The sequence below is a fragment of the Allobosea eneae genome, from assembly GCF_042657265.1.
GTDB classification, from domain to species: Bacteria; Pseudomonadota; Alphaproteobacteria; order Rhizobiales; family Beijerinckiaceae; genus Allobosea; species Allobosea eneae.
The window spans coordinates 335,749-388,827 of record NZ_JBHSLW010000005.1; the positions used below are offsets into that span (position 1 = coordinate 335,749).

The 53,079-nt window shown below is 66.6% G+C and carries 59 protein-coding genes (1 of these 59 only partly in view); 27 read left to right on the forward strand and 32 right to left on the reverse strand.

The genetic code is table 11. The features are described 5' to 3' along the window. Nucleotides 1–66 precede the first annotated feature (66 nt). Nucleotides 67–1,308 (reverse strand): deoxyguanosinetriphosphate triphosphohydrolase, encoded by a 1,242-nt coding sequence (locus ACFPOB_RS02960; protein WP_377795779.1) that lies wholly within the window; start codon nt 1,306–1,308, stop codon nt 67–69. A 209-nt stretch (nt 1,309–1,517) separates the two neighbouring features. Between ACFPOB_RS02960 and erpA the strand changes: the two genes are divergently transcribed. Beyond that, the gene (gene erpA, locus ACFPOB_RS02965) at nt 1,518–1,868 is read left to right on the forward strand and encodes an iron-sulfur cluster insertion protein ErpA (RefSeq protein ID WP_244543523.1); all 351 of its coding nucleotides are present in this window, start codon (nt 1,518–1,520) and stop codon (nt 1,866–1,868) included. 3 nt (nt 1,869–1,871) lie between these two features. On the opposite strand, the gene ACFPOB_RS02970 is transcribed toward erpA, so the two are convergent. Continuing rightward, nucleotides 1,872–2,918 (reverse strand): HD-GYP domain-containing protein, encoded by a 1,047-nt coding sequence (locus tag ACFPOB_RS02970; RefSeq protein WP_377795782.1) that lies wholly within the window; start codon nt 2,916–2,918, stop codon nt 1,872–1,874. Between the two features lie 304 nt (nt 2,919–3,222). Then, nucleotides 3,223–3,834, reverse strand: coding sequence for a cold-shock protein (locus ACFPOB_RS02975; protein ID WP_377795783.1), 612 nt, complete (start codon nt 3,832–3,834; stop codon nt 3,223–3,225). A gap of 193 nt (nt 3,835–4,027) precedes the next feature. Here ACFPOB_RS02975 and ACFPOB_RS02980 point away from each other — a divergent pair, with 193 nt between their 5' ends. Together ACFPOB_RS02980 and ACFPOB_RS02985 are read left to right on the forward strand one after the other, a co-directional pair. Further along, a complete protein-coding gene (locus ACFPOB_RS02980) occupies nt 4,028–5,146 on the forward strand; it encodes a mandelate racemase/muconate lactonizing enzyme family protein (protein ID WP_377795784.1) in 1,119 nt (372 codons plus the stop codon). 11 nt (nt 5,147–5,157) lie between these two features. Next, on the forward strand, nt 5,158–5,790 hold the full coding sequence (locus ACFPOB_RS02985) for a LysE family translocator (protein ID WP_377795786.1): 633 nt from the start codon (nt 5,158–5,160) through the stop codon (nt 5,788–5,790). A gap of 201 nt (nt 5,791–5,991) precedes the next feature. On the opposite strand, the gene ACFPOB_RS02990 is transcribed toward ACFPOB_RS02985, so the two are convergent. Then, the gene (locus tag ACFPOB_RS02990) at nt 5,992–6,747 is read right to left on the reverse strand and encodes an SIR2 family NAD-dependent protein deacylase (protein WP_377795788.1); all 756 of its coding nucleotides are present in this window, start codon (nt 6,745–6,747) and stop codon (nt 5,992–5,994) included. A gap of 283 nt (nt 6,748–7,030) precedes the next feature. On the opposite strand from ACFPOB_RS02990, the gene ACFPOB_RS02995 reads away from it, so the two are divergent. Further along, the gene (locus ACFPOB_RS02995; RefSeq protein ID WP_377795790.1) at nt 7,031–8,221 is read left to right on the forward strand and encodes an aminotransferase; all 1,191 of its coding nucleotides are present in this window, start codon (nt 7,031–7,033) and stop codon (nt 8,219–8,221) included. 18 nt (nt 8,222–8,239) lie between these two features. Here ACFPOB_RS02995 and ACFPOB_RS03000 read toward each other — a convergent pair whose 3' ends face one another. After that, nucleotides 8,240–8,632, reverse strand: coding sequence for a hypothetical protein (locus tag ACFPOB_RS03000; protein WP_377795792.1), 393 nt, complete (start codon nt 8,630–8,632; stop codon nt 8,240–8,242). 160 nt (nt 8,633–8,792) lie between these two features. Between ACFPOB_RS03000 and ACFPOB_RS03005 the strand changes: the two genes are divergently transcribed. Next, complete coding sequence (locus ACFPOB_RS03005; protein WP_377795793.1) at nt 8,793–9,767, forward strand: VOC family protein; 975 nt, start codon at nt 8,793–8,795, stop codon at nt 9,765–9,767. A gap of 23 nt (nt 9,768–9,790) precedes the next feature. Here the strand turns inward: ACFPOB_RS03005 and ACFPOB_RS03010 are convergent, their stop codons facing one another. After that, nucleotides 9,791–10,552 carry an SDR family NAD(P)-dependent oxidoreductase gene (locus tag ACFPOB_RS03010; RefSeq protein ID WP_377795795.1) on the reverse strand — a complete coding sequence of 254 codons (762 nt, stop codon included), beginning with the start codon at nt 10,550–10,552 and terminating at the stop codon, nt 9,791–9,793. A gap of 152 nt (nt 10,553–10,704) precedes the next feature. On the opposite strand from ACFPOB_RS03010, the gene ACFPOB_RS03015 reads away from it, so the two are divergent. After that, nucleotides 10,705–11,301 (forward strand): TetR/AcrR family transcriptional regulator, encoded by a 597-nt coding sequence (locus ACFPOB_RS03015; protein WP_377795797.1) that lies wholly within the window; start codon nt 10,705–10,707, stop codon nt 11,299–11,301. 47 nt (nt 11,302–11,348) lie between these two features. On the opposite strand, the gene ACFPOB_RS03020 is transcribed toward ACFPOB_RS03015, so the two are convergent. From ACFPOB_RS03020 to gnd, 3 genes are all read right to left on the reverse strand, one after another. Continuing rightward, a complete protein-coding gene (locus ACFPOB_RS03020) occupies nt 11,349–12,878 on the reverse strand; it encodes a UxaA family hydrolase (protein WP_377795798.1) in 1,530 nt (509 codons plus the stop codon). Nucleotides 12,879–13,218: 340 nt separating this feature from the next. Next, nucleotides 13,219–13,701 (reverse strand): gluconokinase, encoded by a 483-nt coding sequence (locus ACFPOB_RS03025; RefSeq protein ID WP_377796050.1) that lies wholly within the window; start codon nt 13,699–13,701, stop codon nt 13,219–13,221. Nucleotides 13,702–13,875: 174 nt separating this feature from the next. Further along, nucleotides 13,876–14,862 (reverse strand): phosphogluconate dehydrogenase (NAD(+)-dependent, decarboxylating), encoded by a 987-nt coding sequence (gnd, locus tag ACFPOB_RS03030; protein WP_377795799.1) that lies wholly within the window; start codon nt 14,860–14,862, stop codon nt 13,876–13,878. Between the two features lie 212 nt (nt 14,863–15,074). On the opposite strand from gnd, the gene ACFPOB_RS03035 reads away from it, so the two are divergent. Continuing rightward, nucleotides 15,075–16,889, forward strand: a complete 1,815-nt coding sequence (locus tag ACFPOB_RS03035; protein WP_377795800.1) for a monovalent cation:proton antiporter-2 (CPA2) family protein — start codon at nt 15,075–15,077, stop codon at nt 16,887–16,889. Between the two features lie 18 nt (nt 16,890–16,907). Here the strand turns inward: ACFPOB_RS03035 and ACFPOB_RS03040 are convergent, their stop codons facing one another. Next, nucleotides 16,908–17,198 carry a hypothetical protein gene (locus ACFPOB_RS03040; protein ID WP_377795802.1) on the reverse strand — a complete coding sequence of 97 codons (291 nt, stop codon included), beginning with the start codon at nt 17,196–17,198 and terminating at the stop codon, nt 16,908–16,910. A gap of 5 nt (nt 17,199–17,203) precedes the next feature. Continuing rightward, nucleotides 17,204–18,214: a 1-aminocyclopropane-1-carboxylate deaminase gene (locus ACFPOB_RS03045; protein ID WP_377795803.1), complete on the reverse strand. Its 1,011-nt coding sequence runs from the start codon at nt 18,212–18,214 to the stop codon at nt 17,204–17,206. Nucleotides 18,215–18,370: 156 nt separating this feature from the next. On the opposite strand from ACFPOB_RS03045, the gene ACFPOB_RS03050 reads away from it, so the two are divergent. From ACFPOB_RS03050 to ACFPOB_RS03060, 3 genes are all read left to right on the forward strand, one after another. Then, the gene (locus tag ACFPOB_RS03050) at nt 18,371–18,835 is read left to right on the forward strand and encodes an Lrp/AsnC family transcriptional regulator (protein WP_377795805.1); all 465 of its coding nucleotides are present in this window, start codon (nt 18,371–18,373) and stop codon (nt 18,833–18,835) included. Between the two features lie 99 nt (nt 18,836–18,934). Next, nucleotides 18,935–19,363: a MerR family transcriptional regulator gene (locus tag ACFPOB_RS03055; protein WP_377795807.1), complete on the forward strand. Its 429-nt coding sequence runs from the start codon at nt 18,935–18,937 to the stop codon at nt 19,361–19,363. Continuing rightward, a complete protein-coding gene (locus ACFPOB_RS03060; RefSeq protein WP_377795808.1) occupies nt 19,299–19,703 on the forward strand; it encodes a carboxymuconolactone decarboxylase family protein in 405 nt (134 codons plus the stop codon). Before ACFPOB_RS03055 ends, ACFPOB_RS03060 begins: the two co-directional genes overlap by 65 nt. A gap of 172 nt (nt 19,704–19,875) precedes the next feature. On the opposite strand, the gene urtE is transcribed toward ACFPOB_RS03060, so the two are convergent. The 5 genes from urtE to urtA form a co-directional block, all read right to left on the reverse strand. Further along, nucleotides 19,876–20,571, reverse strand: coding sequence for an urea ABC transporter ATP-binding subunit UrtE (urtE, locus tag ACFPOB_RS03065; RefSeq protein WP_377795810.1), 696 nt, complete (start codon nt 20,569–20,571; stop codon nt 19,876–19,878). 2 nt (nt 20,572–20,573) lie between these two features. Then, entirely contained in the window at nt 20,574–21,338 is a 765-nt protein-coding gene (urtD, locus tag ACFPOB_RS03070) for an urea ABC transporter ATP-binding protein UrtD (protein WP_377795812.1), read from the reverse strand. A 5-nt stretch (nt 21,339–21,343) separates the two neighbouring features. Continuing rightward, a complete protein-coding gene (gene urtC, locus ACFPOB_RS03075; protein ID WP_377795813.1) occupies nt 21,344–22,483 on the reverse strand; it encodes an urea ABC transporter permease subunit UrtC in 1,140 nt (379 codons plus the stop codon). Continuing rightward, nucleotides 22,480–24,081, reverse strand: a complete 1,602-nt coding sequence (gene urtB, locus ACFPOB_RS03080; RefSeq protein ID WP_377795815.1) for an urea ABC transporter permease subunit UrtB — start codon at nt 24,079–24,081, stop codon at nt 22,480–22,482. Before urtB ends, urtC begins: the two co-directional genes overlap by 4 nt. A gap of 216 nt (nt 24,082–24,297) precedes the next feature. Next, complete coding sequence (gene urtA, locus ACFPOB_RS03085; RefSeq protein ID WP_377796051.1) at nt 24,298–25,554, reverse strand: urea ABC transporter substrate-binding protein; 1,257 nt, start codon at nt 25,552–25,554, stop codon at nt 24,298–24,300. A 650-nt stretch (nt 25,555–26,204) separates the two neighbouring features. On the opposite strand from urtA, the gene rnr reads away from it, so the two are divergent. From rnr to rpmG, 4 genes are all read left to right on the forward strand, one after another. Then, nucleotides 26,205–28,523, forward strand: coding sequence for a ribonuclease R (gene rnr, locus ACFPOB_RS03090; RefSeq protein WP_377796054.1), 2,319 nt, complete (start codon nt 26,205–26,207; stop codon nt 28,521–28,523). Between the two features lie 23 nt (nt 28,524–28,546). Beyond that, nucleotides 28,547–28,990, forward strand: coding sequence for a DUF983 domain-containing protein (locus tag ACFPOB_RS03095; RefSeq protein WP_092161909.1), 444 nt, complete (start codon nt 28,547–28,549; stop codon nt 28,988–28,990). Then, nucleotides 28,987–29,721, forward strand: a complete 735-nt coding sequence (locus ACFPOB_RS03100; RefSeq protein WP_377795817.1) for an NUDIX hydrolase — start codon at nt 28,987–28,989, stop codon at nt 29,719–29,721. The genes ACFPOB_RS03095 and ACFPOB_RS03100 overlap by 4 nt, the downstream gene beginning before the upstream one ends. A 156-nt stretch (nt 29,722–29,877) precedes the next feature. Beyond that, entirely contained in the window at nt 29,878–30,045 is a 168-nt protein-coding gene (gene rpmG / locus ACFPOB_RS03105) for a 50S ribosomal protein L33 (protein ID WP_091828458.1), read from the forward strand. Nucleotides 30,046–30,175: 130 nt separating this feature from the next. Here the strand turns inward: rpmG and ACFPOB_RS03110 are convergent, their stop codons facing one another. The 3 genes from ACFPOB_RS03110 to ACFPOB_RS03120 form a co-directional block, all read right to left on the reverse strand. Further along, nucleotides 30,176–30,448: a hypothetical protein gene (locus ACFPOB_RS03110; RefSeq protein ID WP_377795819.1), complete on the reverse strand. Its 273-nt coding sequence runs from the start codon at nt 30,446–30,448 to the stop codon at nt 30,176–30,178. 192 nt (nt 30,449–30,640) lie between these two features. Further along, entirely contained in the window at nt 30,641–30,832 is a 192-nt protein-coding gene (locus ACFPOB_RS03115; protein WP_092161915.1) for a hypothetical protein, read from the reverse strand. Between the two features lie 186 nt (nt 30,833–31,018). Beyond that, nucleotides 31,019–31,345, reverse strand: a complete 327-nt coding sequence (locus ACFPOB_RS03120) for a hypothetical protein (RefSeq protein ID WP_377795821.1) — start codon at nt 31,343–31,345, stop codon at nt 31,019–31,021. 279 nt (nt 31,346–31,624) lie between these two features. Here ACFPOB_RS03120 and ACFPOB_RS03125 point away from each other — a divergent pair, with 279 nt between their 5' ends. After that, nucleotides 31,625–31,825: a hypothetical protein gene (locus ACFPOB_RS03125; protein WP_377795823.1), complete on the forward strand. Its 201-nt coding sequence runs from the start codon at nt 31,625–31,627 to the stop codon at nt 31,823–31,825. 283 nt (nt 31,826–32,108) lie between these two features. Here the strand turns inward: ACFPOB_RS03125 and ACFPOB_RS03130 are convergent, their stop codons facing one another. Then, complete coding sequence (locus ACFPOB_RS03130; RefSeq protein WP_377795825.1) at nt 32,109–33,485, reverse strand: PleD family two-component system response regulator; 1,377 nt, start codon at nt 33,483–33,485, stop codon at nt 32,109–32,111. Nucleotides 33,486–33,501: 16 nt separating this feature from the next. Then, on the reverse strand, nt 33,502–33,873 hold the full coding sequence (locus ACFPOB_RS03135; RefSeq protein ID WP_091842024.1) for a response regulator: 372 nt from the start codon (nt 33,871–33,873) through the stop codon (nt 33,502–33,504). A gap of 127 nt (nt 33,874–34,000) precedes the next feature. On the opposite strand from ACFPOB_RS03135, the gene ACFPOB_RS03140 reads away from it, so the two are divergent. Together ACFPOB_RS03140 and ACFPOB_RS03145 are read left to right on the forward strand one after the other, a co-directional pair. Continuing rightward, a complete protein-coding gene (locus ACFPOB_RS03140; protein ID WP_377795827.1) occupies nt 34,001–34,291 on the forward strand; it encodes a DUF3572 domain-containing protein in 291 nt (96 codons plus the stop codon). Beyond that, nucleotides 34,288–35,652 (forward strand): DNA polymerase IV, encoded by a 1,365-nt coding sequence (locus ACFPOB_RS03145; protein ID WP_377795828.1) that lies wholly within the window; start codon nt 34,288–34,290, stop codon nt 35,650–35,652. Before ACFPOB_RS03140 ends, ACFPOB_RS03145 begins: the two co-directional genes overlap by 4 nt. Here ACFPOB_RS03145 and ACFPOB_RS03150 read toward each other — a convergent pair. Then, on the reverse strand, nt 35,609–36,436 hold the full coding sequence (locus ACFPOB_RS03150; protein ID WP_377795830.1) for a cell envelope integrity EipB family protein: 828 nt from the start codon (nt 36,434–36,436) through the stop codon (nt 35,609–35,611). The genes ACFPOB_RS03145 and ACFPOB_RS03150 overlap by 44 nt on opposite strands. A 97-nt stretch (nt 36,437–36,533) precedes the next feature. After that, on the reverse strand, nt 36,534–37,109 hold the full coding sequence (locus ACFPOB_RS03155) for a TetR/AcrR family transcriptional regulator (protein ID WP_377795831.1): 576 nt from the start codon (nt 37,107–37,109) through the stop codon (nt 36,534–36,536). Between the two features lie 124 nt (nt 37,110–37,233). Between ACFPOB_RS03155 and ACFPOB_RS03160 the strand changes: the two genes are divergently transcribed. The 8 genes from ACFPOB_RS03160 (at nt 37,234) to ACFPOB_RS03195 (ending at nt 43,040) form a co-directional block, all read left to right on the forward strand. Then, nucleotides 37,234–38,046, forward strand: a complete 813-nt coding sequence (locus ACFPOB_RS03160) for an SDR family NAD(P)-dependent oxidoreductase (protein ID WP_377795832.1) — start codon at nt 37,234–37,236, stop codon at nt 38,044–38,046. A 107-nt stretch (nt 38,047–38,153) separates the two neighbouring features. After that, nucleotides 38,154–38,627 (forward strand): RidA family protein, encoded by a 474-nt coding sequence (locus ACFPOB_RS03165; protein ID WP_377795834.1) that lies wholly within the window; start codon nt 38,154–38,156, stop codon nt 38,625–38,627. After that, nucleotides 38,627–39,376 (forward strand): glycerophosphodiester phosphodiesterase family protein, encoded by a 750-nt coding sequence (locus ACFPOB_RS03170; RefSeq protein WP_377795836.1) that lies wholly within the window; start codon nt 38,627–38,629, stop codon nt 39,374–39,376. Before ACFPOB_RS03165 ends, ACFPOB_RS03170 begins: the two co-directional genes overlap by 1 nt. Beyond that, on the forward strand, nt 39,373–40,608 hold the full coding sequence (locus ACFPOB_RS03175) for a GNAT family N-acetyltransferase (protein WP_377795838.1): 1,236 nt from the start codon (nt 39,373–39,375) through the stop codon (nt 40,606–40,608). The genes ACFPOB_RS03170 and ACFPOB_RS03175 overlap by 4 nt, the downstream gene beginning before the upstream one ends. Nucleotides 40,609–40,636: 28 nt before the next feature. Further along, nucleotides 40,637–41,065 carry an HIT family protein gene (locus tag ACFPOB_RS03180; protein ID WP_377795840.1) on the forward strand — a complete coding sequence of 143 codons (429 nt, stop codon included), beginning with the start codon at nt 40,637–40,639 and terminating at the stop codon, nt 41,063–41,065. 64 nt (nt 41,066–41,129) lie between these two features. After that, complete coding sequence (locus tag ACFPOB_RS03185) at nt 41,130–41,597, forward strand: carboxymuconolactone decarboxylase family protein (protein WP_377795842.1); 468 nt, start codon at nt 41,130–41,132, stop codon at nt 41,595–41,597. 71 nt (nt 41,598–41,668) lie between these two features. Continuing rightward, nucleotides 41,669–42,142 carry a carboxymuconolactone decarboxylase family protein gene (locus ACFPOB_RS03190; protein ID WP_377795844.1) on the forward strand — a complete coding sequence of 158 codons (474 nt, stop codon included), beginning with the start codon at nt 41,669–41,671 and terminating at the stop codon, nt 42,140–42,142. 10 nt (nt 42,143–42,152) lie between these two features. After that, nucleotides 42,153–43,040 (forward strand): sigma-70 family RNA polymerase sigma factor, encoded by an 888-nt coding sequence (locus ACFPOB_RS03195; protein ID WP_377795845.1) that lies wholly within the window; start codon nt 42,153–42,155, stop codon nt 43,038–43,040. A 4-nt stretch (nt 43,041–43,044) separates the two neighbouring features. Here the strand turns inward: ACFPOB_RS03195 and ACFPOB_RS03200 are convergent, their stop codons facing one another. The 7 genes from ACFPOB_RS03200 to ACFPOB_RS03230 all read right to left on the reverse strand — a co-directional run bounded on the left by ACFPOB_RS03200 (nt 43,045) and on the right by ACFPOB_RS03230 (nt 49,436). After that, on the reverse strand, nt 43,045–43,401 hold the full coding sequence (locus ACFPOB_RS03200) for an AzlD domain-containing protein (RefSeq protein WP_377795846.1): 357 nt from the start codon (nt 43,399–43,401) through the stop codon (nt 43,045–43,047). Continuing rightward, on the reverse strand, nt 43,398–44,132 hold the full coding sequence (locus ACFPOB_RS03205; protein WP_377795848.1) for an AzlC family ABC transporter permease: 735 nt from the start codon (nt 44,130–44,132) through the stop codon (nt 43,398–43,400). The genes ACFPOB_RS03200 and ACFPOB_RS03205 overlap by 4 nt, the downstream gene beginning before the upstream one ends. A 218-nt stretch (nt 44,133–44,350) precedes the next feature. Continuing rightward, nucleotides 44,351–44,626 carry a hypothetical protein gene (locus tag ACFPOB_RS03210; protein WP_377795850.1) on the reverse strand — a complete coding sequence of 92 codons (276 nt, stop codon included), beginning with the start codon at nt 44,624–44,626 and terminating at the stop codon, nt 44,351–44,353. Between the two features lie 4 nt (nt 44,627–44,630). Next, on the reverse strand, nt 44,631–47,153 hold the full coding sequence (gene clpA / locus ACFPOB_RS03215; RefSeq protein WP_377795852.1) for an ATP-dependent Clp protease ATP-binding subunit ClpA: 2,523 nt from the start codon (nt 47,151–47,153) through the stop codon (nt 44,631–44,633). 43 nt (nt 47,154–47,196) lie between these two features. After that, nucleotides 47,197–47,574: an ATP-dependent Clp protease adapter ClpS gene (gene clpS / locus ACFPOB_RS03220; protein WP_377796056.1), complete on the reverse strand. Its 378-nt coding sequence runs from the start codon at nt 47,572–47,574 to the stop codon at nt 47,197–47,199. A 234-nt stretch (nt 47,575–47,808) separates the two neighbouring features. Beyond that, nucleotides 47,809–48,894, reverse strand: a complete 1,086-nt coding sequence (locus ACFPOB_RS03225) for a Rieske 2Fe-2S domain-containing protein (protein WP_377795854.1) — start codon at nt 48,892–48,894, stop codon at nt 47,809–47,811. 197 nt (nt 48,895–49,091) lie between these two features. Then, the gene (locus ACFPOB_RS03230) at nt 49,092–49,436 is read right to left on the reverse strand and encodes a phasin family protein (protein ID WP_092161949.1); all 345 of its coding nucleotides are present in this window, start codon (nt 49,434–49,436) and stop codon (nt 49,092–49,094) included. 324 nt (nt 49,437–49,760) lie between these two features. Between ACFPOB_RS03230 and ACFPOB_RS03235 the strand changes: the two genes are divergently transcribed. After that, complete coding sequence (locus ACFPOB_RS03235; RefSeq protein WP_465248446.1) at nt 49,761–51,449, forward strand: serine hydrolase; 1,689 nt, start codon at nt 49,761–49,763, stop codon at nt 51,447–51,449. A gap of 17 nt (nt 51,450–51,466) precedes the next feature. Here ACFPOB_RS03235 and ACFPOB_RS03240 read toward each other — a convergent pair whose 3' ends face one another. Together ACFPOB_RS03240 and ACFPOB_RS03245 are read right to left on the reverse strand one after the other, a co-directional pair. Further along, nucleotides 51,467–52,195 carry a DnaJ domain-containing protein gene (locus ACFPOB_RS03240; protein WP_377795857.1) on the reverse strand — a complete coding sequence of 243 codons (729 nt, stop codon included), beginning with the start codon at nt 52,193–52,195 and terminating at the stop codon, nt 51,467–51,469. Next, complete coding sequence (locus ACFPOB_RS03245; protein WP_377795859.1) at nt 52,192–52,941, reverse strand: VWA domain-containing protein; 750 nt, start codon at nt 52,939–52,941, stop codon at nt 52,192–52,194. Before ACFPOB_RS03245 ends, ACFPOB_RS03240 begins: the two co-directional genes overlap by 4 nt. A gap of 87 nt (nt 52,942–53,028) precedes the next feature. Here ACFPOB_RS03245 and panC point away from each other — a divergent pair, with 87 nt between their 5' ends. Further along, nucleotides 53,029–53,079: the beginning of a pantoate--beta-alanine ligase gene (gene panC / locus ACFPOB_RS03250; RefSeq protein ID WP_377795861.1), read on the forward strand. It continues 798 nt past the right edge of the window; the window shows 51 of its 849 coding nt (coding positions 1–51); its start codon is at nt 53,029–53,031; its stop codon lies beyond the right edge, outside the window.

Sequence of the window (53,079 nt, forward strand, 5' to 3'; positions counted from 1 at the left end):
CGCCGCGAGGCGGCTCCTCAGGATGAGGGCCAATCTGGTTTGTCCGTTTTGTACGGCCGCCCGGCCCTATCGCAGCGACGGGGTGGCGTCAAACAGGCGCCGATGCTCGTCGAGAGCGTACCAGTCGGTCATGCCGGCGATGTAGTCGGCGATTCGCCGCGCCCGCCTGGCTTCGTCCATGACATCGCAATCGGCCGCCCACTCCGCCGGCATCGCTTCGGGGTTTGCGCTGAACTTGGCGAACAGGTCGCGAACGACGTCGGCCGCCTCCTTGCGGATCACGCCGATCCGCGGATGGCGATACATGTTCGGGTAGAGGAAGTCCTTGATCGCCTGATCCGCGGCGACGATCACCGGCGAGAAGGCGACGACCGGCGCCCCGGCCCGCCTGATCACGTCGGCATCACCCGGGGCCGACGTTGCGATTCGCGCTTCGGATTCGGCGATCACATCCTCGACGAAACGGGTGATCACCCGGCGCACCAATTCATTCGTGGCGCGCGGCTTCTCAAGCCCCGGATGCAGATCCTCGATCTCGTCCAGCAACTCGCCGAGGAATGGCACGGCCCTGAGCTCGGAGAGCTCGAACAGCCCGGCCCGCAGGCCGTCGTCGATGTCATGGGCGTTGTAGGCGATGTCGTCGGCGAGCGCGGCGGCCTGCGCCTCGGCCGAGGCGTGGCTGTCGAGCCAAAGGTCCTGCTTCTGCTGATATTCGAGGATCGCGACCGGGATGCCGGCCTTGGCATAGCGCTCGGTCGGCCTGCCGTCGGCGCTGAGCAGCGGGCCGTTGTGCTTGACCAGTCCTTCCAGCGTCTCCCAGGTCAGGTTGAGCCCGTCGAAGCCGGCATAGCGCCGCTCCAGCCGCGTGACGATCCGCAGCGTCTGGGCGTTATGGTCGAAGCCGCCGAAGCCAGCCATGCAGTCGTCGAGCACATCCTCGCCGATATGGCCGAAGGGCGTGTGTCCGAGATCATGCGCCAGTGCCAGCGCCTCGGCCAGGTCCTCGTCGAGTCCGAGCGCCCGGGCAAGCGCGCGGGCGATCTGCGCCACTTCGATCGTATGGGTCAGGCGGGTGCGGAAATGGTCACCCTCATGCGAGACGAACACCTGGGTCTTGTGCTTCAGCCGGCGAAAGGCGGTCGAATGGATGATCCGGTCGCGATCGCGCTGGAACGGATTGCGCGTCGCCGAGCCAGGCTCCGCGACCAGCCGGCCACGGCTCGTCGCCGTCCGGCAGGCGTAAGGTGCGCGCCAGCGGTCGCCGGGCTCGCGGCCCGCGGCAGGGGCGGTAACGTGTGCATACGACATGGCAGCCCCGTGGGCGGAGCAGGATGCGAAACGTGGAAACCGGTGTTCGCCTAGATCCTGCTTCAACATTTAGAATGAGAGACGGATTCGGCTTTCAGTTGGAAGCGCCAGGCGCTTCCATTTGAAAGCATCCGGCTCTCGCGCGGCTTGAAGGCCCGCCATGTGGGCATTACCTTTGCAAACGAGGCAGGAGCAAGGATGTTCTGCGCATGACCATGGCGATCGAGGCCAATCCGCATACGATCTCGCTGACCGACAAGGCCGCGAGCCGCATCGTCGCGGTGATGGCGAACGAGGCCCCCGGCGCGATGCTGCGTGTCAGCGTCGCCGGTGGCGGCTGCTCGGGCTTCCAGTACGTCTTCGATATCGATCGGCAGAAGGCCCCCGACGACATCGTCATCGAGCGCGACGGCGCGACCGTCCTGATCGACGAGACCTCGCTCGAGCTGCTCGACGGCTCGACCATCGATTTCGTCGACGATCTCGTCGGCCAGTCCTTCAAGATCATCAATCCGAACGCAACCAGCTCCTGCGGCTGCGGCACGTCTTTCGCCCTCTGATTGTCAGCCCGGCAGCACGACCGGCTTGAAGGCACGCAGCAGGTCGGCATCGAGCTTGGCGCCCATCCCGATCAGCGTGGAATAGGCTTCCTGCGGCGTCATCGGCGCCTTGTACGGGCGTCGTTCGATCAGCGCGGCATAGATGTCGCAGATCGTGACCATCCGGACGACATCCGATATCTCATGCGCCTTCAGCCCCTGCGGATAGCCGGTACCGTCGAGATATTCGTGATGGCTGCGCGTGGCTTCGACCACCTCGCGGGCGAAGGCCGCCTCCCGCAGCAGCATCTCATAGCCCATCTGTGGGTGCTCGCGCATGATCGCAAGCTCCTCCGCCGTCAGCTTGCCGGCCTTGTGCAGGATCGCGAGCGGCACGCGCGCCTTGCCGATGTCGTGCAGGACGGCGGCGCCGGTGACGAGCTTGCGCGCCTCTTCGGGAAACCGGAGTTTCCGCGCGAAAGCCGCCGCGAGACCGGCGACCAGCAGACAATGCTGGTAGGTTGCATCGTCGTGGTTCCAGACCATTTCGAGCCAGGCGCCGAGATCGGGATCATCGGCAGCTCGATTGATCGCTTCGATGCTTCCCTCGATGGCTGCCATCGGCAATGCCCGACCTTCGGCGGCAGCCGAAAGCATCTCGGCCATGCCGGCGGATGCCGCGATGAAGTGCTGCTGGATCGGGCCATGTCCGAGAGGATCGAGAATGCGGCCGATCTCTTCGAGCAGGGTCTTCGCCGGAAGGCCGGCCGGCAGGACCGCGCTCGCACCGATCGCGTTCGCCTGGATCGTCAGGCGCGGAGACTGGTCGCGCAGCAGGCAAAGGACTGGCGTTCCTCTCAGCCGGCTGTCGGCGATCTGAGCGCGAACCGCCTCGACCGCCATCCGGTTCGAGAGATCGACATCGCTGACGAGCAGCCGCTTCGGCACCGACCCGCTTCGCGCAGGGCGATGCAGGTCGACGACGTCGCACGGTCCCCACAGCGACAGCAGTCGCTCCAGCTTCTGGCTCTCTTCCGGACGGTCGGTGATCAGCAGCACGGCAATCGGCATGTCCCCACAACGAAGACACCCTAGCGCCGGGTCCCTTTCAACCCGATAAAAGGGAATGGATCAAATTCGCCGTTTCCGTTCAGGAACGGCTGGTGTCACGAACTCCGGGCCCGGCGCCGCATCGCGCTCGCTCAGGCATCGTGCAGCAGCGGGTCGAGGTCCGCCTGGAAGAGGTCGAAGACCGATGGCCCCATGCTCATGGAGACTGACGTGAATAAACCCGCCCCACCCTGCGGCCGGTCGTGACCCGATGAAAAAGGCGCCCGAAGGCGCCCTTTCAAAGAAGGTTGTTCAGAAGCCAGCCTTAGTGCGAGCTCGGCGCTCCACCCTGCTCCATCCGGATCTCGGCCGCCATCAGTCCCTTCGGTCCCGGCCCATAGCGCACCAGCACGGTCTGCCCCGGGATCAGCTCGACGATGCCGTAGCGGCGCAGCGTCTCCATATGGACGAAGATGTCGGGTGCGCCCTCGCCCGCCGAGACGAAGCCGAAGCCGCGCAGGCGGTTGAACCACTTCACCACCATGCGCTCCAGCCCGCTGGTCGGCGTCACCGTCGCATTGGTGCGCGGCATCGGCATCTCGGCCGGGTGGCGCGCGGCGGAGGTGTCGATCGAGAGCACGCGGGTGGCCTGGCGACCCCGCGCCTTGGCAACCGCCTCGAGCACGATGCGCGCGCCCTCGGCGATGGCATGGAAGCCGTCGCGCTTGAGAGTGGTGACATGGACCAGGACATCGCTGCCGCCATCCTGTGGCACCACGAAGCCGTAGCCTTTGCTCACATCGAACCATTTGACGTGGCCGATGATCTCGACCACCTGCTCGGCAACCGTCTCAGGCCCGTCCAGACGCACGATCCGGTTGAGCGATTGCAGCGGGCCGACCGGTGGCCTGCCTCCGTCGCCGTATTCGTCGGACATGTCCCGCTCATCTCCGCCGCGAAACGTGATTCGTGACCTGACGATAGCACCCCGACGGAGTCGGGAAACAGCCGGCTCCGGCTCATCCACATCATCCGCATGCACAAAACGCGTTAAGGCCGATGAAAGCTGTGCCTTGTCGCTCCCGCGCATCAGGTCGATGATCGGCCGAACAGCGCTCGGGAGACCAGTCATGCGCATCGCCCGCATCGAGCCCTTCATCCTCCACATCCCAGTGACCGGCGGCTCGATCGCCGACTCGACCCATCGGATCAGCCATTGGGGCGTGGTCGGCACGAAGGTCGTCGCCGAGGACGGGCTGACCGGCTACGGCTTCACCGGCACCCATGCCGACCTCGCCTCCGACCGGCTGATCACCGCCTGCATCCGCGACTGCTACGCGCCGCTGCTCGTCGGCGAGGACGCGTCCGAGCATTCGCGGCTCTGGCTCAAGCTCGCCCGCCACCCGGCGCTGCAATGGGTCGGCCGTGCCGGCATCACCCAATTGGCGCTCGCCGCCGTCGACGTCGCGCTCTGGGATCTCAAGGCGAAGAAGGCGGGCGTGCCGCTTTGGCATCTGCTCGGGGGCGCCAGCAAATCGAAACTCGAAGCCTATAATACCGATATCGGCTGGCTCTCGATCCCGAAGGACGAGCTCGTCGAGGGCGCCCGCATGGCTGTCGAGCGCGACGGCTTCCACCGGATCAAGATCAAGGTCGGCCATGCCGACCCGATGACCGATATCGGGCGGCTGGAAGCGGTGCGCCGCGCCGTGGGCGACCATGTCACCATGGCGATCGACGGCAACGGCAAATGGGACCTGCCGACCTGCAAGCGCTTCTGCGCCCGCGCCGAGGGGCTCGACATCTTCTGGTTCGAGGAGCCGCTCTGGTACGACGACATCGGCTCGCATGCCGAGCTCGCCCGCTCGACCGCGATCCCGGTCGCGCTCGGCGAGCAGCTCTATACGCTCGATGCCTTCCGTGCCTTCGTGCAAGCCGGCGCGATCCACTATGTCCAGCCCGACGTCACGCGCCTCGGTGGCATCACCGAATACATCCAGGTGGCGGAGCTGGCGCTGGCCCATCGCCTGCCGGTCGCCCCCCATGCCGGCGAGATGAGCCAGGTCCATGTCCATCTCGCCTACTGGCACCCGGCGACGCCGGTGCTCGAATACATCCCCTGGATCAAGGACGCCTTCGCCGACCCTGCCGCTGTCGCCGATGGCTGCTTCCGCAGGCCGGAACAGCCCGGCGCGGGCACCACGCCGACGAGGGACGCCTTCGCCCGCTTTTCCAAACCATTGGCCTGAAGGACCCTGCCATGCTCGATTTCGCCACGCTTGCCCTGTTTACCGCCTCCTGCGCCGTGCTGACCGCGACGCCCGGCCCCGACATGCTGCTGATCGCCTCGCGCAGCATGGGCCAGGGCCGCGCCGCCGGCTTCACGACCTATGCCGGCATCGCCACCGGCAGCTATCTCCAGGCGCTCGCTGCCGCCTATGGCCTGTCGCAGCTCTTCCTGCTGGTTCCCGCCGCCTACGACGCCCTGCGCTGGGTCGGCGCCGCCTATCTCGCCTGGCTCGCCTGGAAGACCCTGCGCTCGCCCGCAACGCTCTTCGCGCCGACGGCCGACGCTGCCCGTTTCCCGCTGCGCCAGATCTTCTTGCAGGGCCTGCTGACCAATCTGCTCAACCCGAAGATGGCGCTGTTCATGCTGGCGCTGCTGCCGCAGTTCCTGAAGCCGGAGGCCGGCTCGCTGCTGCTGCAGGTCGTGGTGCTGGCCTCGATCCTCAACATCATGGGACTGATCGCGAACGGCATCGTCATCATGATGGCGAGCCGTCTCGGCCGCGCCATCGCGAGCCGCCCGCATCTGGCGCTCTGGCCGCAGCGTATCCTCGGCGCCGTCTTCGCGGGGCTGGCTGTGCGTCTCGCCTTCGCCTCGCGCGATTAGTTGATCACCCACCTTCGAACACGACCTTTCCAGTCATGGTCGGGCTTGTTGTCCCGACCATCCATGTCTTCGCCGATAGAGGGCAGTGTTCAAGACGTGGATGCTCGCCACAAGGGCGAGCATGACGAGCTGGAATGGTGTCGTGTTCATGGGTTCCAGGCTCGCTGCTCCGCAGCGCCCCGGGAAGACGGCCGAGCCTGATCAATTCGCTAGTCGCGCCAAGGCCGGGCCGATCTCGCTGCGCACGACGAGATCGGCGATCGGATCGAGATCGGTCGGCTCGCGATTGAGGATGACGAGCTTGGCGCCATTGCGCTTGGCGATCACCGGGAAGGTCGCGGCCGGGAAGACGACGAGCGAGGAACCCGCGACCAGGTAGAGGTCGGCCGACATCGTCAGCTCATGCGCCCGCAGCATCGGCTGCTGCGGCATCTGCTGGCCGAAGGAGATCGTCGCCGTCTTCACGATCCCAGCGCACATCGTGCAGGCGGCCGGCTCGCCACGCGCCTCGAACGCCTCGCGGATCGCCGACAGCTCATGCCGCCAGCCACAGGTCAGGCAGGTGGCGTAGGTGCCATTGCCGTGCAGCTCGATCACCGCGTCCTCAGCCAAGCCGGAGGCCTGATGCAGGCCATCGATGTTCTGGGTGATCACGCCGGGCGAGCGCCCTTCCGCCACCAAGGTCGCCAGCGCCCGGTGGCCGCGGTTGGGCCTGGCGTCGCGATAATGGTCGTCCATCGCGAATTTGCGCCGCCAGGCCTCGATCCGCGCCTCGCGGCTGGCGAGGAAGGCCTCGAACGGGATCGGCTTGTTGCGCATCCAGGGCGAACCGGGCGAACGGAAATCCGGCACGCCCGATTCGGTCGAGATGCCCGCCCCGGTGAACGGCACGATCACCCGGGCGCGGTCGAGCATGGCGTGCAGTTCCTCGATCGCATCTTGCGTCGCGTCGTCCATTCCATCAGCCTCGCTCTGGTCTGGCTCGAATATGGCGGTCGACGGGCTCGGGTCCAAGCCTGCTGCGAGTTCGGCCATGCGAAGAAGAGGATGGCGGGCGAGAGCCCTCCCCCCTTGTGGGGGAGGGTTGGGAGGGGGGTATCGCACCCGCAGTCCTACGGGAGCCAAGCGCGGCCTTTGTCGAGGCTGACTACTCCCCTTTCTAGCTCTCCCCCACAAGGGCGGAGAGAACAGGTTGTGCAAGCCGTTGACGCCGAAAGAAACGCGCCGCAAAGCTCGCTCCATGCCTGCGCCCTCTTCCGCCCCGCTCAATCCCGATCTGATCGACACCGCGACCCCGCCGATCCCCGAGGCCAAGGCCTGGGCCCGCGGCTATGCCGGCGGCCGTGGCCCGCTGATCGACCTGTCGCAGGCCGTGCCCGGCTCGCCGCCGCCCGCGGCCCTGCTCGAGCGCCTCGCCGAGGCCGCAGCCGCGCCCGAGAGCACGCGCTACGGCCCGATCGCCGGCGACGACATCCTGCGCGAGGCCTATGCCGCCGAGAGCAGCACCTTTTATGGCGGTACGATCCGGCCGCAGGAGATCGCGATCACCGCCGGATGCAACCAGGCCTATGTAACCGTGATGATGGCGCTCGCTCGCGCCGGCGACAATGTACTGCTGCCGACACCCTGGTATTTCAATCACGAGATGACGCTGAACATGCTCGGCGTCGAGCCGCGCCCGCTGCCCTGCGATCCGCAAGCCGGCTTCGTCCCGGATGCCGGGGTCGCCGAGGCGCTGATCGACGAGCGCACCCGCGCCATCGTGCTGGTCACGCCGAACAATCCGACCGGCGCGGTCTATCCGCCCGCGACCATCGCCGCTTTCGCCGAACTCTGCCGCAAGCGCAAGATCTGGCTGGTGCTCGACGAGACCTATCGCGACTTCCTGCCGGAAGGCGCCGACCGCCCACATGAACTTTTCGCCGCAAGCGACTGGCAGGATTCGCTGATCGGCCTCTACAGCTTCTCCAAGGCCTATGCCGTGCCCGGCTGGCGGCTCGGCGCGATCACCGCCGGCGAGACCGCCTTGACCCAGATCGGCAAGGTGCTCGACTGCGTCCAGATCAGCCCGGTCCGTGCCGGCCAGAGCGCCGTTGCCTGGGGCATCGACGGCATCCGCGCCTGGCGTGAGGCCAATCGCGCCGAGATGAACTTGCGCGCCGCACTGTTCCGCCAGACGATCGCGCCGCTGAACGGCTGGACCGTGCTCGCCGCCGGCGCCTATTTCGCCTATGTCGCCCACCCCTTCGACGGCGTGCCGGCTGCCGAGGTCGTCCGCCGGCTGGTGCAGGAGCGCGGCGTGCTGGCCCTGCCCGGCCCCTATTTCGGTCCCGGCCAGGAGCAGCATCTGCGCATCGCGATCGCCAATGTCGCGGCCGAGCGCATCGCAGACCTGACGGCGCGGCTGCAGGGCTTCCACGTCGGCTCCTGAAGCGGCACCCTTCCCGCGTCAGCGCAGCAGCGCGGCGTAGCGCTCGCGATAGGCATAGACCAGGAGCCCGCCCGTCACGATCAGGATGATCGCGACCGGAATGCCCGCCGGGTTGATGGCGAAGTGGAACAGCACGATCACCGCCATCACCGGCGCGATCAGCGCGAGCCCGAAGGCCGGCACGACGTTGAACAGCAGGCTCAGGCCGCCGGCGAGGTTCACCGCCTTGAGAAAGGGCCAGAAGAATCCTGAGTTCTGCAGCGCCGCCTCGAAGGCGAGTCCACGCTCTGAGGTCGGCGGGTGGATCAGGTGAGTGCCGGTGGCGAGCCACCAGAAACCGTCGGCCGCGCTGACGAGGAAAAGCAGGCCGAGCACGGTGCGCGGCAGGGCGACCATCAGAAAGTTGCGCATAGTCCGTTTCGTGTCCGTTGGAGCGCCGGACGAGAGCCGGCGCGCCTGCATTGCGACCGCCTGAGCGGGTTTTGCCCCTCGCGTGCTTGTGACATGCATGCTGCCGCTAAGAATGCTCTGCACGTCGCAGCGGCATTGCGCCGCGACGGAACGGGTGACGATGACGATCGCATTGACGAGGCGGGCCTTGCTGCGGCTCGCCGGGACCACCTCGTTCGCCATGGCGGCAGCCGCGGCGGCGCGGGCAGAAGGGCCTGCGCCTGTCGGCGCGGGCTCTGCACCGGGCCTTGCCGGGAGCACGCCGATCCGCTGCGGCGCGATCGGCCTGCGCGTGCGCGATCTCGACCGGATGAGCCGCTACTACCAGTCCGTGCTCGGCTTTAGCGCGATCTCGGCCAGCGCCGATGGCGTCATCCTCGGTGCCGGCGGCGTGCCGCTAGTCTGGCTGGAGCCGCGGCCGCAGGCTGCTTTCGAGCCGCGCAATGCCGCCGGCCTGTTCCATACCGCCTTCCTGATGCCGTCGCGGCACGATCTCGCCCGCTGGCTCGTCCATGTCGCGCGCAACCAGACGCCGCTCACCGGCTTCGCCGACCACAGCGTCAGCGAAGCCGTCTATCTCGACGATCCCGAGGGCAACGGCATCGAGGTCTATGCCGACCGCGACCCGCGGCTCTGGCGCTGGGAGGGCGAGCGTGTCGTCATGGGCACGCACCGGCTCGACGTCGACGGGATTCTGAGCCTCACCGACACCAGCCGCAGCGACTATCGCGAGGCCCCGGCCGGGCTGCGCATCGGCCACATGCATCTGCGCGTCGGCGACATCGCGCAGTCGGAGAGCTTCTATCGCGACGCGATCGGCCTCGATTCGACCTCGCGTCGCGACACGGCGAGCTTCCTCTCCTCAGGCCGCTATCATCACCATGTCGCGCTGAACACCTGGAACAGCGCCGGCGCGGGCCAGCGCGACCGGGCGCTCACCGGCCTCGACTGGTTCTCGCTGGAGGTCGCCGATCCAGCTCTGCTGGCGACACAGCGCAAACGCATGGCGAAAGCCGGCTATGCGCCGACGACCGTGGCACGCGGCTTCGAGAGCACCGATCCCTGGGGAACGCGGGTCAGACTAGTCGGGGCCTGAGCCGCGCGCAACGCACGGCCACTTCAGATGCCCACGCCACCCGACACGCTGATCACCTCGCCGGTGATGTAGCCCGCATTCGGACCTGCCAGGAAGCCGACCGTACCGGCCACTTCCTCGGGCGTGGCGATACGGCGGATCGGATGCATGTCGAGGAAGGCAGCGGGCGCATTCGTGCTGCCCAGCGCGTCGACCATCATGTCGGTCGGCATCGCACCGGGCTGGACCACGTTGGCGGTGATGCCGCGTCCACCCAGATCGCGGGCCACCCCTTTTGCATATCCGATGAGCGCGGCCTTGGTTCCCGCATAATCGGCCACCCCAGGCATAAGGGCGTGCGTGCCGAGACGTGAACCGATGAAGACGATCCGACCGCCATCCGACAGCACGGGCGCGGCCGCGCGCGTCAGGGCCACCGGGCCCATCACGTTGATCTGCCATTGCCGATCGAGATTGAGGGTGTCGAGATCAGTAGCATCGACCGGCTTGCCCTGCACGGCGATGGCCGCGTTGTTGACGAGGATGTCAAGCTTGCCGAACTGCGCGACGACCTTGTCGACCAGCGGCTTGGCCGCGGCGATGTCGGCCTGGTCGCTCTGGATCGCGAGCGCCCGTACGCCCTTCGCCCTGAGCTTTTCGGCGACGGCCTGCGCCTTCTCGGCGGAGGCGACATAGCTGATCGCCACGTCCGCGCCCTGCTCGGCCAGCGCCTCGGCGATGACGGCACCGAGTCCGCGCGAGCCGCCGGTCACGAGGGCGACCTTGCCCTGCAATGTCTTCGACATGGGAAACCTCTCAAGATAGATGTGCCGCGCCAGCCCTTGGCGAGCAGCAGTTTCGTTATAGTAACGATCGTTACTATAACGATTGGTATGAAATGTGGACAAGGCCTGTCAAGCGGTTTAATAATGTTCGTTATGAAAAGCGGGCCAATCTGATGGGGCGCCATCGAGAGTTCGACGTCGAGAAGGCGCTCGACGCGGCGCTTTGCGTCTTCTGGCGCAAAGGCTACGAGGGCGCGTCCTATGCCGACCTGACGCAGGCGACCGGCGTAGAGAGACCAGCGCTCTACTCGGCATTCGGCAACAAGGAGGCGCTCTTCCGTCAGGCCCTTGATCGCTACTACGAGCGCTACCTCGACTATCTCCCGGTCGCTCTCCAGCTCCCGACAGCGAGGGCGGTGACGGCGCACCTGTTCTCCAACGCGATAGCCCTCAACACGCGCTATCCGGACCATACCGGATGCCTCGGCATCAACGGCGTCTTGGCTGGATCTGACGAGGCCGAACCCATACGGCAGATGCTCATCGACGCTCGCGCCGCTGCAGGCTTGCAGCTTCGTGAGCGCTTCGAGCGGGCAAAGGCCGAGGGCGACCTGCCGGAGACGGCAAAGCCCGAAGCGCTGGCTGCTTTCGTGATGGCGGTGCTGCACGGCATGGCCGTGCAGGCGAAGGCCGGTTTCAGCCGCGAGATGCTGGAAGCCGTCGCCGAGCAGGCGCTGTCGACCTGGCCTGTCGGCCCGTCGGGCTCCTAGGCAGATTCAGCCGAGAACTGGCGGCGCAAGGTGCCCGCGCCCTTGCCTCACATCGTCGCGCCGATCTGCCAGGGCACGAACTCGGCGTCGCCATAGCCGAACTGCTCGGACTTCGAGCGCTCACCCGAGGCCACCTTGAGCAGCGTCTCGAAGATCTCGCGGCCCTTCTCCTCCAGGCTGACGCCGTCGAGCACGTCGCCGCAATTGATGTCCATGTCGTCGATCATCTTCTCGTAAATCGGCGTGTTGGTGGCGAGCTTGACCGAGGGCGTCGGCTTGCAGCCATAGGCCGAGCCGCGGCCGGTGGTGAAGGCAAGGATGTTGGCGCCGCCAGCGACCTGGCCGGTCGCAGCGACCGGGTCGTAGCCGGGCGTGTCCATGTAGACGAAGCCCTTGTCTCGCACCGGCTCGGCATAGTGGTAGACGGCCGACAGCGTCTTGGTGCCGCCCTTGGCGGCCGCGCCGAGCGACTTCTCCAGGATGGTGGTGAGCCCGCCCGCCTTGTTGCCCGGCGAGGGATTGTTGTTCATGTCCATCCGGGCGCGGGCCGTATAGTCCTCCCACCACTTGATGATGCCGACGAGCTTCTCGCCGACCTCGCGGGTGGCGGCGCGGCGGGTGAGCAGGTGCTCGGCGCCGTAGATCTCCGGCGTCTCGGAGAGGATCGCCGTGCCGCCATGCTCGACCAGGATGTCGACGGCGGCGCCCAGCGCCGGATTGGCGGTGATGCCGGAATAGCCATCCGAGCCGCCGCATTGCAGGGCGAGCATCAGTTCGGAGGCCGGCACCGTCTCGCGCGACACGCGGTTGGCGATCGGCAGCATCGTCTTCAGCGCCTCGACACCGGCCGCGACTGATTTCTTGGTGCCGCCGGTCTCCTGGATCGTCATGGTGCGGAAGATGTCGCTCTCCTCGACGCCATAGGCCTCCTTCATCCGCTTGATCTGGAAGCCCTCGCAGCCGAGGCCGACGACCAGCACCGCCGCCATGTTGGGGTTGCAGGCATAGCCCCAGGTGGTGCGCTTCAGCACCTCGAAGCTCTCGCCGTTGTAGTCGATGCCGCAGCCGGTGCCGTGCGTCAGCGCGATCACGCCGTCGACATTGGGATAGTCGGTGAGGATGCCGGAGCGCTTGACCTCCTCGGCCATGAAGCGAGCGGCCGAGGCCGAGCAGTTCACCGAGGTCAGGATGCCGACATAATTGCGCGTGCCGGCGCGCCCGTCCTTGCGGCGGAAGCCCTGGAAGGTCGCCTGCTGCTCGACCGGCAGGATCAGCTCCTGCTTCGCCTCTGCGGCATAGGCATAGTCGCGCTCGAAGGCGTGGAAGCCGGTATTGTGCTCGTGCACCCATTCGCCCGGCGGGATGTCGAGCGTTGCGAAGCCGATGATCTGGCCGAACTTGCGGATCGGCTCGTCCTTGGCGATCCGGGTCAGCGCGATCTTGTGACCGCGCGGGATGCGCTTCAGCGCGGTGACCCCGGCTGCGCTGACACCGACGTCGATCGGATCGACGGCGACCGCGACGTTGTCGGCGGCATTGAGCTTGAGCGTGCGCGGCGGAACGACTTTGTCGAGCATGATGATACCTTGGGATCGGCGGCTCCCCCGCCTCCGCCAACCATTGCGCCGATTGCGGCCATTTTTCAATCGGTTGAAACTAGGAGCGGACTTGCAGCCGGCGCCGGGCGCATTCGCCGTCCTTCCGGGGCGCCGCGCAGCGGCGAGCCCGGAACCCATGAACACGACACGTCCCGTCATTGCGAGGAGCGTCGGCGACGCAGCTATCCAAGAGGACGTAGAGCACGGCGCTCTGGATTGCTTCGCGTACGCTCGCAATGACGGAGTGAACATCGGCGCCGTCATATTCATGGGTTCCGGGCTCAGGCCCGTCGGCCTGCCCCGGAATGACGGCGCGGCATCAACCCAGCCGCAGCTCCCGCACGACCTGCTCGACGATCGCCTCCTTGCTCGCCTCGACCTGGACGACGAGCGGGTTCTCGTCGGCGCCGGGCTCCTCCAGCGTCGCGAACTGGCTGTCCAGCAGAGCCGGCGGCATGAAATGGTGCTGGCGCGCCGCCATGCGCTGGCCGATCAGCTCGCGCGAGCCCTTGAGATAGACCAGCGCGACATCCGGCCGCGTCCCGACGATCACCTCGCGATACGCCTTCTTCAAGGCCGAGCAGGTGACGATGCCGTTGCCGCCGCTGCTGCGCAATTCGTCGATCCAGGCCGCAATCGCCGCCAGCCAAGGCTTGCGGTCCTCGTCGGTCAGCGGAATGCCTGAGGACATCTTCGCGACGTTGGCAGGAGGATGGAACGAGTCGGCGTCGCGGAAAGGCCAGCCGAGCTTCTCGGCCAGACGCTCGCCGAGCGAAGTCTTGCCCGAGCTCGCCACGCCCATCACCACAACGACTGAAGGCCTGGAACGCGAGCCCTCATCCTGAGGAGCAGCCGCAGGCTGCGTCTCGAAGGATGCTTTAGAGGGCGCTGGACCATCCTTCGAGACGGCCGCTGGCGCGGCCTCCTCAGGATGAGGGCTGTGGGGATAGCCGACTTTACCGGTGGTCATGCTCGCTCAGCCCTGCTTCTTCGGCTCGACATGGCCGCCGAAGCCGGCGCGCATGGCGGAGAGGATTTTTTCGGCGAAGGTATGGTCCTTGCGCGAGCGGAAGCGGGTGTAGAGCGAGGAGGTCAGTACCTCGGCCGGCGTCGCCGTCTCGATCGCCGCCTGCACCGTCCAGCGCCCCTCGCCCGAATCCGAGACATGGCCGGAATAGGCGCCGAGTTCCTCGTCGGCCGCCAGCGCCTCGGCGGTCAGGTCGAGCAGCCAGGAGGTCACGACCGAGCCGCGCCGCCAGACCTCGGCGATCTCGGCGACGTCGAAGTCGAAGCCGTATTCCTCCGGCAGGCCGTCCTTGGCCGAGGCGTTGCGCAGGAGGTCGAAGCCCTCGGCAAAGGCCTGCATCATCCCGTATTCGATGCCGTTATGGATCATCTTGACGAAATGGCCGGCGCCCGCCGGGCCGCAATGCAGATAGCCCTGCTCGGCGGTCGGGTTGCGGCCGTCGCGATGTTTGGTCGGCTCGATCCCGCCCTTGCCCGGCGCCAGCGCCTGGAAGATCGGCTCCAGCCGGTCGAAGGTCGCCTTGTCGCCGCCGATCATCAGGCAATAGCCGCGATCGAGCCCGTGCACGCCGCCGGAGGTGCCGATGTCCAGATAATGCAGGCCTTTGGCCTCGAGCTCGCGCCCGCGCCGGACATCGTCCTTCCAGAAGGCGTTGCCGCCGTCGATCAGCGTATCGCCGGGGCTCATCATCGCAGCGAGGTCGGCGAGCGTCCTTTCGGTGATCTCGCCGGCCGGCAGCATGATCCAGATCGCGCGCGGCGCCTCGAGCTTCGCCACCATCTCCCTGAGATCGCCGACATTGACGGCGCCGTCCTTGGCCAGCGCCTCGCCCGGCTTCGGGTCGCGGTCATAGACCACGCAATTGTGCCCGGCGCGGTGCAGCCGCCGGACGATATTGGCCCCCATGCGGCCGAGGCCGACCACTCCAAGCTGCATCGCGAACGCTCCTGCTGCCGGCAGAGAGCCGGCTTTGGCGATGCTAAATGCCCCGATGAAGGCCAGCCGGCAAGCGTTGGCCGGCCGGCACGCTGGCTGCATCCTGTTGTCCGGGCACTCTGGCGGCCGGGCGAAAGCTTGCTTAAACGCGGCTGACGCTTCTTTTTCATGAGTGGCGAATATCCACAGCGAAGGCAGGCAAAGGGAGCGTCATGGCGGCTGAAGGCTTCTCTCAGGATCTGGTTCAGGCCGTCGGGCTTCTGGGAGCGGGCGTCATCGCGGTGCCGATCTTCCGCAAGCTCAAGCTCGGCTCGGTGCTCGGCTATTTCGCCGGAGGCCTCGTCATCGGGCCCTCCGGCATCGGCCTGTTTTCCAACCCTGAGAGCGTGCTCCATGTCGCCGAATTCGGCGTCGTCATGTTCCTGTTCATCATCGGGCTGGAGATGCAGCCGTCGCGGCTCTGGAACCTGCGTCGCGAGATCTTCGGCCTCGGCGTCGCCCAGGTCGGGCTGTGCGGCGCGCTGCTGACCGGCGTCGGCATCCTCGCCGGCCTGCCTCCGGCCGCCGCCTTCATCGCCGGTATGGGCTTCGTACTCTCCTCGACCGCGGTCGTGATGCAGATGCTGAACGAGCGCGGCGAAGCCTCGACACCGCAGGGCCAGCAGGCGGTCTCGATCCTGCTGCTCGAAGACCTCGCCATCGTGCCGCTGCTCGCCGTCGTCGCCGTGCTGGCGCCGGCCAAGACGGCGGAGAGCAGCGGGATCATCCCGCTCTTGATCGGCGCCGGCTCGCTCGTCGGCCTCGTCATCGCCGGCAAATACCTGCTCAACCCGATGTTCCGGCTGCTCGCCAATGCGCAGGCCCGCGAGGTCATGGCCGGCGCGGCGCTGCTCGTCGTGCTCGGTTCGGCGCTGGCGATGCAGCTCGGCGGCCTCTCCATGGCGATGGGCGCCTTCCTCGCCGGCGTGCTCCTGTCGGAATCGACCTTCCGCCACCAGCTCGAGGCCGATATCGAGCCGTTCCGCGGCCTCTTGCTCGGCATGTTCTTCCTGGCGGTCGGCATGTCGCTCGACCTCAAGCTGATCGCCCGGGAATGGCAGATCGTGGCGCTGGGCGTCGCCGCCTTCATGCTGGTCAAGGCGACCGGCATCTTCATCGTCGCCAAACTGTTCAAGACCCGCACGCGCAATGCGATCACCCGGGTCGCGCTGTTCTCGCAGGGCGGCGAATTCGCCTTCGTGCTCTACAGCGCCGCTGCGGCTGCCGGCATCTTCGATGCGCGTATCAACGCCATCGCCAGCGCCATCGTGATCCTGTCGATGGCGCTGACGCCGCTGGTCGTGCTCGCCATCGACGGCTTCATGCCGCCTGAGCAGGAATCGCTGGATGGCGTCGAGCACGCTGAGGGCCTCAAGGGTCGCATCCTCGTCGTCGGCTTCGGACGTTTCGGCCAGGTCGCGAGCCAGACGCTGCTCGCCCGCGGCTGCAGCATCTCGTTGATCGAGACCGACGTCGAGATGATCCAGGCCGCCGCGACCTTCGGCTTCAAGGTCTACTATGGCGACGGCACCCGCGCCGACATCCTCCACGCCTCGGGCGCCCATCAGGCCGAGGCGATCCTGGTCTGCGTCGAGAAGCGCGAGACGGCCAATGCGATCGTGCGGGTGGCGCAGGCCGAATTCCCGCATGCCAAGCTGTTCGTGCGCGCCTTCGATCGGGGCCATGCGATGGATCTGATCCGCGCCGGTGTCGACTACCAGATTCGCGAGACCTTCGAATCCGCCATGGTCTTCGGCGGCGAGGTGCTGCGTGCGCTCGGCGTGCCGGAGGAGGAAGCCGCGGAGATCGTCGAGGATGTCAGCCGCCGCGACGCCGAGCGCCTCGACCTCCAGGTCGCCAGCGACATCCATGCCGGCCAGGACCTGATCCATTACGGCAACCAGCCGACCCCGACCCCGCTCACCAAACCTAAGGCGGCAGGCACGGTCATCGGCGATCTGCCGGATGCGGCCGGCGCCAGACCATAAGGCCAGCGCCGAGCTCTGTCAGGGAAACATCAGCGGCAGCGGCTCGGCCTGCCAGACGGCTTCGAGCGTGAGCAGCCTGAGGGCGGTAGGGCCAAGCCCGTCGCCGATTGCCTCGACGACGAAGCGCTCCGCCTCGGCCTGCCTCGGGAAGGCGACCGCCAGGATGACGCCATCGCCAAGATCCCTATCGCGGGCGACGAAGTTCAGCTTCGCCCGCCCGTTGAGCCCGAGTCGGCCGACCCGCGCGAGCAGGGCGTCGCGCAGATCCTCGCGCCCCGCCGCGACCTCACAGAGGACGAGTGCCTCCATGGCGCTCAACCATTGCGGAAGGTGTAGCTGTAGCCATTGATCGCCGGCACGCCGCCGAGATGGGCGTAGAGCACTTTCGATCCCGCCGGGAAGAAGCCCTTTTTCACGAGGTCGATCATGCCCTGCATCGATTTCCCCTCATAGACGGGGTCGGTCATCATGCCTTCGAGCCGGGCCGACAGGCGGATCGCCTCGATCGTCTCCTGCGAGGGCACGCCGTAGACCGGATAGGCGTAGTCCTCGTTCAGCACGATATCGTCGGCTGTGATCTCTTTGCCGCCGACGAGTTCGGAGGTCTTCTGCGCGATGTCGAGCACCTGCGCCCTGGTCTGCGCCGGCGTGAACGAGGCGTCGATGCCGATGACGTTGCGCTGGCGTCCGTCCTTGGCGAAGCCGACGACCATGCCGGCATGGGTCGAGCCGGTGACCGTGCAGACGACGATATAGTCGAACTTGAAGCCGAGTTCCTCCTCCTGCGCCCTCACCTCCTCGGCGAAGCCGACATAGCCGAGCCCGCCGAACTTGTGCACGGACGCGCCCGCCGGGATCGCATAGGGCTTGCCGCCCTTGGCCTTCACATCCTCCAGCGCCTTTTCCCAGCTCGCCCTGATGCCGATGTCGAAGCCCTCGTCGACCAGCTCGACATGGGCGCCCATCACCCGCGACAGCAGGATGTTGCCAACCCGGTCATAGACCGCGTCCTCATGCGGCACCCAGCTCTCCTGCACGAGCCGGCACTTCATGCCGATCTTGGCGGCGGTCGCGGCGACCATGCGGGTGTGGTTCGACTGCACGCCGCCGATCGAGACCAGCGTGTCGGCGCCGGATGCGATCGCATCCGGGACGATGTATTCGAGCTTGCGCAGCTTGTTGCCGCCGAAGGCGAGGCCGGAATTGCAATCCTCGCGCTTGGCATAGAGCTCGACGGCGCCGCCGAGATGGGCGGAAAGCCGCGAGAGCTTCTCGATCGGCGACGGCCCGAAGGTCAGGGGATAGCGTTCGAACTTGGCGAGCATGGTGGGTTTCCCTTCTGAAATGGCCCGCAAACGCTAGCAAAACGGCCTTGAAAGGTGCTCCCGAACTTGGCTCCTGATTTTCTCTCAGCTTTCGTCAAACCTGCAATCTGCTAGCCTATGGTGACATTGATGGCAGCCAAAACGGAAGAATCATTCATGGAGGCAGAACTCGACCGGACCGACCTCAGAATCCTGCGATTGCTGCAGGCAGACGGGCGCATGGGCAATGCCGAGATCGCCAAGCGGGTGAACACCAGCGCCGCCACCTGCCATCGCCGCATCCAGCGCCTGTTCGCCGAGGGCTACGTCACCGGCGTGCGCGCGCAGATCGATCCGCACAAGGTCGAGAAGGGCACGCTCGCTATCGTCGGCGTGGTGCTCGACCGTTCGACCCCGGAGAGCTTCGGCCTGTTCGAAGAGGCGGTGAAGGCACTGCCGGCCGTGCTCGACTGCCACATCGTCGCCGGCGATTTCGACTATTTCCTCAAGATCCGCGTGCGCGACCTCGCCGACTTCAACAAGCTGCATGCGAAGACGCTGCTGGCGCTGCCGGGCGTGCGCCAGACCCGCACCTTCTTCGTGATGAAGGAGGTCATCGACAACGCGCCGCTGGAGTTCTGAGACGGGCGCGCAGCTCCTCGAAAAAATTTTCGCCGAGCGCATTGACTTGGAGTGCGCTCGAACTCGTAGCTTCCCGGGCGTCGTGATGAGAAGGCGGCCATGAAGATCGGTGAACTCGCCAGGCGATCGGGATTGTCGGCCCATACGATCCGCTATTACGAGCGGATCGGGCTGCTGCCCTATGCCGACAGGGACCGGTCACGCCAGCGCGACTACGACGCCTCGATCCTGACCTGGATCGATTTCCTCAGCCGGCTCAAGACCACCGGCATGCCGATCCGCGAGATGCTGCGCTATGCGGCGCTGCGCGAAGCTGGTTCCGGTACGGAAACCGATCGTCGTAGTCTGCTGGAATGGCACCGCGACCAGGTTCGCGCTCGCGTCGCCGAACTCCAAGCCTGCCTTCTCGTCCTCGACACCAAGATCGCCGGCTATGCCGACATCGAGAAGAGGATCGAAGACCATGACGCACATCAACGCACACGCCGAAACCAGCAGGCTGGAGCGCGGCAGGCGGGCTCTCGCTGAAATCGATGGCGAGGCCGGCCACAGGGTGATTGCGGCGCTCGCCGACATCGCCCCCGATTTCGCCAACTACGTGTTCGAGTTCCCGTTCGGAGACATCTATTCGCGTCCGGGCCTCGACCTGCGTTCCCGCGAGATCGCGACGATCGCGGCACTGGCCGCGCTGGGCAACGCCCAGCCGCAGCTCAAGGTGCATATCGAGGCCGGGCTGAACGTCGGACTGTCGCGCCGGGAGATCACGGAGGTCATGATCCAGATGGCTGTCTATGCCGGCTTCCCGGCAGCCCTCAACGGGCTGTTCGCGGCGAAGGAGGTCTTCGCCGCGCGCGACCTCGCTGCTTGAGCCGAGGCTGAATCGGACCCGCTGACTCCTGATCAGCGGGTCAGGTCTCCGTCATGCTCGCCCTTGTGGCGAGCATCCACGTCTTGAACACAGCCCTGCGCGAAAGAAGACGTGGATGGTCGGGACAAGCCCGACCATGACGGAATGCGATTCCGCGTCAACGCCTTGGGCGCTAGACCTGAATCAACCGCTGCACCTGGTTACCATCCAGCTCCGCCATCGGCCCGGCTAGCACGACTTCGCCGCGATCCATCACGAACATCGTGTCGGCGAGGTCGCGGGCGAAGTCGAAATACTGCTCGACCAGCACGATCGCCATGCCGCCCTTGCTCCGCAGATAGTCGATGGCGCGGCCGATATCCTTGATGATCGAGGGCTGGATGCCCTCGGTCGGCTCGTCCAGCACCAGCAGCCTGGGTCGGGTGACCAGCGCCCGCGCGATCGCGAGCTGCTGCTGCTGGCCACCCGAGAGGTCTCCGCCGCGCCGGCCCAGCATGGACTGCAGCACGGGGAATAGGTCGAACAGTTCGTTCGGGATGAAGCGCTCCTTGCGGGGCAAGGGTGCAAAGCCGGTTTCGAGGTTCTCCTTCACCGTCAGCAGCGGGAAGACCTCGCGGCCCTGCGGCACATAGGCGATGCCGGCGCGGGCCCTGTCCTCGCTGCGCAGCGCCGAGATATCCTCGCCATCGAGGCGGATATGCCCGCCAGAGATCGGCTGGTGGCCGACGATGGCGCGCATCAGCGAGGTCTTGCCGACGCCGTTGCGGCCCATCACGCAGGTGACCTTGCCGATCTCGGCGCTGACCGAAACACGCCTGAGTGCCTGCGCCGCGCCGTAATGGAGATCGATGGCATCCACAGTCAGCATGATTAGCGCCCCAGATAGACTTCGACCACGCGCTCATTGGCGCTGACCTGATCGAGGGGGCCCTCGGCCAGCACCGAGCCCTCATGGAGGACCGTGACCTTCACGCCGAGCTCGCGGATGAAGCCCATGTCGTGCTCGACCACGATGACGGAATGGTCCTTCGCGATCTCCTTGAGCAGCACCGCCGTCTGCGCCGTCTCGCCATCGGTCATACCGGCGGCCGGCTCGTCGACGAGCAGGAGCTTGGGGTCCTGCGCCAGCAGCATGCCGATCTCGAGCCACTGCTTTTGGCCGTGCGAGAGCGAGCCGGCGAGCCTGTCGCGCTTGTCGGCGAGCTTGATGATGCCGAGGATCTCGTCGATCCGCTTCTGCTGCGGCTCTTCCGTTTGCCAGAACAGCGTCTTCAGCACCGTGCGCTTCGATTTCAGCGCCAAGAGGATGTTGTCCTCGATCGTGTGGAAGTCGAACACGGTCGGCTTCTGGAACTTGCGGCCGATGCCGAGATTGGCGATCGCCGCCTCGTCGAGCCGGGTCAGGTCGACCGAGCCGCCGAACATCACCGTGCCCTCGTCGGGCCGGGTCTTGCCGGTGATGATGTCCATCATGGTGGTCTTGCCGGCACCGTTCGGGCCGATGATGGCGCGCATCTCGCCGGGTTCGATCGTCAGCGACAGGCCGCGGATCGCCTTGAAGCCGTCGAAGGCGACGCTGACGCCGTCGAGATAGAGCAGCGAGGACGTCAGGGCGCCGGGGGTGGGAGCGTTCATATCGGTTACTCCGCCGGCGCCGGTTCGGCTGCTGGCACGGGCGCGGGCCGTTTGCGGCTCTCCCACCAGCCCTGCACGGTCCCCAGAATGCCCTTCGGCATGAACAGGGTGACGAAGACGAAGAGCGCACCGAGCGCGAACAGCCAGTACGGCGCCATGAAGCCCGAGGTGAACATCGTCTTGGCCCAGTTGACGACGACGGCGCCGAGCGCGGCGCCGACCAGCGAGCCGCGCCCGCCGACCGCGACCCAGATCACCGTCTCGATCGAGTTGGCCGGGGCAAACTCGCTCGGGTTGATGATGCCGACCTGCGGCACATAGAGCGCGCCAGCGACGCCGGCCATGCAGGCCGAGACGGTGAAGACGAAGAGCTTGAAGCGATCGACCCGGTAGCCGAGGAAGCGCGTGCGCGATTCCGCGTCGCGGATCGCGATCACCACCTTGCCGAGCTTGGAGGTGACGATGCCGCGGGCGAGCAGGAAGCCGGCGATCAACATCGTGCAGGTCATCGCGAACAGCGCCGCGCGCGTGCCCTGCGCCTGCACGTTGAAGCCGACAATGTCCTTGAAATCGGTCAGGCCGTTATTGCCGCCGAAGCCCATGTCGTTGCGGAAGAAGGCGAGCAGCAGCGCGTATGTCAGCGCCTGGGTGATGATCGAGAGATAGACACCGGTGACGCGGCTGCGGAAGGCGAACCAGCCGAAAACGAAGGCGAGCAGGCCGGGGACCAGCAGCACCATCAGCATGGCGAACGGGAAGGACGAGAAGCCGTACCAGTACCAGGGCAATTCCTGCCAGTTCAGGAAGACCATGAAGTCGGGCAGGACAGGGTTGCCGTAGACGCCGCGCGAGCCGATCTGGCGCATCAGGTACATGCCCATCGCGTAGCCGCCGAGCGCGAAGAAGGCGCCGTGGCCGAGCGAGAGGATGCCGCAATAGCCCCAGACCAGGTCGAGCGAGATCGCCAGAAGGGCGTAGCAGAGGTACTTGCCCCAGAGCGACATGGTCGCGGTCGAGACATGGAAGGTTGAGCCGGCCGGGATCAGCAGGTTCGCCAGCGGCACCAGAAGGCCGATCGCAGCGACGATGGCGAGGAAGGCATAGCCCCGCTTGTCCATGTTCGAGAGGAGGAAGCGCGTGATCATGCTTCCACCGCCCTGCCCTTCAGCGCGAACAGGCCGCGCGGGCGCTTCTGGATGAACAGGATGATGAAGACGAGCAGCGCGATCTTGCCGAGCACGGCGCCCGCATAGGGCTCCAGGAGCTTGTTGGCGACGCCGAGGCTCATCGCGCTGATCAGCGTGCCCCAGAGATTGCCGACGCCGCCGAAGACCACGACCATGAACGAGTCGATGATGTAGCTCTGGCCGAGATTGGGGCTGACATTGTCGATCTGCGAGAGCGCGACGCCGGCGAGGCCCGCGACGCCAGAACCAAGTCCGAAGGTCAGCGCGTCGATCCGGCCGGTGCGGATGCCCATCGCCGAGGCCATGCGCCGGTTCTGGGTGACGGCGCGCATCTGCAGGCCCATCGGCGTCAGCTTCAGGATCGCCAGGAGCGCCGCGAAGACGAGCGCCGCGAAGACGATGATCCAGAGCCGGTTCCAGGTGATGGCGAGACCGCCGAGCTCGAAGGCGCCGGACATGAAGGCTGGCGCGCCGACCTCGCGATTGGTCGGACCGAAGGCGGTGCGCACCGCCTGCTGCAGGATCAGGCTGATGCCCCAGGTCGCGAGCAGCGTCTCCAGCGGGCGGCCATAGAGGAAGCGGATCACGCCGCGCTCGATCGCGATGCCGACGGCGCCGGCGACGATGAAGGCTGCGGGGATCGCGATCGCCAGCGACCAGTCGAACAGCCCCGGAAAGCGCGCCCGGATCACCTCCTGCACGATGAAGGTGGTGTAGGCGCCGAGCATGACCATCTCGCCATGGGCCATGTTGATCACGCCCATCACGCCGAAGGTGATGGCGAGCCCGATCGCGGCGAGCAGCAGCACCGAGCCGAGCGAGAGCCCGTACCAGAGGTTCTGGCCGGCCCGCCATAGAGCGAGCCTGCCCTCGATCTCGGAAATGGCGCGCGCCTGAGCCTCTCTCAATCCCGGTGAGGCGTCGCCCGGCAGCGCCCGCAGCGTCGCCAGCGCATCCTGATCGCCGCGCTCGCGCAGCACGTCGACGGCGGCGATCCGGTCGAAGGGCGGCGCGTCCGTCTTGACGATCAGGATCGCCGCCTGCGCCTCGCGCAGCGCCCGGCGCGCCCGGTCGTTGCTTTCCTTGGCGATGGCAGCTTCGAGGACTGGCAGCACCGAGACGTCACGCGCCCGGAACACCGCCTCGGCCGCCGCGACGCGCTTGGCCGGATCGGGATTGATCAGCCCGAGCCCGCCGAGCGCACCCTGGATCACCCGCCGCACATTGTTGTTGAGCCTGACCGGGTTGAGCCCGGTCGGCTCGGCGGCGAGCGCCTGCCCGGTCCGCGCGTCGAGGAAGCCGCCCTCCTTCGTCTTCACCGCGACCGCGCCGCCGCCGGCGAGCAGCCGGCCGTCGGCCAGCGCCTCGATGATCACGGCCGCATTCGGATGGGCGCTCTGGACGAGGATGTCGATCGCGCGCGCCGTGTCCGAGAAACTGTCGGCGTTGAGCCGCGCGAAGGCGTCGTCGGCGCTCTGTGCGAATGCAGTGGTAGGCGCGGCAAAGAGAGCCGCGACGACGGCCAATAAGCGCAGGAGGCTAGGGAGAGAAGGCATTATGCCGATGATCTCAGTTCGGGTCGTCCCGGGCGACCGGAGGGAGACCCGGGACCCATGCCTGAACCTCCGTCGGAAAGGCTCAGGCATGGGTCCCGGCTCTGCGCTTCGCTCCGGCCGGGACGACCGAGATGGTTGAATTCCGGACGCGACGGATGGGATGGAATTCGAAGGGCGGCCGGGCTTTCCGACCGTGCCGCCCTTCCCCCTCTTAACTCAGGCGCCGCCGCACTTGCCGGTCTTGACGTTGAAGTTGCCGCACTTCTTCTCGACCCAGTCGCCGATCAGGTCCTTGGAGCCGTCGAGCTCCTTCGACCAGGCGTCGCCCGCGACGAGGCCGGTCTTCGAGACCACGTCGAACTGGCCGTCGGCCTTGATCTCGCCGATCAGCACCGGCTTGGTGATGTGGTGGTTCGGCAGCATCTTCGAGACGCCGCCGGTCAGGTTCGGGGCCTCGATGCCGGGCAGCGCGTCGATGACCTTGTCCGGATCGGTCGACTTGGCCTTCTCGACCGCCTTCACCCACATGTTGAAGCCGATGACATGGGCTTCCATCGGGTCGTTGGTCACAGCCTTGTCGTTCTTCTTGAAGGCCTTCCACTGCTTGATGAAGGCCTCGTTCTCCGGCGTCTTGACCGACTGGAAGTAGTTCCAGGCGGCGAGATGGCCGACCAGCGGCTTGGTGTCGATGCCGGCGAGCTCTTCCTCGCCGACCGAGAAGGCGACGACCGGGATGTCGGTCGCCTTGATGCCCTGGTTGCCGAGCTCCTTGTAGAACGGGACGTTGGCGTCGCCGTTGATGGTCGAGACCACGGCGGTCTTCTTGCCGGCCGTGCCGAACTTCTTGATGTCGGAGACGATGGTCTGCCAGTCGGAATGGCCGAACGGCGTGTAGTTGATCAGGATGTCCTCCTTCTTCACGCCCTTGGCGAGAAGATAGGCCTCCAGGATCTTGTTGGTCGTGCGCGGATAGACGTAGTCGGTGCCGGCGAGCACCCAGCGCTCGACCTTCTCTTCCTTGGCGAGATAGTCGACGGCGGGAATCGCCTGCTGGTTCGGCGCGGCGCCGGTATAGAACACGTTGCGCTCGCTCTCCTCGCCCTCGTACTGGACGGGATAGAACAGGATCGAGTTCAGCTCCTTGAACACCGGGAGCACCGACTTGCGCGACACCGAGGTCCAGCAGCCGAACACTGCCGCGACCTTGTCCTTGACGATCAGCTCGCGCGCCTTCTCGGCGAAGAGCGGCCAGTTCGAGGCGGGATCGACCACCACCGCCTCGAGCTTCTTGCCGAGCACGCCGCCCTTCTTGTTCTGCTCCTCGATGAGCATGAGCATGACGTCCTTCAGCGTCGTCTCCGAGATCGCCATCGTGCCGGAGAGCGAATGTAGGATGCCGACCTTGATTGTCTCTTGCGCCTGCGCCGGCAGCAGCGAGGAAAGAACCGTGGCGCCTGCGAAGGCGGCGCCCATGACCACGCGACGAGTGAGTTTCACTGCGATGTCCCCCGAGGGTCCCTGTTGACCGCGCCCCTCCCGGGCGCAGTTGCCTTTTCGGCTGGCGGTGATGATCGCAAGCGACGTGCCAACCTGGCCCGGGCAATCACGAGGCCGCAACAAGGCATGTTCAGGGCGCTTTCCAGAGCGATTTCCTGCGGGCGATGCCCTCTGCCACGCAAAGATCGTGCGCCGCGGCGGGAGATGATCATCGAACAGGCAGACTAGCCGCCCAAAAAACGGGCATAAATTTCCGAAGTCGGCTTAGTGCCTGATATTGTTGCAGCGGCGCGACCTGTGAGCCGCCGAATCTTTACCGTTTACGCGGTGCTTGGAATCACCCTAGCCTCTTCTTGTCGGTAACAACTGAAAGGAGGTGATCCAGTGTCTCATTGTCATCAACCGCTGTCGCGGGGACTGCGTGACCTGGTCTCGTCCCATGAGGGGTTCGGTTGCGCGTGAGTTTCCGTGACGCTTAGCCCTGTTACCGGGGCTGCGGTTCGGCAATGGAAGGGCTGCCCGCAAGGGCAGCCCTTCTCCGTTTCGGGCAGCAGTTCTGCACAGGCCGTTCTGGCGCGTCCGGTTACGGCGTGGCAGAAACCAGCCATGATCTTCGCGCCCAGCCGCTGCTGACGAGGCCCGAGCCTTTGTCCCGTCCCGACGCCGACCTCTCCCGTGACGCCATCCTCGCCTTCATCGAGGAGGAGCGCGCCGCTGGGCGCGAGCCCGGCCGGCGCGACATCGCCAAGGCCTTCCAGCTCGACGCCGGCGGCAAGATCTGGCTGAAGCGCCTGCTGCGCGAGATGGAGCTGGAGGAGAATGGCGGCACCGGCCCGGTCAAGCCGCATGCTGCCCTGCCCGCGGTCCTGCTTTGCGAGATCAAGACACGCGATCGCGAAGGCGACCTCATCGCCGCCCCGCTCGAATGGAACGAGGATGACCAGGGCGAGGCGCCCAAAATCCTGATCGAGCGCCAGCGCGAATTCCGCCGCAAGCCGAAGACCGTGGCGCCAACCGCCACTCCCGGCATCGGCGACCACGTCCTGCTCAAGCTGACGCGCCTGCGCGGCGTCGACGGCTATCAATGGTCAGGGCGCACCCTCAAGGTGATGGGCAAGGCCAAGGCGCAGGTCCTCGGCATTTTCCGCGCCTTGCCCGACGGCTCCGGCCGGCTCGTCCCGGTCGACAAGAAGGCGCAAGGCCGCGAGGCGATCGTTCCGAAGGGCCAGACCGGCAACGCTCAGGATGGCGACCTCGTCTCCGTCTCCTTCGCCCGTGAGAGCCGCTTCGGCCCGCCGCAGGCCCGGGTGCGCGAGCGCCTCGGCTCGCTGAAATCGGAGCGCGCGGTCTCGCTGATCGCGATCCACGCCCACGGCATCCCCAACGAATTCCAGCCGGCAACCATCGCCGAGGCGGAAGCGGCAAAACCCGCCACGCTCGCTGGCCGCGAGGACTGGCGGGCACTGCCGCTGATCACCATCGACCCGGCCGATGCCAAGGATCATGACGACGCCGTCCATGCCGCGCCGGACGACGATCCCGACAATCCCGGCGGCCACATCGTCACCGTCGCCATCGCCGATGTCGCCTCCTATGTTCGCCCTGGCTCGGCGCTCGACCGCGAGGCGCTGGAGCGGGGCAATTCGGTCTATTTTCCCGACCGTGTCGTGCCGATGCTGCCGGAGCGGATCTCGAACGATCTCTGCTCGCTGCGCGGCGGCGAGGACCGCCCTGCTTTGGCCGTCCGCCTGATCCTCAAGGCCGACGGCTCGAAGAAGGGTCACAGCTTCCACCGGATCATGATGCGCTCGGCGGCGAAGCTTTCCTACCAGCAGGCGCAGGCCGCGATCGACGGCAAGCCCGACGATCTCACCGGCCCGATACGCGACAGCATCCTGATGCCGCTATGGGCCGCTTATGGTTCTGCGGCGCGTGCCCGTGACGCCCGCCAGCCGCTCGATCTCGATCTGCCCGAGCGCAAGCTCGTCCTCGACGCCGACGGCAAGGTCACCCGCGTGATCGTGCCGGAGCGGCTCGCCGCGCACCGGCTGATCGAAGAGTTCATGATCCTCGCCAACGTCGCCGCCGCCGAGACGCTGGAGAAGGCGAAGAGCCCGCTGATCTATCGCTGCCATGACGAGCCGTCGCTCGAGAAGATGCGGGCGCTCGGCGAGGTGCTGGCCTCGATCGGCATCAAGCTGCCGAAGGACGCAGCGCTGCGGCCGGTGCTGTTCAACCGCATCCTCGCCATGATCAAGGGCTCGGAGAACGAGCTCCTGATGAACGAGGTCGTGCTGCGAACCCAGGCGCAAGCCGAATACGTCGCCGAGAATTATGGGCATTTCGGCCTGAACCTGCGCCGCTACGCCCATTTCACCTCGCCGATCCGCCGCTATGCCGACCTGATCGTGCACCGTGCCTTGATCTCGGCGCTGAAGCTCGGCGATGACGGCTTGCCGAAATCGGCGACGCTCGCCGAACTCCGCGAGGTCGCGACCCGCATCTCGGCGGCGGAACGGCGCGCCATGGCGGCCGAGCGCGAGACCACCGACCGGCTGATCGCGCATTTCCTCGCCGACCAGATCGGTTCGAGCTTCGACGGCCGCATCGCCGGGCTCAACCGCGCCGGCCTCTTCGTCAAGCTCGACGATACCGGCGCCGACGGCTTCATCCCGGCCTCGACCCTGGGCGCCGACTACTACCGCCATGACGAGCGCGCCCATGCGCTGGTCGGCGATCGCACCGGCGAGAGCTGGCGTCTCGGCGACCGCGTTCACGTCAAACTGGTCGAGGCGGCGCCGGTCGCCGGCGCCCTCCGATTCGAGTTGCTCACCGAGGGAAGACCCGCGACATCCGACCGCTCTGGCAAAAGGTCACGCCCTGCTCTACCTATGGGGCGAAAGAAGGGCCGGCCCCCGCCTACACGATCAGGCCGCAAGCGCTGATGCCCTGAACCACGAAGAACTCCATGTCCATACATTGTCACCATCCCAAGCCAGTCCAGGCTCGCGACTGGCGTCAGGCTATGCGTCGCGGTCTCTTCGGCCGCTGCCCGCATTGCGGCGAAGGCCGGCTCTTCCGCGCCTTCCTGAAGCCGGTCGATTCCTGTGAGGCCTGCGGCGAGACCCTGCACCATCAGCGTGCCGACGACCTGCCGCCCTATATCGTCATCACCATCGTCGGCCATGTCGTCGTCGGCGGCATCCTGCTTGCCGAGAAATACGCCGACTGGTCGATCGCGCTGCATCTTTGGGTCTGGCTGCCGCTGACTGTCTTCCTCAGCCTGGCACTGATGCAGCCGGCCAAGGGCGCGGTCATCGGATTGCAATGGGCCCTGCGCATGCACGGCTTCGGCGGAGCCATGCCCAAACCCGAGCGCCAGCCCGCCATGAAGGCCTTAGGGGGCAGATGAGCAACCATACCATCACCCTGACCCAGGCCGAACGGGCGCGCACCAACGTCAACCTGCGCCCGCGCGATGCCGCGACCATGCTGATTCTCGATCATTCCGGGAAGAAGCCCAGGGTGCTGATGGGCAAGCGCCATGCCGGCCACAAGTTCATGCCGGGCAAATACGTCTTCCCGGGCGGACGCATCGAGGCGGGCGACCGCCGCATGGCCGCGACCGGCGCCCTCGCCGGCCCTTGCGAGCAGCGCCTGCTCGCCCGCTGCGTGCGCCCGAGCGTCCAGCGCGGCCGGGCGCTGGCCTTGGCTGCAATCCGCGAGACATTCGAGGAGACGGGCCTGATCTTCGGCAGCGCCGACTATGGTGCGCCCGAAAATCCGCCCGAGGGCGTCTGGGCCGAGTTCGCCGCCAAGGGCGTCTTCCCCGACCTCGGCGCCGTCACCTTCGTCGCCCGCGCCATCACCCCGCCGCGCCGGCCCAAGCGCTTCGACACCCGCTTCTTCGCCGTCGATGCCCGTGCCGTCGCCGGCAAGGTCGAGGGCGTGATCGGCCCCGATTCGGAGCTCGTGGACCTCGTCTCCGTCACTTTCGACGAGGCGCGCGAACTCGACCTGCCGACCATCACCAAGGTGATCCTCGCCGAGGTCGAGGAGCGGCTGAAGGCCGGATTCGCCCCGTATCTGCCGGTTCCGTTCTACTGGGAGAAGCGCGGCAGCTTCGTGCGCGAGCTGCTCTGACGCGTCGGGCAGCGGAAAATCCGTGCACCCGCCCGATATTCCTTGACTTGGCCGTCCCGATACGGCATTCCGGCGCCCATCGGATTGCCGGGCTCGCCCGGCCGTTTTGTTTTTTGCGCGGGCCGACGGCGGCCCCATCTGTTCGAGGGCTCCGCCATGGCCAAGGCCGTGACCATCAAGATCAAGCTCATCTCGACCGCGGACACCGGGTACTTCTATGTGACTAAGAAGAACTCGCGCACCATGACCGAGAAGATGTCGAAGAAGAAGTACGACCCGGTCGCGCGCAAGCACGTCGAGTTCAAGGAAACCAAGATCAAGTAAGGCGCCGCGCCTGAGAATTTGATTGTCTGGTTACGAAAAAACCGCCCTCTCGCAGGGCGGTTTTTTCGTTGCGGGTAGCGGGCGTAGCAGCGCTGCGTGCGGTGCTGACTCAAGTCGAGAGCCTGCAGATCTAGGGCTTGGACGTGGCCGGCAGCCCCTCATGCAGATTTTTGCCTTCCGGCTGCGTCTGTTTCCCGTAGTCGCGATTCTGCTGCGACTCCGCGCCACCTCGGGCCTCGGGGCGATTTGCTCCCGCGGGCTCGGGAATGCGCTCACGCTTCGCCTCAGCGGAATCCGGTTTTGCGCCTGCACCCGCTTTTGTCGGCGGATGGATCGTCTGGGCCGTTGCACCGCCGGCCAGAAGAACCGCAGCGGCGAGGGAAAGAAAGATATGTCTCATCATGCGCTCCACTCCCGTCCGAAGTGAACGCGCGCGCTTGGCGCGGTGTTCCTTCCCGTCGGCTTGATGAGAACGGGCGCCTGCGCCAGCCGACACAGCCTGCTCGCGGAATCGCATGGCATCGTCCGTTCTGGTGTTCCGAGCGCAGATGCAGTCCCGACGACCGGGGCGAGTTCCCGAACCTTGACAGCGACCTCAGCCTTCGCCGGCCGCGCGCTCCTTCAGCAGTTCGTTGAGGCGATCCTGCTTTTCGTTGAGCAGGTCCGACAGCCTCTCCTCGCTTCCCGATCCGGATGCGGCTGTCGCCTGCTCCGTCAGATCGGATATCTGTCTGCGCAAGAGCGCGATCAGATCGTCGAGCGCTTCGCGATTGCCGTTGTCAGCCATGGCTGCTGTCTCCGTCGTCCTCGATCCCAGCAGCGAGCCGTCGGCATTGCGATGGACGCAAGCCGTGGCTCGCAGTCTTGGTAGCCTTCCAGGCAGCACCAGATTTGCGCCATGGCGAGGCAAATTCAATGGCCCTGACGCTGCACCGCGACCGGGTTACTCCGCTCTGCCGGGCGAGGCGCCCGGTCAGAACGCCGGCTTCGGTACGAACAGGCAGAACGGCCGCTGCGATGGCGCGATCACGGTTCCGGTCAGCATTCCGCCGCTGCGGCAGATGTGGAACCGCCCGTCCTTCGAGATGCGCGTCGCCTGCTCCGGCACGAAATGCCCGTCATGGGTGAGGTATCCGCCCGGAACGATGCGTGGGTCGGGCTCCCTCGCATCGGCGTCGAGGCCCATGGGCCAGCAATCGCGATCGCTGCAGCAATCATAGGGGTACCAGCTATGCGCGTGGACAGGCCCTCCGCCCCACGACAACAGCGCGAGGCAGAGCGCCGATGCGGTGAGACGCATGGGTCGCTCCTTAGGCGAGGATGTCAGGCCAGCAGCTTCGCAGCCGAGTAGCAGGGCATGCGAATCGTCGTCAGATTAGCATGAGACGAGGATGGTTAATGTGATCTTACATCGCCGAGGACGCTTAATCCTTGCCCAGTAATTGCTGAAATTGGCGCCTGACGACTTGAACGCAGCAGGCAGTTCCGGTTCCGTCTGTCGTCGCTGGCGCTGGATGCTTCGATCTTCTATCTTGTCCATGCGGCGCTGGCCTGCCGCCTCATCTGCCGGAGCCCCTTGTTGAGCAACCCCGATCCGACTGAACCGCATCGGCGCCCCGGCGGGCTGGTGCGTGGCTTCCTGCGCTTGATCGTCGAGGTCGACGAGTCGCGGCGCTGGACGCACCGCCTGCGCGCTGCCTTGCTCCTCGTGCTGTTGCTCGCCGGTATTGGCCTGCTCGGCTACTGGGTCCCGGAAATGATCGAGCGCCAGCTGCACTGAGGCGGAGGCGGCGACTGACGGTCAGGACATCGGAATTGATGGTGGCCGGCCGACGACGGATCTGAGGAGGCCAGAATCCCGCCATCGACCGGCCGAGCCCAGCGGTGACCCAGGAGATGCGGCGGAACCTGGGCTTCCCGAAGGGCATTCCGGACGGCTGCTCGGCAGCCGTTCTCTTGGGAATCACCCTACGCGGAAGCCCCTTCGAATCAATCGGAGACGATTGATTCACCAATATTCATCGAAACTTAACCCTACTTGGAAACCTTACCGCAGCACCCGCTCAGGCGGCGCTGGCGACGATGACGCGGTTGCGACCGGCAGCCTTGGCCCGATAGACCGCCTCGTCGGCCCGCTTCATCATTTCGACCGGCCCGGCATCGCCTGCCCGCCGGCTGGCGACGCCGATCGACACCGTCACGGAAATTGCGCGCTGCCCGCGCTGGATCTGGAACGGCTCGCCCTCGACCTTTTCGCGAATGCGCTCGGCCACCGCCCGCGCCGCGTCGAGCGCAGTGTCGGGCAGCACGACGACGATCTCCTCGCCGCCCATGCGCGCCACCAGGTCGATGCCGCGCGTGCAGGCGCGGATCCGGTCGGCGAATTCGCGCAGCACCTCGTCGCCCGCGTCATGGCCCCATGTGTCGTTGACCACCTTGAAGCGATCGACGTCGAGCACCAGCAATGACAGCGCCCGCGCCCGCAGCGCCGACTCGTCGAACAGGACCGAGAGACGGCTGTCGAGATAGCGGCGATTGTGCAGGCCGGTGAGCTGGTCCATCACCGCCATTTCCATCGAGGACTGCACGCTATCGCGTAGCCGCTCGGCGAAGCGCTTGCGGCGGACCAGCGTCCGGGCGCGCGCCAGCAATTCATTGCGATCGATCGGCCGGACCAGGAAGTCGTGCGCGCCGATCTCGAGCCCACGCAGCACGCGCGACTTGTCCTCGGCCTCGCCGAGCAGCAGCACCGAGAGATTGCGCGTCCGCTCGAGCGAGCGCAGCTGGCTGCACAGCCTCAGGCCGTCGTAATTGCGCAGGTCCAGGCTCACCAGCACGATCTCAAAATCGCCCTCGGCGGCGCGCGTGAGCGCAGCCTGCGCATCGGCTTCCGTCTCGATCGAGTGGAAGGCCGACAGCGCCTGCGTCAGCCGCTCGGCGATCAATGGCCGATCCTCGATCAGGAGGACGCGGCCATTCAGCCCGGTCTCGGCCGCGGCCGCGGCGAGCGGATCGGCGATGCCGAGCTGGCGCGACGCGAGCGCGCGCTGGCGCAGCTCGTCGGTCACCGATTTGAGCCTGACCAGGCTGCGCACCCGCGCGAACAGAGCGGTGTCGTCGATCGGCTTGGTCAGGAAGTCGTCGGCGCCGGCGTCGAGCCCCTTCAGCCTGTCGCTCGGCTGGTCGAGTGCCGTCACCATCACCACCGGGATATGGGCGGTGGTCGCGCTGTGCTTCAGCCGCCGGCAGACCTCGAAGCCGTTCATGCCCGGCATCATCACGTCGAGCAGGACGATGTCGGCCTCGCCACGCTCGCAGATCGCCAGCGCCTCGATCCCGTTCGTCGCGGTGACGACGTCGAAATACTCGCCGCCGAGCTTGGCCTCGAGCAGCTTCACATTCGCGGGAATGTCGTCGACGACCAGGACCCGTGCGGACATGGCTCAGCGTTTCCCCTCAGGCCGTGCCGACATAGGCGCGGACCGTCTCGAGGAACTTGCCCACCGAGATCGGCTTGGAGATATAGGCCTCGCAGCCGCCCTCGCGGATGCGCTCCTCGTCACCCTTCATCGCGAAGGCAGTGACCGCAATCACGGGAATCGACTTCAGCGCATCGTCCTCCTTGATCCACTTGGTCACCTCCAGCCCGGAGACCTCCGGCAGCTGGATGTCCATCAGGATCAGGTCTGGGTGATGCGTGCGGGCGAGCTCGATCGCCTCGATGCCGTCGGCCGTCTTGAGGGTCGCATAGCCATGGGCTTCCAACAGGTCGTTGAAGAGCTTCATGTTGAGCTCGTTGTCCTCGACGATCAGAACCGTCTTCTTCATCTGTCCCCCAGTCCGCACAGTCCCGGATTCTCCGGACTGTCGGCCGCGTTCAGTGCTAGGTTTAACATGCGAGCAGTTGACGAAACGCAAACCCGAAACCCGACTCTCCGATCATAGATAGATGGCCATGCCGCACCCGATCACCAGCGAGGAAGCGCAGACCCTTGCGCTTAAGGCCCTCGCCTTCCTGGCCTCCGAGCCGGAGCGCCTGGAGCCGTTCCTCGCCGCCACCGGCCTCGGCCCCGCCACCCTGCGCAGCGCCGCGCAGGAGCCTGGCTTCCTCCTCGGCGTGCTCGACCATCTCTGCGCCAGCGATTCGCTGCTGCTCGAGTTTGCCGGAAACCTGAGCCTGAAGCCCGACATGATCGCACAGGCCCGCGAGATTCTGGCAGGCCCGCCCGAAGCCTACGAGCCGTGAGCGCCGAAGTCGGCCTCGCTGTCTCCTCCCGGGCGTTCTGCCGCGACTGCCTGCGCGATCATGACGAGGCGCGCGCGCCGGTGCGGCGCTGCCCGTCCTGCGGCTCGCCGCGCCTGCTCCGCCATGCCGAGCGCGACAGCCTCCACCTCGCCCATATCGACTGCGACGCCTTCTATGCCGCGATCGAGAAGCGCGACGATCCCTCCCTGCTCGACAAGCCGGTGATCATCGGTGGCGGCAAGCGCGGCGTGGTCTCGACCTGCTGCTACATCGCCCGCATGTCCGGCGTGCGCTCGGCCATGCCGATGTTCAAAGCTTTGAAAGCTTGCCCGGAAGCAGTCGTGATCAAGCCGAACATGGCGAAGTACGTAGCAGTCGGCCGCCAGGTCCGCAGGCTGATGCAGGAACTGACGCCGTTGGTCGAGCCGCTCTCGATCGACGAGGCCTTCCTCGATCTCGGCGGCACGCAGCGCCTTCACCATGCCAGCCCGGCGCTCACCCTAGCCCGCTTCCAGCGCCGGATCGAGGACGAGATCGGCATCACCATTTCGGTCGGGCTCTCCTATGCCAAGTTCCTCGCCAAGGTCGCCTCCGATCTCGACAAGCCGCGCGGCTTCTCGATCATCGGCCAGGCCGAGGCCGTCGCCTTCCTCGCCAACAAGCCCGTCGGAATGATCCCCGGCATCGGCAAGGCCGGCGCGGCCAAGCTGGCGCAATCGGGCTTTCTCGTCATCGGCGACCTCGCCGAGGCCGAGATCGCGACACTCTATCGCCTGGTCGGCAAGGACGGCCCGCGCTTGCGCAACCTTGCGCTCGGCATCGACCCGCGCAAGGTCACGGTCGAGCACGAGGCCAAGACCGTCTCCTCCGAGACGACGCTCGATGTCGACCTCGCCGGCTTCGAGGAGCTGGAGCCGATCCTCTGGCGGCTCTGCGAACGGACCTCGCAGCGGCTGAAGACGCAGGAGCTCGCCGGGCGCACCGTCACCCTCAAGCTCAAGACCCACGACTTCCACATCATCACCCGCGCCGCGCGCCTGCCCGAGCCGAGCCAGCTCGCCGCCCGGCTCTTCGCCGCCGGGCGCGACCTGCTCAGGCGCGAATGCACTGGGCCGCGCTACCGGCTGATCGGCATCGGCATGAGCGATTTCTCCGATCCGGCCGAGGCCGATCGCGGCGACCTCGCCGACCAGCAGACGCCCAAGCTGAAGGCGATGGAAAACGCGCTCGACAAGGTCCGCGCCAAATTCGGCGACGCCGCGATCGAGAAAGGCCTGTCGCTGCGCGATACGCGCCGCAGGACGACTTCGAGCGCGACTACTTCGCGCAGTCGCTCGCCGGAAGCAGATCCAGACGGGTGAGCGTGCCGCGCAGCGCGAACGAGCCGTAATCGAGCCGGATCGCCCCGGTGACGCCGTTCTCATAGAGCTCGAAGGACACCGTGTAAGCCGGCGTGCTCTCGCCGGAACCGACCTTGAAATACGAGATCGTCACCGGCCAGCGGGCGAGCTTCTCGAACTCCGGCTTGCGCAGCGGCGTCTCGGCGGCCGGCGTCGTGATCTTGCGGCCGATCACCGAGAGCGTGTCGTAGACGTCCTTGCCGGAATTGGCGCCGTCATAGAGGCGGACATTGAGGGTGTTCTTGCCTTCGCGCGCCGCCTGGATCACCGCCTTCATCTGCTCGTTCGGGAACATCGCGGCGCTCGCCTCGCGATGCGTCTCGGCCTTGGGCGCGCGCAGGCTGACCTCATAGCCCGCCTCGGCCTTCTTGGCCGTGCCGTCGACGACGTCGGCGGGCGCACCGGCGGCCGAGCTCTCGGTCTTGAAGCGATAGCTCTTGGCGTCGCCCTCTTCGAAGCTGGTGGTGCGCGCGTCGATCACGCGCGGCCCGGCTTCGCTGGTCAGTTCGGTGACCTGTCGGAAGGAGAGCGCATAGCCGTCGCAGGCATCGCCGGAGAAGTCGAAGGCGATGCGGCCGCGTGCCGTGGTGATGTCGCGCGAGGGCTTGCCGGCGTCGAGCGCGAGATCATAGACCGCCCGGTGCGGCACCAGCACGACGCGCTCCGCCGAGGCGGGCGTCTGCGCCCAGGCTCCCGTCGCGGCCACCAGCGCCAAGCCTGCGATCCCGCCGCGATACGTCTTCATGCCGATCCTCGATTCGCGCTCTTAGCCGGGGCGAACTGCAGCCCGTCAAATCTAGGTGCATTGCGGCAATGGCGCAAACAAGGCGAGGCGGCGCCCGTCACGTCTCGGCGGAACGAAGCACAGCCCTGCCCGCAGCGAGGATTTCGTCAGATAAAGGCGCATCGTCGACCATGCGCGCGAGGACGAGCGCGCCGACCAATGTGGCGTAGCTCGCAATGGCGCTCGCCCGGCGCTCATCCGCTGTCGCACCCGGTGCGATGGCGGAGAGACCCTCGATCGCCGCGCGCACACCCTCGGTCGCGGCAAGACGCGACGCGCCGCCCTGACGCGCAGTGTCGCTGCCGAGCGCTGCGACCGGACAGCCATGGCCGGGATCGTCGCGATGCGATGGCGACAGATAGCGATCGACGATTGCCCGCAGCGGCGCCTGCGGGTCCGCAGCTTTTGCCTCGGCGGCCCATTGGCCGGAGTGCACGAAAGCGCGACCGAGCGCTTGGGCGGCAAGGTCGTCCTTCGACGAGAAATGGCCGTAGAAGCCGCCATGGGTCAGGCCGACTGCCTTCATCACATCGGCGACGCCGACCCCATCGAAGCCGCGTTCGCGGAACAGCGTTGCCGCCGTGTCGAGAATGCGCTCGCGGTTCTCTGCCATCTGCTCGCGGCTCACGCGCATCGATCCGCTCCTTCCAAAAATCGGCGATCCAGGCCCTTGACTCTTTATATGATGTTGATCATCTAAATTCAATCATGATGATCATCATGAAAAAGTTTCCATCGAAACCGAACAGGAGTTGGACATGGCTACGCAGCAGCTCGGCACCGCCCTCATCACCGGCGCATCCACCGGGATCGGTGCCGTCTACGCCGACAGATTGGCCCGCCGCGGCTATGATCTCGTCCTCGTCGCCCGTGACGAGGCCCGTCTCGACGCACTGGCCGAACGTCTTCGCAGCGAGACCGGCCGCAGGGTCGAGTGGATCAAGGCCGATCTGACGGCGAAGGCCGACCTCGCCGCGGTCGAGCAGCGCTTGCGCGACGATCGAAGCCTGACCTTGCTGGTCAACAATGCCGGCATGTCCGTCTCCGGCACGCTGGTCGAAGGCGACATCGACCGCTTCCAGACCATGCTGGAGCTCAACGTCATCGCCCCGACCCGCCTCGCCGCGGCTGCAGCTCGCAACTTCGTGACCCGCAAGACCGGAGCGATCGTCAACATCGCCTCGGTGCTGGCCCTGGCGCCGGAGCTGTTCAACGGCAGCTATAGCGGCACCAAGGCCTATGTGCTGAACCTCAGTATCTCCTTGCAGAAGGAGCTCGAAGCCGCTGGCGTCCGCGTCCAGGCCGTCTTGCCCGGCGCAACTCGTACCGAGATCTGGGCGCGGGCCGGCGTCGATGTCGGCGGTTTCCCGCCGGAAATGGTGATGGAGGTCGATGATATGGTCGACGCCGCGCTGGCCGGCTTCGACCAGGGCGAGTTCGTCACCATTCCCTCGCTGCCGGATGCGGCCGACTTCGAGCGCTATACGGCGGCACGGCTGGCGCTCGGCCCTAACCTCTCCCGCAACAGGCCGGCGGAACGCTATCTGGCGAAGCGCTCGGACGCGGCCTGACTTGCCCTGCCCCGCAGGCGCATCGGCCAAGCCGAACCGCGCTTGCGAGCTTGTCTGCCATCGGCGATGAAAGGCTCCTGTCCAGCGCAGGCCGGGAGCCTCTCATCATGAACGCCATCGACACCAAGCTCGCCGCCCTCGGCATCACCCTGCCTGCCCCGGCCGCTCCGGTCGCGAACTACGTGCCCTATGTGATCACCGGCAACCTGCTGATCATCTCCGGCCAGCTCTGCTTCGGCCTCGACGGCAAGCTCTCCGACGCGCACAAGGGCAAGCTCGGCGGCGAGATCTTCAACGAGGCCGGGCTGGAAGCCGCCAAGCTCTGCGCCATCAATGTGCTGGCCCAGGCCAAGGCGGCGCTCGGCGGCGATCTCGGTCGCATCAAGCGCTGCGTGCGTCTCGGCGGCTTCATCAACGCCGCCCCGCATTTCGCCGCTTTGCCGGCGATCATGAACGGCGCCTCCGACTTTATGGTCGAAGTACTCGGCGATGCCGGCCGCCATGCCCGCTCGACCGTCGGCGTCGCCAACCTCCCGGCCGACGCCGCCGTCGAGGTCGAAGCCATGTTCGAGATTGCCTGATGGCGGCCGAAGCCTGGCTCACCGCCCGCCCGATCGCGCATCGTGGCCTGCACGATGCCGCCGGCGGCGTGATCGAGAATTCGCTCTCGGCCGCCGCCGGAGCGATCGCCGGCAACTTCGCCATCGAATGCGACGTCCAGCTCAGCGCCGACGAGGATGCGGTCGTCTTCCACGACTTCGTCCTCGACCGCCTGACCGTCGAGAGCGGCCGCGTCGATGCCCGCAAAGCGGCCGAGCTGGCGCAGATCGAATTGAAGGGCGCCAGCGACCGCATTCCGACGCTGATCGGCTTCCTCGATGCCATCGGCGGCCGGACGCCGCTGGTGATCGAGATCAAGAGCCGCTTCGACGGCGACCTGCGGCTGGCGAAGCGCACTGCCGAGATCCTCGCCGGCCACAAAGGCCAGCCGATCGTGCTGAAATCCTTCGATCCGGTGATCGTCGCTGCCCTGCGCGAACTCGCGCCAGGCTTCGCCCGCGGCATCGTCGCCATGAACGAATACAATTATGGAGACTACGACCGCCTCTCGGCCGACGAGAAGCACGCACTCGCAAACCTCCTGCATTTCGAGGAGAGCCGACCCGACTTCGTCTCCTGGAAGGTCGCGGACCTGCCGAGCGCCGCGCCCTTCCTCTGCCGCAAGGCGCTGGGCCTCCCGCTGATGAGCTGGACGGTGCGCACGCCGGAGGACCGCGCCCGCGCCGCCGCGCATGCCGACCAGATGGTCTTCGAGGGCTTCCTGCCTTGAGCGCAACCGGCACACGCGACACTCTCAGGGTCCGCGTTGCCACCTCGCTGAAAAGCGTCCCGGCCGCAGACTGGGATGCCTGCGCCAATCCGGGCGCCGGCCGACCGCTTGAATCAGCCTGCGAGCAAGCGGATTCACCATCTCAAGCAGACCTAGACAACCCCTTCGTTTCGCACGCTTTTCTTCGTGCGCTGGAAGAGAGCGGCTGCGTCGGCGGTCGCACTGGCTGGTCGCCGGCCTATCTCCTGGTCGAGGATGCGGATGATCGCCTGCTCGCCGCCGCGCCCTCCTTCGTGAAGGGCCATAGCCAGGGCGAATATGTCTTCGACCATAGCTGGGCCGAGGCCTATATGCGCGCCGGCGGCCGCTACTATCCGAAGATCCAGGTCGCAGCTCCCTTCACCCCCGCGACCGGCCCGCGCCTGCTCGTCGCTGATGGTTCGAAGGCTGCCGAGGCCCGCGAAGCCCTGATCGCCGGGCTCGACGCCTTGCGCGAGCAGGTTCACGGCTCCTCGATCCACGTCACCTTCGCGCAGGAGCCCGACATGGCGGCGCTGCTGGAGGCAGGTTTCCTCGAACGCCACGACATCCAGTTCCATTGGCGCAATGAGGGCTTCGGCAGCTATGACGATTTCCTTAGCCTGCTCGCCTCGCGCAAGCGTAAAGCGTTGAAGCGCGAACGGCGCGAAGCACTCTCGGCCGGCATCGAGGTCGCCGTTCTCTCCGGCTCGGACCTGACCGAGAGCGTCTGGGACGATTTCCACGCATTCTACGAGGATACCGGCTCGCGCAAATGGGGCCGGCCCTATCTCAACCGCCGCTTCTTCTCGGAGATCGGTCAGCGCTTGGGCGAGCGCATCGTGCTGGTGCTGGCCCGCCGCGCCGGCCGCAACATCGCCGGCGCCATCAATTTCCGCGGCGGCAACACGCTGTATGGCCGCAACTGGGGCTGCATCGAGGACCACCCCTTCCTGCACTTCGAACTCTGCTATCACCAGGCCATCGACTACGCGATCGCGCACAGGCTCGTCCGCGTCGAGGCCGGCGCCCAGGGCGAGCACAAGCTTGCCCGCGGCTATCGCCCGGTGATTACCCGCTCGGCCCATCTCCTCGCCGATCCCGGCCTCGCCCGCGCCGTCGCGGCCTATCTGCCCGGCGAGCGGCGTGAGATCGCCTCTGCAGTGGCTGCGCTTGCGGAGGAGAGCCCCTTCCGCAAGGGTGAGCCCCTCTGACCTCCTTCGAACCATCAGGATTCAGCTGATGACCGCCTATGATCCCAACAACATCTTCGCCAAGATCCTGCGTGGCGAATTGCCGGCCCACCGCGTCTATGAGGACGACCGGGCCCTCGCCTTCCTCGACATCATGCCGCGCGCGCCCGGCCACACGCTGGTGATCCCGAAGAACCCGGCCCGCAACATCCTCGACATCGACTCCGATAACCTCGGCTATGTCGCGACCATCGCCCAGCGCATCGCCCGGGCGCAGATGCAGGCCTTCGGCGCCGACGGCATCACCGTGCAGCAGTTCAACGAGAGCGCCGGCGGCCAAGTCGTCTTTCATCTGCACGTCCACGTCATTCCCCGCCTTGACGGTGTCGCGATGAAGCCGCCGGCCAGCGAGATGGCGAAGCCCGAGGATCTGGCGGCGGCCGCAGAAAAAATTCGGGCTGCGCTGAAGAATCTTTGAGGAGCATGTCACGCGGGCGCTGGCTGCCTCGTCCTGTCTTCATCGAACCCCAATGGAGACTACGATGACCCAGCGCCTCAATGCCTTTCAGACCGCTCCCGACGCCTATAAGGCCATGCTCGGCCTGCAGGACTACGTGAACCAGTCGAAGCTGGAGCACAGCCTGCAGGAATTGGTGAAGATTCGGGCTTCGCAGCTCAACCGCTGCGCCTATTGCCTGCACATGCATATCGCCGATGCGCGCAAGGCCGGCGAGAGTGAAGCTCGCATCGCTCTGCTCAGCGCCTGGGAGGAATCCGAGCTCTACACTCCGCGCGAGCGCGCCGCCTTGCGCTGGACGGAGGAGCTGACCCGGCTCACCGAGCGCAGCCCGAGCGACGAGGCCTTCGCCGAACTGCGCGAGCATTTCAGCGAGCAGGAGACCGTCGACCTCTCGGTCGCCATCGGCATGATCAATGTCTGGAACCGGATCAATTGCGGCTTCCGTACCCGGCATCCGAACGATCGTCGCCGCGAGCCAGCCGCCGCCTGAACCTCAACCTCGTTCACCAATGGCCCGGTGCGAACGCGCCGGGCCTGACCGCCCCGCGCGAAAGCCTCATCATGAGCAAGCGCCTCAACCCCTACACCACCGCCCCCGACACCATGAAGCCGATGATCGCGCTTGAAGCCGCGATCAAGGAGAGCGGCCTCGAGCACAGCCTGATCCATTTGGTGAAGATGCGGGCCTCGCAGATCAATGGCTGCGCCTATTGCCTGCACATGCACTCGGCCGATGCGATCAAGGAGGGCGAGCGCCCGGCCCGCCTGTTCCTGCTCGACGCCTGGCACGAGTCGGCGCTCTTTACCGCGCGTGAGCGCGCCGCCCTCGCCTGGACCGATGCGCTGACGCTGATCTCGCAGACCCATGCGCCGGACGAGGCCTATGAGGAGGTGCTCAGGCATTTCAGCCCGGAGGAAACCGTGAAGCTCACCCTGCTGATCGGCACGATCAACACCTGGAACCGGATCGCGATCGGCTTCCGTTCGGCGCATCCGCATGACCGGCCGGCCAAGGCCGACGCGACGGCTGCCTGAGACGCTCCCGATGACCGCCCCGGACGATATCTTCGAGACGCATCGCCGTTTCCTGACCCGCCTCGCCTATCGCATGCTCGGCTCGGTCAGCGATGCCGAGGACATCGTTCAGGAGGCCTGGCTGCGCTGGCGTGATGTCCCGCAAAGCGAGGTCGAGGCGCCGCGCGCCTATCTCGCCCGCACCGTCACGCGCCTCTGCCTCGACCAGATGAAATCGGCCCGCAGCAAGCGCGAATTCTATATCGGCGCATGGCTGCCAGAGCCATTGATCGAGGAGATCGGCGCGGCCGAAGCCGATGCCGACACCCAGCTCGACGCCCCGATCGCGCTGATGCTGGCGCTCGAACGGCTCTCGCCGCTCGAGCGCGCCGCCTTCCTGCTGCATGACGTCTTCGAGCTGGATTTCGCCGAGATCGCCCGCACCATCGACCGCAGCGAAAGCGCCTGCCGCCAGCTCGCAAAGCGCGCCCGCGAGCATGTCCGCATCGACATGCCGCCGCGCAACACGATCGATCCCGCCGAGGCGAAGCGTTTCGTCGACGCCTTCTTCAAGGCCGCCCACAAGGCCGACACCAGCGATCTTCAGACGCTGCTGGCACAGGATGTCGCCTTCCACAGCGACGGCGGCGGCAAGGTGCTGGCAGTCATGAACGTGCTCTACGGCATCGATCGCGTCGCGCGTTTTTTTGCCGGTATCGCCCGCAAGGTGATCAGCCAGCAGAAATCGACCACTGTTTACAAGCCCGTGATGATCAACGGCCTGCCCGGCTATCTCAGCCTCAAGCGCGGCGAAACCCTGCAGGCGACGGCGCTCGACATCCGCGACGGCCGCGTCCATGCGATCTATGTCGTGCGCAATCCGGACAAGCTCCGGCACATCTCGCTGGCGGCAAGCTGAGCGATCACACCAGCCAGACAGCGCCGCCGATCAGCACCGCCTCGCCGGCGAGCACTGCCAGCATCACCCGGCGCCGCCAGGCGAGGACGATCGTGACGGCGACAGCCAGCGCCGCCAGCCTGACCGTCAGCGGCACCCCCGCGAGCGCACCGGGTGCCGCCAGCACCAGCTTGGCCACGACGCCGGCCAGCAGCGCCGTCGCGACCAGCCTGACCCATTCGAGCCAGGGCGAATTCTCGTCCAGCTTCCGCGCGAAGGCGACAGCGAGCCAGCGCCAGATCTCGGTCGGCAGCACCGCGAACAGGACGAGGGCGAGATAGGGCCACCATGGGCCATCCAGGAAGGCGATCGGCTGGGTCATGCGCCGGCCTTCCGCGCCTTGCGCCAGCGCTGGACCAGGAAGGCGATGCTGCCGCCGGCGATGCCGCTGGCGATCAGGTCGAAGCCGCCGCCGATCGCCCAGCCGGCTACTGGCGCAAGCGCCAGACCGAGCCCGATCGCAACCATGTCGCCGAGGCCGCGAACCCCGGCGACCATCGAGGACAGGAAGAAGATCGGCGTCAGGCAGAGCAATCCGGCCGCGACCGGCGCCGGCACCACGCCGGCGAGATGAAAGCCCGCATAGGTGCAGAACGCGCTGACAACGATCAGCGCATTGGCGAAGCCGAGGAAATAGCCGACGCGTTGTTCGGGCGGGATGTTCGGCAGCCGCCTGAGCGCCTCGACCCAGGCGGTGACGGCGACGAAATGCGCGATCAGCATCTGCTGCGCCACGCTCTGGCCTGGTCGGCGCAGCAGCGGCAGCAGCGCCACCGTCATCGGCAGGAAGCGTAGTGAGGCGAAGCCGATGGCGAGCGCGATCGCGCTCCAGGCGGCGCCTGCGGCGATCGAAGCGAAGAACAGCACCTGCGACGGGCCGGCCCAGACCAGGAGCGTCGAGAGTACGGCGGCCTCGACAGGATAGCCGACATCGCGCGCCAATGTGCCGACGCCCATCAGCGAGAGCCCGACAATCCAGGCCGGCAGCATCGCAGCATCGCGAAAACCGCGCGCCCAGGGTCGCAGCCATTGATTGGATGCTGCCTCGGTCATGGCGTGATCGTCCTGCGCCATCCAGGGCCTGCCGGCACCGTCCGTGGCAGGAGAACTCTGCCGCGGCTCAAGGAAGATTGGCGTGAGGATCGCATCATGGGACCGACGGACACAAAAAAGGCCCGCAGCGAGTGCGAGCTTTTTCGTTTAAGCGCATGATGCTCGTCGCATGACAGCCATGACGCCGCGCGCCCGCCCTGCGTCCGGCGCAGGCCGGATCAGAGGCTCTTCATCGCCAGCCCGATCAGCTCCTGGAAGAAATCCATAGCTTCCTTCGGGATGCCGCCGACGGCGCGATAACCGAGATAGAGCAGATAGAGGAAGGCCGGGACCATGATCCAGCCGAGCACCTCCTCGAAGATGATCCGGCGCCGGCGTCGGCGAGCCCGCTTTTCGAACCAGCCGAGCTTTTCCTTCGGCGCCGGAGCGGCCGCCGCAGCGGCGACCTCTCCTTCTTGAGCCCAGACGCTTTCCGACTTGCGCTTGAAGAACACCGGATCAGGCCTTGGTCAACGGAACCTTCGGAACGGTACGGACGCTACGCGCTGCTTTGGGCGGCTCGACTGGAGCATCCGGCTTCGGGCCGCGCTTCGCGCCACCCGATCCGGCCGACTTGGCCTTGCCTGGCGTCTTAGTCAACCCCTTGGCCCGCGGCTTGCGCGTGCGCTTCTCGGCCGCAGCGGCGACGTCCTTCTCCGGCTTGGGGCTCACCGGCCCGTCCGGGAATTCAAGACCGAGCACCTTGATGCCGGTCTCGGACTGGATCACCACCACCTTGACCGCGCCGCCATTCTTCAGCCGGCCGAACAGCACCTCGTCGGCCAGCGGCGTCTTGATCGTCTGCTGGATCAGGCGGGCCATCGGGCGCGCGCCCATCGCCTCGTCATAGCCGTTTTCGACCAGCCATTCGCGCGCCTCGTCAGAGAGCTCGATGGTGACGTTGCGGTCGGCGAGCTGCGCCTCGAGCTGCAGCACGAACTTGTCGACGACGCGGGCCACGACGGTCTTCGGCAGATGGCCGAAGGAGATCGTCGCGTCGAGCCGGTTGCGGAATTCCGGCGCGAACAGCTTGTTGATCGCCTCGGTGTCGTCGCCCTCGCGCTTCTGGCGGGTGAAGCCATAGGCATTTTTGGCCATGTCGGCGGCGCCGGCATTGGTGGTCATGATCAGGATGACGTTCCTGAAATCGACCTGTTTGCCGTTGTTGTCGGTCAGCTTGCCGTGATCCATCACCTGCAGGAGGATGTTGAACAGGTCGGGATGGGCCTTCTCGATCTCGTCGAGCAGCAGCACGCAATGCGGATGCTGATCGATCTGGTCGGTCAAAAGCCCGCCCTGGTCGAAGCCGACATAGCCCGGAGGCGCGCCGATCAGCCGCGAGACGGTGTGGCGCTCCATGTATTCCGACATGTCGAAGCGCACGAGCTCGACGCCGAGCGAGGAGGCGAGCTGGCGCGCGACCTCGGTCTTGCCGACGCCTGTCGGGCCGGCGAAGAGATAGCAACCGATCGGCTTCTCGCCGTCGCGCAGGCCAGCGCGGGCGAGCTTGATCGAGGAGGACAGCGCCTCGATCGCCTTCTCCTGGCCGTAGACCGAGCGCTTCAGCGTGGTCTCGAGGTTGCGCAGCACCTCGGCGTCGTCCTTGGAGACGGTCTTGGTCGGGATGCGCGCCATCGTCGCGATCGCCGCCTCGATCTCCTTGACGCCGATCGTCTTCTTGCGCTTGGTCTCGGTCACCAGCATCTGCGAGGCGCCGGTCTCGTCGATCACGTCGATCGCCTTGTCCGGCAGCTTGCGGTCATGGATGTAGCGCGCCGACAGCTCCACTGCCGCCTTGATGGCGTCGTTGGTGTAGCGCAGCTTGTGGAACTCCTCGAAATAGGGCTTTAGCCCCTTCAGGATCTCGATCGTGTCCGGCACCGACGGCTCGTTGACGTCGATCTTCTGGAAGCGCCGGACCAGCGCCCGGTCCTTCTCGAAATACTGGCGGTATTCCTTGTAGGTGGTCGAGCCGATGCAGCGCAGCGAGCCCGAGGCGAGCGCCGGCTTCAGCAGGTTCGAGGCGTCCATCGCACCGCCCGAGGTCGCACCGGCGCCGATCACCGTATGGATCTCGTCGATGAACATGATCGCCTTCGGGTGCTGCTCGATCTCCTTCATCACCTGCTTGAGGCGTTCCTCGAAATCGCCGCGATAGCGCGTGCCGGCGAGCAGCGTGCCCATGTCGAGCGAGAAGACGGTCGCGTCCTCCAGCACTTCCGGCACCTCGCCGCGCACGATCTTGAGCGCCAGGCCCTCGGCGATCGCGGTCTTGCCGACGCCGGGGTCGCCGACCAGCAGCGGATTGTTTTTCTGCCGGCGGCAGAGGATCTGGATCGTGCGCTGCACCTCGGCCTCGCGGCCGATCAGCGGATCGATGCGCCCGTCCCGTGCCTTGCGGTTGAGGTTGACGCAGTAAGCCTCGAGCGCGCTTTCCTTTTTCTTCTTGTCCTTGTCGCCGTCCTGGGCCTGCTCGCTGCGCTGTTCGCGCTGCTCCGGCTCCTCTTCGGCGCCACGCACGGGCCGGCTCTCGCTGGCGCCCGGACGCTTGGCGATGCCGTGGCTGATGTAGTTGACCGCGTCGTAGCGGGTCATGTCCTGCTCCTGCAGGAAGTAGGCGGCATGGCTCTCGCGCTCGGCGAACATCGCCACGAGCACGTTGGCCCCGGTCACCTCCTCGCGGCCGGAGGATTGGACATGGATCACCGCGCGCTGGATCACGCGCTGGAAGCCGGCGGTCGGCTTGGAATCGTCGCGACCGTCGGTGACGAGGTTGGTCAGCTCCGCATCGATGTAATCGACGAGGTTGCGGCGCAGCGTGTCGAGATCGACGCTGCAGGCGCGCATCACCGCTGCGGCATCCTGGTCGTCGACCAGCGCCAGCAGGAGGTGTTCCAACGTCGCATATTCGTGGTGGCGCTCATTGGCGAGCGCGAGGGCCCGGTGAAGCGCCTGTTCGAGGCTACGCGAGAAGCTCGGCAAGGTCAGCGCTCCCAATCCAGTTTCGAGAGGATGATGTTCAAAGCTACTTTTTCTCCATCACGCATTGCAGCGGATGCATGTGCTTGCGGGCGAGGTCCATGACCAGGGTGACCTTGGTCTCGGCGACCTCGTAGGTGAAGACGCCGCATTCGCCGACGCCGTTCTGGTGGACATGCATCATGATGCGCGTCGCTTCGGCCCGGTCCTTGTTGAAGAACCGTTCGAGCACGTGCACCACGAACTCCATCGGCGTGTAATCGTCGTTGAGGATCAGTACGCGATAGAGGTTGGGCTTGCGCGTCCTTGTCCGGGTCAGAACGGCGGTGCCGGTTCCGCTGCGGTCGCTATCGGTCGGGCCGGACGGCGCCCGCGGCTTCGAAGCCAGACGCGGCGCAAAAAGGGACCCGTTCCCGCGCGGCATATCGCCGGCTGGCAGGTCCTGATCGATCGGCGTCGTGGCTGCTTGGCTCAAGGTGTCCGTCCCGAAGGCTGACATCAAGATAGTGCTTCGCTCAGGAATTTACAGGCGTCTCCCCCGCTTCGCCAGCCCGTTCCGAGCGCATGCCACAGCAAAACACCCTTTTTGCATCGGACGAAGCAAAGACCAGGTCAGAATAGCCGGGCTTCTCAGGGCCTTGCGGAGCAGCCGCCTGCCTCAGGTTCGCCAGCGCAACCGTTCGGGAGCAAGCTCATTGTTGAAGGCGGCACCCTCCCGGCGAGCTGCGGCATAGTCGCGCTTCAGGCGGAAATACCATTGCGCGAGGCGGTCGGCCTGCCCGAGCAGCAGCATGGTCGGCTTGCGCTCCAGACCCTGCTGGGCGAGTTCGAGGATGCGCTGGTCCTGGCGCAGGAAGGCATGGCCCGCCCATCTGATCACCGGCGCGAGCGGCATGAGTTGCGGCAGGTCGGAGAGCAGCACATTGGTGAGCAGCGTCCGACCGCCATCGATCGGCGTGGCGAAGGTCGCATTGACGATCGCGCGCTCGCCCATGCGGATGCGCTCGATGCGCTGGCCCGGCAGCAGGAAATCGACCTCCGTCTGCGGCCGTCCCAGCAGGCGATAGCCGCGTGAATTGGCTGCCGCCTTGTGCGCCTTCATCCGGAAGCCGAAGGGCAGCGGCTCGAAGTCCTTGACCTTCTCGCGTGCCGTCGCGGTCGGCCGCCACCACCAGGAGTTATGGACATAGCCGACATGGCCGGGGTCGATCAGGCTGAGCACGCATAGATCATAGGAGGCCTCGACCAGCACCGAGACGGCGACGCGGCAACGCGTCTTGCCCGCGAGCGTCAGCACCGGCACCGGAGGCGCCTGCTCCGGCCGCGCGCCCAGATAGAGCCAGATGATGCCGTCGCTCTCGGCGATCGGGAAATCGCCGACCTTGACCTGGCCGGGATCGGCGACGTCGCCATCGACCAGCGTCGGCATCGACCGGCAGCGGCCATCGGCGCCGAAGCGCCAACCATGGAAGGGACAGGTGATCGCGACGCCGTCGAACCGCCCCTCGGACAGGGGCGCGCCGCGATGCGGGCAGCGATCGCGCAAGGCGAAGAGCTCGCCGAGCTTGGTGCGGCCGATGACGATCTGCTCGCCGAGAACAGTCACGCTCGCCATCGCGCCGGTCGCCAGGCTGCCGACACTCCTGACGCAGTACCAAGCCTCACGGGGCGGCTCGCGGAACTCGCTCGCCAGAGGCGCTTCCGCGGCACCCGATGTGTCTGCTGCGATGGTCGAACGGCTCATTGCGACTCCCGGCTCCTGTCGCCGCCGTCAGGCCGGACGCGACGCAGGCAGACAGCCGCCGGCCGGTTGCGAGAGCATTGCCGCACGGACAGGCAGAAGACAGCCGAAACGCAAACGCAAAGAAGCCCGGCCGAGGCCGGGCTTCTTGAAATTCTCAGGTGATCAGCTGCGGCCGGGCGAAGCCGGCCGCGCCAAAATCACTTGGCCGGGGTCGGAACGGCCTTGGCGACGATGCCTTCGAACGGCTTGTAGGCGTCCTTGGCGATCGCGGCATAGAGCTCGCCGATCTTGGTGACCTGAGCGACATAGCCCTCGAAAGCGGTCTTGACGTAGTCCGACTGGATCTCGATGGCCTTGTCGAGCGTCTTGACGCCGGCAAGCTTCTCGATCGCGGCGGTGCCGGCCTCGAACGACTTCTTGGCGTAGTCGGTGGTCTCGACGGCCAGAGCCTGCACACCCTTCGAGGTGGCGCCGAAAGCCTTCAGGGCGGCGTCGACGTTCTCTTTGGAAGCCTTCTGGATGGTTTCGAAATTCTGGATCATTGTTTCCTCCGACGCTCGCGGGCGCCGCCTCTGCTGACGAGCCTGACGGCCCAGGTTCCGTGTCCCCAAGGTCAGATGAAGGGCTCATCACCGGGACGACCCTGATATTGTGCACCGCAACATAAAAGTCAAGATCGCGCTGCAATGCATCACACGCAGACCCCTCCGGCGTGTGCCGGCGACGGTTTGCAACCTGACGGCTTTGAATAAGTTTTTACGCGCTTAACCGCTCCGTAACCGCATCCGCCTAACCTCCTCCCCTGTGTCCTTCGCGCCACGCTGCAAAGCCTGCGACGGACGGGTGGGTTAGTTGAGGCGAGTTGCATGGCTTCTGGTTGCGTTGGGTCCCGACGCGGGCGCTGGCTTGCGTTCATCGGGGTGGTGAGTGCTGCTGCCGTCGTGCTGACAGCGACGGTCTCTCCGGCCGAGGCGGCGCGCAAGAAGCGGCGCCATGTCTCGGGCGGCTACGCCCCGCCCTATGCGGCGATGGTCGTCGACGTGAAGAGCGGCCGCACGCTGCACGCCGTCAACGAGGATGCGCCGCGCATCCCGGCCTCGCTCACCAAGGTGATGACGCTCTATATGCTCTTCGAGCAGATGGAGCGCGGCCGCTTCAGCATGAATTCCGAGCTCAAGGTCTCGGCCTATGCTGCCTCGCAGCCGCCGACCAAGCTCGGCCTGCGCGCCGGCTCGACCATCGAGGTCGAGGACGCGATCAAGAGCATGATCACCCTCTCGGCCAACGACTCCTCGGTCGTGGTCGCCGAGGCCATCGCCGGCTCGGAAGAGGCCTTCGCCGAGCAGATGACGCGCAAGGCGCGCGCGCTCGGCATGGAGTCGACGCGCTTCTACAACCCGCACGGTCTGCCGAACTCGCCGCCGAACATCACCACGGCACGCGATCAGACCATCCTGGCGCGGGCGATCCAGGAGCGCTTCCCGAAATATTTCCCGCTCTTCCAGATGCGCTCCTTCCAGTACGGCTCGCGCACCATCCGCGGGCACAACCGGCTGCTCGGCCGCATCGAGGGCGTCGACGGCATCAAGACCGGCTACACCCGCGCCTCCGGCTTCAACCTGATGACCTCGGCCAAGTCGGACGGCCGCCAGATCGTCTCGGTCGTGCTCGGCGGCCGCTCCGGCGCCTCGCGCGACAAGATCATGGCCGACCTCGTCCTCGCCAGCCTGCCGCGCGCCAGCGCCGGCGGCCGCAGCGCCCCGATGATCGCCGAGGCCTCCGAGCCGCAGCAGGAGCGTTATCGTGCTCCGGCCCCCGCCCCGGCTCCCGAGCCGCTGGCTCGCCCGGCTGTGATCGCCCAGGCGCCCGAGCCCGCCCCGGCCCCTGCGCCGATCCCGGTGCCGCGTCCGCGCGCCGAGCCTGAAGTGCCCGCAGCGGCCCGCGCCTATGCCGCGACCACGACGACCGCCCAGATCACGCCGCCGCGCGCGCTGAGCGGCAGCGCCCAGGCGCTCGCCCTCTCCAATATGCGTCCGGTCGCCGCGACGACGACGCCGTCGGCGATGCGCTGGTCGATCGGCGCCGCGCCGGCCGAGGGCAAGGTGCTGCGCCCGCCGGCGAATGTCGACACCACCTCCTCGATCGCCAAGCTCGCCGAGCCGGCAGCCAGGGACGAGCTCCAGCCGATGCCGAAGAAGGTCGAGGCTCGCCTGCCCGAGCCGGCGCCCGCGCCGGTCAAGGTGGCGCAGGTCGCCAAGGCGCCTGAAGCCAAGACCGAAACCAAGCCGGTCGAGAAAACCGCGATCGCCTCGAAATGGGTGATCCAGCTCGGCGCCACCGACGACGAGGCCAAGGCCAAGGACATCCTGGCCCGGGCCCGCGCCAAGGCTTCCGGCTCGCTCGCCGACGCCTCGCCCTTCACCGAGAAGGTCGAGAAGGGCGGCGCCACCCTGTTCCGCGCCCGCTTCGCCGGCTTCGAGGAGTCCAAGGACGCCGAGAAGGCCTGCGCCCAGCTCAAGCGCGGCGGCTTCTCCTGCTTCGCAACCCGTAGCTGACCGGTCGGAAAAGGGATTCAGCCATGCTTTTTCAGCAAGGTATCCTTGGCCTGGTTGACGCGAGCGGCAAGCCCGCTGGTGCCGCCGGCATCCGGATGGATGCGCTTCATCAGGCTCCGATGGGCCTCGCGGATCGCTTCCTGGCCCGCCCCCGGCTGAAGCCCCAGGATCTCGTAGGCCTCCTCGTCCGACATCGCGCCCGGGCGCGCCGGGCCGCGCTGCCCCGTGTCGCGGTGACCCTCAGCGTCTTCACGCCATCCGGGCGCCCGGCGGTCGAGATATGCCTCTAGCAGGCGCGCCCCATCGGGATCGACGGCGAGGCATTCGCGCAGCAACGCGCTGAGGTCCGCGGGCGTGAGATCGTCGAGATCGCGACCAGCGAAGGCGCCCGCGACGACCTTGCCCTTGATACCGCCGCTATCGTGGTCGAGCTCCATCTCCAGCAGAGCCGAAGCGACCTTGGAACGACCGGCCGAGCCGGTCCCGCCCCAATCCTTCGCCCATTCCGGCATCCTCAGGCCGCCCGGCCCATAGGCGCTCCAGCCGAGCAGCCACGCTCCGAGGCCGCCGAGGAAGATCGCCATGTCAGGCCGGCCGCGCAGCATCAGCAGCGCCGCGACGCCCAGCGAAGCGACTCCACCCGCCATCTTGCTGAACCTGACCAGCTTCTTCGGATCGGCGCCCGCGAAGAGTTTCACCAGCCACCAGATCAGGATCAGCGTGGCGATGCCATAGAGCAGCGTCACGATCTGCAGCCCTCCATCGCCGACAGCAGCCTCTGCGCCGCGGGGTTCTGCCCGGCGAGCTTGAGGAGCGCTTCGCGGCCGCCGCTGGCATAGGCCGCAGCGCCACGCAGGAGATCGAGCAGGGAATTCGGCGCATTGACGTCGAAGCGCGCATGCGCGCCGCCGGTTAGCCGCGCCATCTCGGCGAAGGCCTTGCTGGCATCGGGATCGGCCCCTTCCTGAAACAGGAAGCCCTTGACGCCGCGCAGGCCGAGCTCGCCGGCAAGCGCGCAGAGCCGGTCGACATCTTCTTCCATCGCATCGCCGACATAGACGAAGGCGCGGATCGGCACCTGCCGCTCCTCGTCGCGGATATGCTTCAGCACACGTGCAATCTGCGTCTGCCCGCCGCGGCAATCGATCTTGTTCATCAGCCCGGTCAGGCGCTGCGGCTCGCCGAGCCAGCCCGAGGCGCGGCATTCGTCGAAGCCGCGGAAATAGACGAGCTGAACCGCGAGCCCACCGGTCTTCGCCGCGACCTCGAACATCTGGCCCTGCAGCGAACAGGCGAGATCCCATGTCGGCTGCCGGCTCATCGTCGCGTCGAGCGCAAAGACCAGCCGCCCGGCCTGCCCGGTCGCCAGCGGGGCGAGCTGCTTGGCTGAAGCGAGGAATCGGTCGATCTCGCCGGGCTTCGAGCGCGCAGAACTCTCGGCCGGGCGCGTCTCGCCCGCCTTGCCCACCGCCTTGCCGTTGTCGCGCGTCATGCTGCCTGCCGGGATTCGCCCATGCCCAAGATATTGGCCGCGCCGCCGGCATTTGCTACCCGTCCCCCAAGTTCAGGGAGAAGCGCTATGTCGCAGGTCGCGGTGTTCGAGACGGTCAAGGCGATGCGCGAGGCCGTC

Bases quoted from the DNA above. Each gene is read 5' to 3' on its own strand.
- ACFPOB_RS02960 (WP_377795779.1), bottom strand. From the start codon at position 1,308: ATGTCGTATGCACACGTTACCGCCCCTGCCGCGGGCCGCGAGCCCGGC.
- erpA (WP_244543523.1), top strand. From the start codon at position 1,518: ATGACCATGGCGATCGAGGCCAATCCGCATACGATCTCGCTGACCGAC.
- ACFPOB_RS02970 (WP_377795782.1), bottom strand. From the start codon at position 2,918: ATGCCGATTGCCGTGCTGCTGATCACCGACCGTCCGGAAGAGAGCCAG.
- ACFPOB_RS02975 (WP_377795783.1), bottom strand. From the start codon at position 3,834: ATGTCCGACGAATACGGCGACGGAGGCAGGCCACCGGTCGGCCCGCTG.
- ACFPOB_RS02980 (WP_377795784.1), top strand. From the start codon at position 4,028: ATGCGCATCGCCCGCATCGAGCCCTTCATCCTCCACATCCCAGTGACC.
- ACFPOB_RS02985 (WP_377795786.1), top strand. From the start codon at position 5,158: ATGCTCGATTTCGCCACGCTTGCCCTGTTTACCGCCTCCTGCGCCGTG.
- ACFPOB_RS02990 (WP_377795788.1), bottom strand. From the start codon at position 6,747: ATGGACGACGCGACGCAAGATGCGATCGAGGAACTGCACGCCATGCTC.
- ACFPOB_RS02995 (WP_377795790.1), top strand. From the start codon at position 7,031: ATGCCTGCGCCCTCTTCCGCCCCGCTCAATCCCGATCTGATCGACACC.
- ACFPOB_RS03000 (WP_377795792.1), bottom strand. From the start codon at position 8,632: ATGCGCAACTTTCTGATGGTCGCCCTGCCGCGCACCGTGCTCGGCCTG.
- ACFPOB_RS03005 (WP_377795793.1), top strand. From the start codon at position 8,793: ATGACGATCGCATTGACGAGGCGGGCCTTGCTGCGGCTCGCCGGGACC.
- ACFPOB_RS03010 (WP_377795795.1), bottom strand. From the start codon at position 10,552: ATGTCGAAGACATTGCAGGGCAAGGTCGCCCTCGTGACCGGCGGCTCG.
- ACFPOB_RS03015 (WP_377795797.1), top strand. From the start codon at position 10,705: ATGGGGCGCCATCGAGAGTTCGACGTCGAGAAGGCGCTCGACGCGGCG.
- ACFPOB_RS03020 (WP_377795798.1), bottom strand. From the start codon at position 12,878: ATGCTCGACAAAGTCGTTCCGCCGCGCACGCTCAAGCTCAATGCCGCC.
- ACFPOB_RS03025 (WP_377796050.1), bottom strand. From the start codon at position 13,701: ATGGGCGTGGCGAGCTCGGGCAAGACTTCGCTCGGCGAGCGTCTGGCC.
- gnd (WP_377795799.1), bottom strand. From the start codon at position 14,862: ATGCAGCTTGGAGTGGTCGGCCTCGGCCGCATGGGGGCCAATATCGTC.
- ACFPOB_RS03035 (WP_377795800.1), top strand. From the start codon at position 15,075: ATGGCGGCTGAAGGCTTCTCTCAGGATCTGGTTCAGGCCGTCGGGCTT.
- ACFPOB_RS03040 (WP_377795802.1), bottom strand. From the start codon at position 17,198: ATGGAGGCACTCGTCCTCTGTGAGGTCGCGGCGGGGCGCGAGGATCTG.
- ACFPOB_RS03045 (WP_377795803.1), bottom strand. From the start codon at position 18,214: ATGCTCGCCAAGTTCGAACGCTATCCCCTGACCTTCGGGCCGTCGCCG.
- ACFPOB_RS03050 (WP_377795805.1), top strand. From the start codon at position 18,371: ATGGAGGCAGAACTCGACCGGACCGACCTCAGAATCCTGCGATTGCTG.
- ACFPOB_RS03055 (WP_377795807.1), top strand. From the start codon at position 18,935: ATGAAGATCGGTGAACTCGCCAGGCGATCGGGATTGTCGGCCCATACG.
- ACFPOB_RS03060 (WP_377795808.1), top strand. From the start codon at position 19,299: ATGACGCACATCAACGCACACGCCGAAACCAGCAGGCTGGAGCGCGGC.
- urtE (WP_377795810.1), bottom strand. From the start codon at position 20,571: ATGCTGACTGTGGATGCCATCGATCTCCATTACGGCGCGGCGCAGGCA.
- urtD (WP_377795812.1), bottom strand. From the start codon at position 21,338: ATGAACGCTCCCACCCCCGGCGCCCTGACGTCCTCGCTGCTCTATCTC.
- urtC (WP_377795813.1), bottom strand. From the start codon at position 22,483: ATGATCACGCGCTTCCTCCTCTCGAACATGGACAAGCGGGGCTATGCC.
- urtB (WP_377795815.1), bottom strand. From the start codon at position 24,081: ATGCCTTCTCTCCCTAGCCTCCTGCGCTTATTGGCCGTCGTCGCGGCT.
- urtA (WP_377796051.1), bottom strand. From the start codon at position 25,554: ATGGGCGCCGCCTTCGCAGGCGCCACGGTTCTTTCCTCGCTGCTGCCG.
- ACFPOB_RS03095 (WP_092161909.1), top strand. From the start codon at position 28,547: ATGTCCATACATTGTCACCATCCCAAGCCAGTCCAGGCTCGCGACTGG.
- ACFPOB_RS03100 (WP_377795817.1), top strand. From the start codon at position 28,987: ATGAGCAACCATACCATCACCCTGACCCAGGCCGAACGGGCGCGCACC.
- rpmG (WP_091828458.1), top strand. From the start codon at position 29,878: ATGGCCAAGGCCGTGACCATCAAGATCAAGCTCATCTCGACCGCGGAC.
- ACFPOB_RS03110 (WP_377795819.1), bottom strand. From the start codon at position 30,448: ATGATGAGACATATCTTTCTTTCCCTCGCCGCTGCGGTTCTTCTGGCC.
- ACFPOB_RS03115 (WP_092161915.1), bottom strand. From the start codon at position 30,832: ATGGCTGACAACGGCAATCGCGAAGCGCTCGACGATCTGATCGCGCTC.
- ACFPOB_RS03120 (WP_377795821.1), bottom strand. From the start codon at position 31,345: ATGCGTCTCACCGCATCGGCGCTCTGCCTCGCGCTGTTGTCGTGGGGC.
- ACFPOB_RS03130 (WP_377795825.1), bottom strand. From the start codon at position 33,485: ATGTCCGCACGGGTCCTGGTCGTCGACGACATTCCCGCGAATGTGAAG.
- ACFPOB_RS03135 (WP_091842024.1), bottom strand. From the start codon at position 33,873: ATGAAGAAGACGGTTCTGATCGTCGAGGACAACGAGCTCAACATGAAG.
- ACFPOB_RS03140 (WP_377795827.1), top strand. From the start codon at position 34,001: ATGCCGCACCCGATCACCAGCGAGGAAGCGCAGACCCTTGCGCTTAAG.
- ACFPOB_RS03150 (WP_377795830.1), bottom strand. From the start codon at position 36,436: ATGAAGACGTATCGCGGCGGGATCGCAGGCTTGGCGCTGGTGGCCGCG.
- ACFPOB_RS03155 (WP_377795831.1), bottom strand. From the start codon at position 37,109: ATGCGCGTGAGCCGCGAGCAGATGGCAGAGAACCGCGAGCGCATTCTC.
- ACFPOB_RS03160 (WP_377795832.1), top strand. From the start codon at position 37,234: ATGGCTACGCAGCAGCTCGGCACCGCCCTCATCACCGGCGCATCCACC.
- ACFPOB_RS03165 (WP_377795834.1), top strand. From the start codon at position 38,154: ATGAACGCCATCGACACCAAGCTCGCCGCCCTCGGCATCACCCTGCCT.
- ACFPOB_RS03170 (WP_377795836.1), top strand. From the start codon at position 38,627: ATGGCGGCCGAAGCCTGGCTCACCGCCCGCCCGATCGCGCATCGTGGC.
- ACFPOB_RS03180 (WP_377795840.1), top strand. From the start codon at position 40,637: ATGACCGCCTATGATCCCAACAACATCTTCGCCAAGATCCTGCGTGGC.
- ACFPOB_RS03185 (WP_377795842.1), top strand. From the start codon at position 41,130: ATGACCCAGCGCCTCAATGCCTTTCAGACCGCTCCCGACGCCTATAAG.
- ACFPOB_RS03190 (WP_377795844.1), top strand. From the start codon at position 41,669: ATGAGCAAGCGCCTCAACCCCTACACCACCGCCCCCGACACCATGAAG.
- ACFPOB_RS03195 (WP_377795845.1), top strand. From the start codon at position 42,153: ATGACCGCCCCGGACGATATCTTCGAGACGCATCGCCGTTTCCTGACC.
- ACFPOB_RS03200 (WP_377795846.1), bottom strand. From the start codon at position 43,401: ATGACCCAGCCGATCGCCTTCCTGGATGGCCCATGGTGGCCCTATCTC.
- ACFPOB_RS03205 (WP_377795848.1), bottom strand. From the start codon at position 44,132: ATGACCGAGGCAGCATCCAATCAATGGCTGCGACCCTGGGCGCGCGGT.
- clpS (WP_377796056.1), bottom strand. From the start codon at position 47,574: ATGCCGCGCGGGAACGGGTCCCTTTTTGCGCCGCGTCTGGCTTCGAAG.
- ACFPOB_RS03225 (WP_377795854.1), bottom strand. From the start codon at position 48,894: ATGAGCCGTTCGACCATCGCAGCAGACACATCGGGTGCCGCGGAAGCG.
- ACFPOB_RS03230 (WP_092161949.1), bottom strand. From the start codon at position 49,436: ATGATCCAGAATTTCGAAACCATCCAGAAGGCTTCCAAAGAGAACGTC.
- ACFPOB_RS03235 (WP_465248446.1), top strand. From the start codon at position 49,761: ATGGCTTCTGGTTGCGTTGGGTCCCGACGCGGGCGCTGGCTTGCGTTC.
- ACFPOB_RS03245 (WP_377795859.1), bottom strand. From the start codon at position 52,941: ATGACGCGCGACAACGGCAAGGCGGTGGGCAAGGCGGGCGAGACGCGC.